This window comes from Dryocola baronae (assembly GCF_051297175.1).
GTDB lineage: Bacteria > Pseudomonadota > Gammaproteobacteria > Enterobacterales > Enterobacteriaceae > Dryocola.
Window position 1 is genome coordinate 3,707,650 of record NZ_JBINNY010000001.1, and the last position, 56,379, is coordinate 3,764,028.

The following is a 56,379-nucleotide window of genomic DNA, read 5'->3' on the forward strand; positions in this document are numbered from 1 at the left end:
CAGGCGCTGCGGGCGGGAAAACGTCTGCCAGCTTTCGGGAATAAACAGCGCCGACGGCAGGCTTGGGTCGAACGGGATCGCACCGACCACGACGGGCTTTTCTATGCCCTGCTTTCTGGCGCGGTCAAAGGCATCGCGCAGCTGGGTTTGCAAATTGCCGTGAATGTTTGCACCATCAACGGCCGGGCAGTCAAGACGCGCAAAGCAGCCTCTGGTGGCGAAACTCCGATAAGGAGACATAAAGAAAAAGCTATCCTCACAATGGGTTAGCCGCTTTTTCTCTGTTTCCTCTGCCAGTAACGTATCCATGCGTCCTCCGTTAAAAAATGATAAAGGATATTAATAATAATTATCATTTGTATTTCGGGCTGGTAACCTAAAGAGAAACGTTCGCGCTGTCAACATTTGTGCCGCAGCGACTTGACGAGTCGGATAGCGGCCTGCGCTTATCCGACCTACGCCATACCGGTTTTGTAGGGTGGAAAAGCGTAAGCGCCATCCACCATAAGCGCCCGACTTCAACAATTTTGTAGGGTGGATAAGCGCAGCGCCATCCACCTTTAGCGTTCAACTTCAACAGGATGTCACCCCGTGAAAATCAGATTTTCCGCACTTCTTCTTCTCGGTCTTTGCAGCCTTGCCCACGCCGCCGACTGGCCGCGCCAGGTCACCGACAGCCGCGGCACCCACACGCTTGAGCAGGCTCCGCAGCGCATCGTTTCCACAAGCGTAACGCTTACCGGCTCGCTGCTGGCCATCGATGCGCCGGTCGTTGCCAGCGGCGCAACGACGCCGGGTAACCGCGTGGCGGACGAGCAGGGCTATATGCGCCAGTGGGGGAAAATCGCCCAGGAACGCAAAATTCAGCGCCTGTACATCGGCGAGCCGAGCGCCGAGGCCGTGGCCGCGCAAATGCCGGATCTGATTCTTATCAGCGCAACCGGCGGCGATTCCGCCCTCGCCCTTTACGACCAGCTTTCCGCCATCGCCCCGACGCTGGTTATCAACTACGACGACAAGAGCTGGCAGGACGTCCTCAAGCAGCTCGGCACCATCACCGGCCAAGAAAAGCAGGCCGCAGACCGTATCACCAGCTTTGACAAGCAGCTTGCCGAAGCCAAAAAACGCATTACCCTGCCGCCGCAGCCGGTGACCGCGCTGGTTTACAGCCCGGCGTCCCGCTCCGCCAACCTGTGGACGCGCGAGTCGGCGCAGGGAAAAATGCTTGAGCAGCTGGGCTTTACGCTCGCCGCCGTGCCGCCTTCAATCCACACCAGCCAGAGCATGGGCAAACGCCACGATATCCTGCAGCTTGGCGGTGAAAACCTCGCGGCGGGCCTGAACGGCGAGAGCCTGTTCCTGTTCGCCAACGACGAGAAGGACGCCGCCGCGCTGCAAAGCAACCCGCTGCTGGCGCATCTGCCAGCGGTGAAAAATCAGCGCGTTTACCCGCTCGGCACCGAAACCTTCCGCCTTGATTACTACAGCGCGACGCAGATTCTGGCGCATATGGTGAAGATTTTTGGCGACAGGTAGAGTTGCCGTATGTCGGGTGGCGCTGCGCTTGCCCGACCTACAAATCATCCGGAGTCGTAGGTCGGGTAAGGCGTTAGCCGCCACCCGACGATAATTTAAACAGCTTCAACCGGCTCCGGCTGCTGATACCGCCGCAGCTGCACCAGCACCAGCGCCAGCACCACGCCGATAAGCGCCAACACCAGCCCGCCCGAACTTGCCGCCGCAACCGGCGTCATCGCCACCGTCATGCCGCCCAATATCGCTGCGCCAATGGCGTCGCCCGTGACGTTCTGCGCCGTCCACAGGCCGTTGATTCTGCCCAGCATGCCGTCCGGGGTTAGCGTCTGAATCAGCGTGTATTGCAGCAGCGAGCTGATGGCGCTGAGGTAGCCAAACAGCGCGAGGCACGCAAGCCCCAGCCCCCAGAACGGCATCAGGCTAAACAGCCCGATGCAGATAAACGATACGATGCCGCTCGCCAGCATGATTACGCCGGGACGGGCGTGATGGGCGATGCGGCCGCTGGTCAAGGCGCCAATCGCCGCGCCCAGCGGCACGGCGGCGTACATCAGGCCGATTTGCGCGGCGCTCATCTGCCAGTGGCCCGCCAGCGCCGGGTACAGCACGCGCACGGCGGTCGCCATGGTGAGCAGCGCGCCGACCAGCGCGATGCCGCCGATAATCGGGTGGCTCACCAGGAAACGCAGCCCGTTAAGCAGGGAAAGCAGAGGGTTTTCCCGCGCCTGCGGCGGCGGCGGAAGCTGCGGCAGGCTCAGCAGCGGAATCAGGGTCACGAAGGTGCCGACGGAGGCAAGCCCGTAGTTCCACACCACGCCGCCGGAGGCCAGAAGCCCGCCGCCTATCATTGGTGAAATAACCGAGCCAAGGCGCACCGTTAGCATGGTGATGGCACCGGCCTGCATCAGATTTTCACGGCCAACCAGCGCGGGCGTGGCGGCCAGCAGCGCGGTGACGCCAATCGCGCCGAAGAAGCCGTCCCACACGCCGAGCAGATAAATGGCGGCGAGCGAAGGTTCGGGCAGCGCGGCGTTGATGGTCAGGCCGATAAAGCCGATTCCGCAGGTCGAGCGCGCCAGCAGAATCAGGCGGCGGCGCTCGTGCCTGTCGGCCAGCACCCCGCCCATCATCAGCCCGATAAACATGGAGGCACCGGTCAGCGTCACCGCAAGCCCAACCTGGAGCGAAGAGCCGGTCAGCGCCTGGATTTGCACCGGCACGGCAACGCCCAGCAGGCCGAGCGAGACAATCGAGATAAAACGGGCGAGAAACACGGCGCGAAAGGCGGGATGCGTCTTGAGCAGGCTGAGATTTAACAACAGAGAATTGCGGTTCATTACATGACCTTAAAGCGAATTTTTCTTTTCGGGTGCGAGGCGGCTCATGCTAACATAAACAAATAAGAGTGATAATGATAATAACTATCATTCGGTTTATGTGGAATGATTCCACACGTTGGCGATGTCGGGTGGCGCTACGCTTACCCGACCTACGGATTCGGTATTGTTGAGTGGCCGGACGCCGTGGTTGTCCGCCCCAGCGAATCGAAGTTGTAGGGTGGATAAACGAAGTGCCATCCACCGCGTTGACCGTTATCAGGAAGAAGTCATGTCGTGTTCCCGGTTATCAGCACGCCCCTTTGTTTTGCTGATCCTGTTAGTTTTGCTGTGTTTAATGGCTACTCTCAGCCTGTTGTTGGGCGCAAAGTCCTTACCCGTCAGCGTGGTGATGGATGCCTTTGGCGGACAGTGCCAGAGCGCGGACTGCATCATCGTGCTCGACGCGCGCGTTCCCCGCACCCTGGCCGGTATTCTTGCCGGCGGCGCGCTTGGCCTTGCCGGCGCGCTGATGCAAACCCTCACCCGTAACCCCCTTGCCGACCCCGGCCTGCTTGGCGTCAACGCCGGAGCGAGCTTCGCTATCGTGCTGGGCGCGGCGCTGTGGGGGCTGACGTCACCTTTTTCGATGCTCGGCATGGCGTTTGCCGGTTCGCTTATCGCGGCGCTGGTCGTGGCCTTTACCGGTAGCCAGGGCGGCGGGCAGCTTAGCCCGGTCAGGCTGACGCTTGCGGGCGTCGCGCTTGCCGCCGTGCTTGAAGGGCTTAGCAGCGGCATCGCCCTGCTCAACCCGGTCGTTTACGATCAGCTGCGCTACTGGCAGGCCGGAACGCTCGATATCCGCACCCTGTCCACCCTGAAGATCGTCCTCGCCCCCGTGCTGATAGGCTGCGCGATTGCGCTCGCGCTAAGCCGCTCGCTGAACAGCCTGAGCATGGGCAACGACACCGCCACCGCGCTCGGCAGCAGGGTCGCGCGCACCCAGCTCTTCGGCCTGATAGCCATTACCCTGCTGTGCGGGAGCGCCACGGCGGCGGTTGGCCCGATTGCGTTTATCGGCCTGATGATGCCGCACCTGGCGCGCTGGCTGGTGGGTGCCGACCACCGCTGGTCGCTGCCGGTGACGCTTCTCGCCACGCCTTCGCTGCTGCTGCTGGCCGATATCGTTGGCCGCCTGCTGGTGCCGGGCGAACTGCGCGTGTCGGTGGTCAGCGCGTTTATCGGCGCGCCGATGCTGATTTATCTGGTGCGCCGCAGCCGCAAGGGGGCAGGACTATGAATCGCCTTTCCCCTCGCCTGATTACCATGTGCCTGCTGATGATGGCGATAAGCGCGGCGCTGGGCGTCTGGAGCCTCGGCAGCGGCGTGCTGCCGCTCTCCGCAGGCCAGGTCATCGAAGCGCTGTTCGGCTACGCGCCGCGCAACGTGTCCCTGGTGGTCGTCGAATGGCGTCTGCCGCGCGTGCTGATGGCGCTGCTGATCGGTGCAGCACTCGGCGTGAGCGGCGCGATCTTCCAGTCGCTGATGCGTAACCCGCTCGGCAGCCCGGACGTGATGGGCTTCAACACCGGCGCGTGGAGCGGCGTGCTGATCGCCATGGTGCTCTTCGGCCAGCAGCAAAGCGCCATCGCCGCGGCGGCCATGGCGGGCGGCATCGTCACGTCGCTGGTAGTCTGGCTGCTCGCCTGGCGCAACGGCATCGAAACCTTCCGCCTGATTATCATCGGCATCGGCGTGCGCGCCATGCTGGTAGCGTTTAACACCTGGCTTTTGCTTTACGCCTCGCTTGAGACCGCGCTCTCCGCCGGGGTGTGGAACGCCGGTTCGCTTAACGGCCTGACGTGGGCGAAAATGCTGCCCGCCGTGCCGCTGATGCTGCTGGCGCTGGCGGGCGCTGGCCTGCTGGTACGCCGTATGCGGCTGCTGGAGATGGGCGATGACAGCGCGTGCGCGCTGGGCGTTCCCGTCGAGCGTTCGCGCCTGATGCTGATGCTGGTGGGCGTTGTCCTTACCGCCACCGCAACCGCGCTGGCCGGGCCAATTTCGTTTGTCGCCCTCGTTGCCCCGCACATCGCCCGCCGCATCACCGGCACCACGCGCTGGGGACTTGTGCAGTCGGCCCTGTGCGGCGCGACGCTGCTGCTCGCCGCCGACCTGTGCGCCCAGCATCTGTTTATGCCTTACCAGCTGCCGGTTGGCGTCGTCACCGTGAGCCTCGGCGGCATCTACCTTATTGCGTTGTTGATCCAGGAGTCCCGTAAGAAATGAGCCAGCTATCCACTCCGTCGCGCCTGCACGGCGAAAATCTTACGCTGGGATACGGCAATCACGTGGTCGCCGAAGGCCTGACGGTCGCCATTCCCGACGGGAAATTCACCGCCATTATCGGCCCCAACGGCTGCGGCAAATCGACCCTGCTGCGCACGCTAAGCCGCCTGATGAAGCCGACGGCGGGCAACGTCTGGCTGGATGGCAACGAGATCCACACCTTCGCCACTAAGGAAGTCGCCCGCCGCGTGGGCCTGCTGGCGCAGAACGCCAGCGCGCCGGGGGATATCAGCGTGGCGGAACTGGTGGCGCGCGGGCGCTACCCGCACCAGCCGATGTTTACCCGCTGGCGCGAAGAGGACAGCCGGGCGGTGGCCCGCGCCATGAAGGCAACGAAAATCGAAGATTTGGCCGACCAGCCGGTGGACACGCTGTCGGGCGGACAGCGCCAGCGGGCGTGGATCGCCATGGTGCTGGCGCAGGAAACCGCCATCATGCTGCTCGACGAGCCGACCACCTGGCTTGATATCAGCCACCAGATCGACCTGCTGGAGCTGCTGCGCGAGCTGAATCAGGAGCAGGGCTACACGCTTGCCGCGGTGCTGCACGACCTCAACCAGGCCTGCCGCTACGCCACGCACCTGATTGCCCTGCGCGACGGCAAAATCGTGGCGGAAGGCGCGCCGGTGGATATCGTCACCCCTGAACTGATCGAGGCAATTTACGGCCTGCGCTGCATGATTATTGAAGATCCGGTCGCCCACACGCCGCTGGTGGTACCGCTGGGGAAATCCCGCTAGCCTCGCCTAAGAACCGTCGCTTTTGCTTTTTTGCCTGCTAAGACGCCGCTGCTCGTTACGACGTTCGCGGCGCACGCGCTCTTCCTCACGCTTTCTTTCTTCCTCTTCTGCCTGCAGGCGCTGCCGCTCGCGCGGGGGCAGATTTTCCAGCGCCTGTTCATGCGCCGCGTTGTTCCGCTCAATTTCTTCCAGCGCCGCCATCATCTGATCGATTAAGCCGATAGACTTCGGGACGCGTTTTTCCCAGCGTTCGGGCGTGGTACGGCTCACGCCGGATACGCGGCAAAGATGGGTGATGTTGGTCCCCGCTTTCTTTGCCCGCTCTCTAATCAGCTCCACGCGACGGTAGAACTCTTCTTCAAATGTGGTTTCCATCGTTTTGCCCTGCGGATTATTTGTCACTAAAGCGTTTTACCATATTTGCAGCATCCATAAAAACCGTTAACGAATAAGCCCGATTAACGCCGTTTAGTAAAACCAAAAAGCCATTTCAATGCGGTTTAGCGTTGTGAACAACAGGCAAATATTAAGCATTATTTAAGTTTCATTCAAAGGAACTTATTCGGGATGACGCATATTAAATGCAGCAAAAAAGATAAACAGTGAAGATTTGTTTACAATGGGTATTATCTAAAATCCAATATTGATATACGTCAATAAACGATAAAAATACTGAATATTTTAACGCCACCCCTCCCGTTTATCGAACTTATTCAAATGTTAAATCCCTTTAACAACGCTGCATTGCGGCGTTTCTTGTTTATTAGTGCGACATTTGTATGATCTTATTTATTTGCTCACTCAATAACTTATTTCGAATCGCAAAGAAATGTAAAAAAAGATCTTGCTCACATTATTCCGTTACGAGTAATATCCGACCGTTCCCGGCAAGGAACAACTGAGAATGATTTGAAATAAGGTTTCCATTATGTCAGCTAACGAAAAGCTGGCGGCGAAGACGGTAGGCAAAGCCATTACATGGGTGGTGTTTACCGGCAAACTCCCGGCTGAAATAAAGACTCAGCTCAAGGTAGCGGCGGCAAAAACAGGGATTAAACAGCAGGAGATTGTGGCTGAAGCCGTTGAGCAGTGGATTAAAGCGAAGGGACTTGAATTTTAGGTGTGCGCCCTTACCGGCAAGTAAGAGCGCACATGAAGACCGAGTAACGTGGCGACCTCCCGCAAAAGAGTGCCACTGGCAACTGACAACCGATCAACGGGTATTATTTTAAATGAAAAAATCTACAATTGCTTTGACTATCTTGGCTTCTTTGGGCACGACCACCACCGTAAAAGCAGATCTTTCCGGTATTGACTTAGCAGCAGCAAACGCATACTTCACTCAGTATCCTGATCTCCCTAAAGACAAGGTCGCTCAAATTCTTGCTGCTAAAGATTTGGATCAAGCAAATTATGAGTTGTCCGATTATAGCTATTACACTGGTTACGAAAATGGCAATAAAACTATTCGCCCAGGGAAAATCGCCCCAGTCTCCACCCCATTAGTAACCACATCCATGATCACCCCTCAACAGGAAGCGATGCGACACGCTGAACGATTTGCACTACGTGAAGTTCACGATGTTGATACCGTAACCTATTCTCAAGATCTGCCCCATAACCCGCAGAATGCTGGCGTTGATACCCAAGATGTTGCTCAAGCAAATCCAAATCCATCGCAGGATTCCGCAGCTCCTACAACACCAGCTGACACGGCAATCGCAGCTCTAGAAGCAAACTACAAAGCTGCAAAATCTGAGCTGGCTCACCAGTTGACTAATAACCCTAACTCACCAACTAATCAATTACTTGCAGACAAAGTTACAACCCTTGGCCAACAACTAGCCGCAGCTAAAAACGGTGGCATAGTAAATATGTCTACCCTAAATTCATCAACGCCCGCAGCGGTTGTAGAACGTGAAAAACCCGTAATCACTCAGTCCGATATCAGCAAGGCAAACGAGCCACTAAATAACGATATTGACAAAGCTCAAACTACCGCCGATCAGGCTCGTTCTTTGGCGATTACGGCTGGAGCCGCTGGTGCTAAAAACACCCAAGAAATCAACACCAATAAAGAGGTAATTGCCGCTAACAAAGCAGATCAAAATGTTATTGATGTAGCACAGGATAATGCTACTTCGGCTGTAGAAAACCGTGTAACTACAAATGAATCCAATCTCCATGACGTAACAGTCCATGCTGCCGAGATCAAGAACGATTTGGCTGAAACTAACCAACACGTAGGACAAGTTGCCAATAAGGTTGATCAGAACGAAACAGCGGTTACTACCCTAACCACTATGTCCGTCGCTACCGCCCAGAGCGTTGCGGATAACGAAGCCAACATTGCGACCAACAAAATCGCAATAGCGCAAAACACCGCCGGTATTCAGGGCGCGAAAAACGACGCGGCTGACGCTGCCCAAAGCGCGGCAACGGCTCAGAATTCAGCAACGAACGCCCAGACCAGCGCGGATGCCGCCGAAAAAGATGCCAACGGCGCTAAAACCGCAGCAAACCAGGCAATCACGGTAGCCAACGGCTTCAGCACTCGTATCGATCGGGCACAAACCACTGGCGAATACGCTAAATCCCGCGCCGATACCGCGTTTGCTACCGCTGCCGCGAACAAACAGGCGCTCGCTTCCACCAACAGGCGCGTGGCCGATAACTCAGCCGAACTCGCCAACCACGAAACCCGCATCGGCGCGCTGGAAAGCCAGACCACCAGCAGCTTTGCCAAGCTGAAAAACCAGGTTGACGATAACCGCAAGCGTTCTTCTGCCGGTATCGCAGGCGTAGCGGCAATGGCAAACATCCCGCAGGTCACCAACACGCAGAACTTCTCCGTGGGTGCGGGCGTGGGTACCGCCGATAGCGAATCTGCTCTGGCGGTTGGCTTCTCAGCCCGGGCGACCGAAAACACCGTTGTTAAGGCTTCGGTCTCTAACGATACCCAGCACAACTTCGTTGCAGGCGCTGGCGTCTCCTACGGCTGGTAACTTTTGCGGAGCGCCTCGGCGCTCCCTAAGCCTCGATAAAAAAAAAGATATAAACTCGACCATTCCAGCCCCTCCCGTGGGGCTTTTTTTGGAGGTTTAAGCGCACAAATCGTTAACAGGGAAGCCATTGCCCTATGTCGGGCAGCACGATAAATTTGTTGGAATTTTTTGATGAAAAGCAAAGTGGCATTGTTTGTTATCGGCGCTATCGCGTTTTCCTCTGCGGTAAACGCTGCCGAAATTTATAACAAGAACGGCAACAAGCTGGATTTCTATGGCAAGGTCAAGGGTGAACACGACTTCACGGAGCATACCAATAACGACGCAACCTACGCGCGTATCGGCATCCGTGGTGAAACGCAGATTAATGACCAGCTGATCGGCTTCGGCCAGTGGGAATACAACGTTCCGGCAAACCAGCCTGAAGGTGCCCAGGACGCGGCGCAGACTCGTCTGGCGTTCGCCGGTATCAGCGCGGGCGACTTCGGCTCCTTCGACTACGGCCGCAACTGGGGCGTGGTATATGACATCGGTTCCTATGCCGATAACATGACCGAATTCGGCGGCGATTCTTACCAGTACACCGACAACTTTATGAACGGTCGCTCTACCGGCCTTGCCACCTACCGCAACAAAAACTTCTTCGGCCTGGTTGACGGCCTGGCGTTCGCCGCACAGTACCAGGGGAAAAACGAAGACGGCCGCAACCCGGCAAAAGCGAACGGCGACGGCTACGGCTTCAGCCTGCAGTACGATATCGCCGACACCGGCCTGACCCTGGGCGGTGCGTACTCTCACAGCAACACCACCTTCTCCCAGCGCAACGGCTCCGACACCTTCATCGGCAGCGACGCTAAAAACGCGGAAGCGTGGACCGTCGGCGCGAAATACGCCGCCAACGCGTTCTACCTGGCGACCACCTACGCCGAAACCCACAACATGACGCCGGTCACCAGCAATGACGTCACCGCGTTCGCGCCAAAGACCAAAAACTTTGAAGCGATGGCGAACTACACCTTCGATTTTGGCCTGCAGCCGTCCCTCGGCTACGTGCAGTCTAAGGCGGAAGGTTACGGTGAGTCTGAAGACGTCGTGAAATACGCGCAGATAGGCCTGGCCTACTTCCTGAACAAGAACTTCGTGGTGGACGCAGCGTACAAAGTGAACCTGCTGAAATCCGATAACGCGCTGGGCCTCGCGTCCGACGACCAGACCGTGCTGGGCGCGACCTATCAGTTCTAAACCTGCTGTATCTGTTATTACCTTCTCAACTGGCGATGAAGGCTAGTCGCCGCTGAATTGTCCACCGTTCGCCCCGGCGCAGGCTTTTTTGCCGGGGCTTTTTTTAGCGAGCCGCTCAGTAAAAAACGAGAAGATCTTCGATATACAGCTCGGTTTTCACCGACATATCGATTCGCCAGGCCAGGACGTCGCTATCGCCGGTTTCCTGCTGAAAATGTTCGAAGGTTGCATAAAAAGGGACGACCTGCCGGCCTTTGCCGAGCTGACGGTGTTCCTGGGCCTGTTTACGCATATCGCTTAGCAGAATTGCCCGACGATCTAATAAGGCGTGCATATTTTTTATAACGCTTTCAGGAAGCGAGCTGCGCCCTGATTCGTAGTAGCGCCACGTGCGGGGTTCGACATGGCCGAGATATTTGGCCGCCTCGTTTACGTCCAGGAACATGAGTTTCCTGCAGGCCATAAGGGCAAGATTATTCATAATATCCTGATGATTTTAAAATATTTTCTAAGACATAAAACAGCAGGCCGCGCGCGGGCCGTTGCTGCAAGTACGAAATTGTATCATCAAAAATACCCACAACAATCGCATTACTAGTAATAAAACTTCGCCATTAATCTATGGTTTAAACAGGGAGTTATCAGAAATGGTTGCACAATACTATGCCAATCGAAACGCCGGATAACGCGGCTCCGCCCTGCTTTTCGCAGGAAATCAGGCACCGCCACTACCTCATCACCCGTCATGCCGTCGAGCGCTATTCCCTGCGCGTTGGTGCAAGCGTTGAAACCCTTTTTAGCGCGTTAGATAGCGCGGTCTTAGCCGTTGCCAGCCAGGCCTTCGACTGGCGCATTCAGCAGCAGATCCGTAAATGCGAGCAGGAAGGCGGCTATGCGCTCGTCGATCCCGCGCGGGGGATTTATTTCTTTGTGAAGCAGAACGGCGACGGGAACCACGCGGTGACGACGGTGATGACCTACGCGGTGATGACGTATTCGGAGTAGGCGTCGGATGGCGACGCCCTCACCCCGGCCCTCTCCCCCAGGAGAGGGAGAAAACCAGACGTTGTAGGGTGGATAAGCGAAAGCGCCATCCACCACCTGCCTTATGCCAGAACCCGCTGCAATACCGGCCCGATCTTCACAAACGCGTCCGGGGAAATGATATCCACGTGGGCGCAGTCGAGGCGATGCACCTCCAACTCGCCGATCCACGGCGCCCAGGTGTGCTGCGGATCCATGCCTGCCGGGAGCGTGCGCTCCGCCACGAACAGCGTCGCTTTGCCGCCAAACGGCACGCTGTGCGCGGTGGTCAGCAGGCGAACCGCATCGCCGTAGTTGCCTTCAATCGCCTGGAACAGCGCGTCGGACGCCTGCCCCTGCTGCGCGGCAACAAACGCCTCGCGCTCGCGGTTTATCTCATCAAGCACCGCCGGGTCCAGCTCGTTCGCGCCCTTTTCCGCCCAGTTCTGCGTTTCCGGCGGCCAAGTGTCTAACAGGCCGAGGAACGCGACCTGCTCGCCCGCCGCTTCAAGCCGTGCGGCAATGCCCTGCGCAAGCGTGCCGCCGAGCGAGTAGCCCATCAGATAATACGGGCCGTGCGGCTGAAGTTTACGCAGCGTTTGCAGATGCGCCTCGCAAACTTCCGCCAGGTTTTCCGCCTGCTGCATCGGCCCCGTCGGGCGCGGCGACTGAATGCCGGTAATTGACCAGCGCGGGTCGAGATAGCGTTGCAGCACGCTGAACTGCCACGCAAAGCCCGAGGCTGGGTGGAAGCAGTACAGCGTCGGCCCGTCGCTTTTACGCAGCGGCAGCACCGCGTCAAAACCGGCGCGGCTCGCCTCCTCTTCGCTTTGCTCTTCCGCCAGCAGGTCGGCAAGCTGGGCGACGGTCGAGGCGACCATGATTTGCCCGACGGTGACCGGCCTTTCCAGCCTGCGCCGCAGCTCGGCGGCAAGACGCATCGCCAGCAGCGAATGGCCGCCGAGCGCGAAGAAGTCGTCCTCAACCGAGCCAATCTCGCAGCCGAGCAAACCGGCAAAGGCCTGTGCGACGGTCATTTCCAGGGCGGTTTCAGGCGCGCGGCCTGAACCGCGCTGCGCCAGCTCCGGCAGCGGCAGGGCTTTGCGATCCAGCTTGCCGTTGGCGCTGAGCGGGAAATCGTCAAGCTGCACCAGCGCCACCGGCACCATGTGCGCGGGCAGCAGCGCGGCAAGACGTTCGCGCATGTCGTCGAGCGGCAGAGGTTCGCCGGATGACGAAACTAAGTAACCGACCAGCTGACGCGCGTCGCCGCCGCCCGTCGCGCTTTTGTTCAGCACGCAGGCGTGGGTGACGGCCTGCGCCACGTCCGCAAGCGACTGCATCGCGCGGTCGATATCGCCCAGCTCGATGCGCTGGCCGCGAATTTTTAGCTGGTCGTCGCTGCGCCCCAGATACTCCACCGCGCCGTTTTCAAGCCAGCGCGCCACGTCGCCGGTGCGGTACATGCGTTCGCCCGCCGCATTTGGATCGGCAACGAAGCGGCTCGCGGTCAGGTCCGGACGCGAAAGATAGCCCTGCGCCAGCTGGATGCCGGTGAGGTACAGATCGCCCGCAATGCCCACCGGCACCGGGCGCATCGCCGCGTCCAGAATACGCAGCCCGGTGTTCCATACCGGCCAGCCAATCGGCACGCTGCTGCCGGTCACGCGGGCAAGATCTTCACCAAACGCCGGATACCAGCTCACGTCGACGGCGGCCTCGGTTGGGCCATAAAGATTGTGTAACGGCGCGTGCGTGAGCTGTTCCCACTGGCGGCAAAGCTCGGCGGGCAGCGCTTCGCCGCTGCAGAACACGCGGCGCAGCGAGGCGCAGCTGGCAATCGCTTCTTCACCCGTCAGGGCGCTGACAAAAGCCGCCAGCATCGACGGAACGAAGTGCGTGGTCGTCACCCCGTAGCGGGCAAAAAGCTGCTGCAACGCTTCCGGGTCGCGGTGCGCCTCGGGCGGGGCCATCACCAGCCGCGCGCCGACGATGTACGGCCAGAAGAATTCCCAGACCGAGACGTCAAAGCTGCACGGCGTTTTTTGCAGCACCACGTCCTCGCCGTTCATCGGGTAGTGGTTTTGCATCCACAGCAGGCGGTTCACGATGGCCTGCTGTCCTACCATCACGCCCTTCGGGCGGCCCGTGGAGCCGGAGGTAAAGATGACGTAGGCGGTGTGCTCCGGGCGGGAGAGATTGCCCAACTGCGGCAGATTATCCACCGGCAGCAGATTTTCATAACACCAGGTATTCAGTCCGTCGATGGCGCTAAAGCGCGGAAGCTGCTCTGCGGAGGTGATAAGCAGGCGCGGCGCGGCATCCTCCAGCATCATCTGCAAGCGGTCGTCCGGGTAGCCGGTATCCAGCGGCAGCCAGGCGGCTCCCGCCTCAACGATGGCCTGCAGCGCCAGCGACAGGAACACCGAGCGGGGCAGCGCTACGGCGACGACGTCGCCCGGCTTCACGCCCTGCGCGATCAGCTCCCCGGCCAGCGCCAGCACCTGTTCGCGCATTTCACGGTAGTTAAAGCTGTAATGCTCATCGGCCAGCGCCGGGGCACCTGGCGTGCGCGCGGCCTGGTCGGCAATCAGGCGGCTTAACGTGGTGGCGGGCACCGGAGTCTGGGTATCGTTAACGCTTTCCAGCAGCGCGGTTTCGGCGTCGTGCAGCAGCTCCGCGTCTACGCAGCGTAATGCGGGATCCGCCGCAAACTGGCGCAGCAGCAGCGGCAGGCGGGCCAGATGCTGTTGTAAAGCCTGCGCTTCGTAGCGCTCGTCGTTTGCCAGCAGTTCGAGCGTGAAGTCGCCCTGTTCGCTGATGTAGAGCGCAATTTCCAGATCGCGCACCGGGCCGGAGGCCAGCTGGTGCGTAACGCCTTCAATTCCGGCGAAGTCCAGGCGGTAGTCGAACATTTTCAGGTTGAGTACCGGGCCAAACAGCGGATCGCCGCTGGAAACCTGCCCCAGGTCGCGCTGGATCTGCTCGGCGTCGTAGCGCTGGTAGCGGCGCATGCCCTTCAGCTCTTTCGCCAGATCCTGCGCCAGCTCCGGCAGCGTGGCGTTGGGCTGAATACGCACCCCAAACGGCAGAACGTTCAGCACCGGGCCGGTGGCGCAGAGCGCAGCGGAACCGATGCGGCGCATGAAGATAAAGCCTGCGCAATAGTCGGCCCGCCCGCTTAGCCGTCCGAGCCAGAGGGCCACCAGGCCGAGCGCCATATCCGCCGCGGTCAGGCCCGACTGGCTGACCAGCTTCTGGAACTCCGCCCGCTCGAAGCGAAGCGTCTGGCGAATCAGGCGGGTGGTGGACCCCTGCCCGGCGAGCGGCTGGGCTGAGAGCGTGGCGGGCGGCGGCAGCCGGCGGGCTTTGTCCGTCCAGAACGCCGCGTCGCGCTTCCAGGCGTCGGTTTCGCGGTAGCGTTCGTATTCGGCCACCACGTCGCTAAACGGCGTGAACGGCGTCGGCTCGGGCGTTTCACCCCGGCAATAAGCGGTGTAAATATTGGCGATCCGGCGGGTAATGGCGGTGAAGCTGAAGCCATCTACCACTAAATGGTGGAAACGCTGATACCAGAACCAGCGCGTGTCGCTCAGGCGCAGCAGCTCGTGGTGGTAAAGCGGCCTGCCGGTGGACAGGCGTAAATCCTGGTCGAGATCGTCACGCATGACGGCAAGCGCTGCGGCCTGCGGATCGGCCTCGTGGCGCAGATCGCGGCAGGTCGGGAGGTCAAAGGTTGCCGCCGGGTCAATCCACTGGCGCGCTTCGCCGTCCACTTCGCCAAAGCGCATGTGCAGCGTGTCGGCCTCCTGCATGCCTGCGACAATCGCCTTGCACAGCAGCGTTTCGTTAATCTCGCCGTTTAGTTCACCCCTGCCGTTTAGCTCCACATAGTGCGCCACGCTCCAGGCGTTGGGCTGCGGGGAAAGCTGGTCCGCCATCCAGATGCCGGGCTGTGCCGCCACCAGCGGCAGCGTATCGGTTTGTTGCTCTACGGGTGTCATTAGCGCGTCGCTCACTGCGAACCTCCCGGTGCTGCAAAGGAGGTGGGTTGTAAATTCGTCCAGTTCTCTTTAAGCCAGCCGTTGCACTCGTCGGGCAGCGCGGGCTCGCGCGTCACCTGCCAGCCCGCGGGCAGCGCGCAGTTTTCCGGCCACAGGCTGAACTGCCCGGCGGCGTTTTCGAGGATGTAAAAACGGCCCTGCGGGGCGTCGAAGGGATTACTGTATTCCATGCCTTACTCCTGTCTAATCGGGGCTTGCCAGAGCCAGGCCAGCCCGTCGAGCAGGCCGCCGCGCCAGCAAAGCGCATCGTGTCCACCGTCAACCTGACGGTAGAAAATAGCGCGCTGCGTGCTTTGTAGTAAGGGATACAGGCGTTGATTCACCTGATGAATAAGCGGTTCACGAAGGCCCGCCTCAAGGTAAACGCGCAGCGGTTTGGGTCTGATTTGCCCATCTTCCAGCTGCCTGATGAGCTGCCCGTCATGCGCGTGCGGGTCGCGCTTCGGCCACCAGTAGGAGCCGGACTGGCTCAGCACGCAGCCAAAGCGTTCCGGCCAGTTCAGCCCGGCGTACAGCGACGACAGGCCGCCGAAGCTTTGCCCGGCGACGACCGTGGTCTGCGGGTTGTGATTCCAGGCGGCGTGCCGCTCGATTTGCGGCAGCAGCTCTTCCTGCACCGCCAGCCAGAATTCCGCGTTGCACGGCAGCTCCTGGCTGCGGTGCGCGTTATCTATCACGTCAATCAATACGTAGACCGCTTCAGGCAGCGCGCCCGCGTCGGTCTGCGCCTGGAGCGCGGGCCAGGCGGGCAGGCTTTCGGCCCAGAACTGACCGTCGAGAAGAATCGCCAGCGGGCGGCTTTGCGGTGCGGTGCGGCCGGTTTCGAAAATCCAGACGCGGCGCTGGTTGCCGAGCCGTTCGCTACGCCAGTCGATACATTTTGCGGGTGCCCATGCCGCCGCCGGGGTGTCCCAGCCGGGCTGGGTTGGCGCGTCGTGCAGGTGCAGCGCGGAAACCGGATGCCCGCGCCCGCCCTTCCAGCTGTTGGGATTGAGCGGGTCGGCAATCGCCTGCGGCAGCAGCCTGCGCCAGCCTTCGCGCAGGGCAACGCGGTCCGGCGCTTCGCCCATTAAGGCCGCGGCGGGGAAGTCGTCCTCGCGGTCTGAGGGGATCAGGCAGTAGCTGCCGCGCCAGGCGGAGGTGAGGCGCGTTTGCCACCGCCAGGCGTCGGTGCCCGGCACGCGGGAAAGCGTCTGCGGATGGCTGCGCTGATGGTGGTCGGTTACGCCGGTGATGTAAATCCATACGCGCTTCGTATCGGACGTGCGTTCGCTGCCCGCCGGGTCGCGCCACCAGAACGTCACCGTGCATTCGCCCGTTTTTTCGACGGCGATCGACGGCCCGCCCTGCGCCTTAATGCCCTGCCACCAGCTCTCGCTGCCTACCTGCATGTTACCGGTCACTGCATAACCTCATGGTATTCATGGAAAAAATATATTCAGACCGAAATATCTTGATAATACTATTGATAATTATTTTCATTTGCAATAGCGTATTCGCGCTCTTTGGGCTATGGCTCTTCTGAGCGAAAACAAGGTTTTACTCACTGACACCATGCTGACTCTGGCCCGCTGGGCAAGGAGCATACGCAGAGCGCAGCGTTCAAGCAGGCCACCATAATGAATAACAAGATCACGTATTCCCTTGCGATGCTCATCCATATGGGAATTTACGGCGCGGCGCTTCCGGCATTCGCCGAAGACGCTACCGTCGACAGCAAAGAAACAGCGCAAAATCAAACCCATGACGACACCATCGTCGTTACCGCCGCCGAGCAGAATCTGCAGGCGCCCGGCGTGTCTACCATCACCGCCGAAGAGCTTAAAAAGCGCCCGCCCGCTCGCGACATCTCTGAAATCGTCCGCACCATGCCCGGCGTTAACCTGACCGGTAACTCCAACAGCGGCCAGCGTGGCAACGGCCGCCAGATTGATATTCGCGGCATGGGCCCGGAAAACACGCTGATTCTTATCGACGGCAAGCCGGTGACCAGCCGTAACTCCGTGCGCCTGGGCTGGCGCGGCGAGCGCGATACGCGCGGCGACGCAAGCTGGGTGCCGCCTGAAATGGTCGAACGTATCGAAGTTATCCGTGGCCCGGCCGCGGCGCGCTACGGTAACGGCGCGGCGGGCGGCGTGGTGAACATCATCACCAAAAAAGGCACCGACGAGTGGCACGGGACGTGGAACACCTATCTGAACGCCCCCGAGCATAAAGACGAAGGCTCGACCAAGCGCACCAACTTCAGCCTGAACGGCCCGCTGGGCGGGGATTTCAGCTTCCGCCTTTACGGCAACCTGGATAAAACCCAGGCCGACGCGTGGGATATCAACCAAGGCCACCAGTCAGAACGTACCGGGATTTATGCCGATACGCTGCCCGCCGGGCGCGAAGGCGTGATTAATAAAGACATCAACGGCGTGGTGCGCTGGGACTTTGCGCCGATGCAGTCGCTGGAGATGGAGGCGGGCTACAGCCGTCAGGGCAACCTCTATTCCGGCGATACCCAAAACACCAACACCAACAACATCGTGAAAGAGAACTACGGCAAAGAGACTAACCGCCTCTACCGCCAGACCTACTCTCTGACCTGGAACGGCGGCTGGGACGACGGCCTGACCACCAGCAACTGGGTGCAGTACGAACACACCCGCAACTCCCGCAAGCAGGAAGGCTTAGCCGGGGGCACCGAGGGCATCTTCGCCAGCAACAAGTTCAAGGATATCGACCTGAGTGACGTGCTGCTGCACAGCGAAGTGAACATCCCGATTGATTTTGTGGTCAACCAGAACCTGACGCTCGGCACCGAATGGAACCAGCAGCGCATGAAGGACCAGACCTCCAACGGCCAGGCCTTTATGGGCGGTAACATTCCGGGCATGAGCGGCACCGACCGCAGCCCGTATTCCAAAGCGGAGATCTTCTCTCTGTTCGCGGAAAACAACATGGAGGTGACCGACAGCACCATGCTGACGCCGGGCGTGCGCTTCGATCACCACAGCATCGTTGGCGATAACTGGAGCCCGTCGCTGAACCTGTCGCAGGGACTCGGCGACGACTTCACCCTGAAAATGGGTATCGCCCGCGCCTATAAAGCGCCGAGCCTCTACCAGACTAACCCGAACTACATCCTCTACAGCAAGGGCCAGGGCTGCTACGCCAGCGGCACCGGCGTCGGCTGCTACATGATGGGCAACGACGACCTGAAGGCCGAAACCAGCATCAACAAAGAAATCGGCCTTGAGTTCAAACACGAGGGCTGGCTGGCGGGCGTGACCTGGTTCCGTAACGACTACCGCGACAAGATTGAAGCGGGCTACGCGCCAATAGGCCAGACGTCTAAAGGTGCCACCAAAACTGACATCTACCAGTGGGAAAACATCCCGAAAGCGGTGGTTGAAGGCTTAGAAGGCACCCTGAACGTGCCGGTTAGCGACACGGTAAACTGGACCAACAACCTGACCTACATGCTGCAAAGCAAGAACAAGGAAACCGGCGAGCGCCTGTCCGTGATCCCGGAATATACCCTGAACTCGACGCTGAGCTGGCAGATTGTGCAGGACGTTTCCGTGCAGTCGACCTTTACCTGGTACGGCAAGCAGCAGCCGAAGAAGTACAACTATAAAGGCCAACCGGCGACCGGCCCGGAAACCACCGAGGTTAGCCCTTATAGCATCGTCGGCCTGAGCAGCACCTGGGATGCGACCAAAAACGTCAGCCTGACGGCGGGTATTGATAACCTGTTCGACAAACGCCACTGGCGCGCGGGCAACGCCCAGACCACGGGCGGCGACACCGGCTATATGTACGGCGCGGGTGCCGAGACGTATAACGAATCCGGTCGTACTTACTATGTGAGTGTGAATACGCACTTCTAATGTAGGTTTAGCGGTGGATGGCGCTTCGCTTATCCACCCTACGGTTTCTCCACTTTGTAGGGCGGGTAAGCGCATGCGCCACCCGCCGTTTTCTTTATGACTACGGCCCCACGCCATGCAAACGCATCTCGCACACTTTATCTTCCCCGGCACCGCACAACCCGTGGTGCGCGTCGATTTTGATGCCGATACCTATCGGCCGGACGACCTGCTTTGGCTGCCCCACGCGCCTCGCCTTGCCAATGCCGTAAACAGGCGCTGTGCCGAACATCTCGCTGGCCGCCTTGCCGCCTGCGAAGCGCTGCGCGCCCACGGCGTGAAGGATTACATTCCGGGGATTGGGCTGCACCGCGCCCCCTGCTGGCCGCCGGGCTTCACCGGGAGTATCACCCATACCGGGCACGTCGCGCTGGCGGCGGTCATTGCCGATAGCCCGGAGCGCTGCTGCGGAATCGGCATCGACTGTGAAGCCATACTAAACGCTTATGACGCGCAGGATATCGCCGACGGCGTGGTGAACAGGGCGGAGCGGGAGCTGCTGCTCGCCTGCGGCCTTTCCTTTACCGTCGCCCTCACTCTGGCCTTCTGCGCCAAAGAAAGCCTGTTCAAAGCCTTATACCGCCACGTCGGCCGCTACTTCGACTTTTCAGCGGCGGAAATCACCGCCGTTCACCCGCAGCAGCTGGAGCTAAAGCTGCTTTCCCGCCTCGGCCCCTTCCCCGCCGAACAACGTTTTATCGCCTTCTGGAATAGTGACGAAGCGCGATTAACGACGCTAATAACGCTGTGAAAATAATAAAGAGAAATCGCTTGCCGGGACGTCATAAGTGAATGCTATAGTCGAAAAATAACCACTATACAAAACACAACAACATTACCAACAAGGAGTTATTCTCTATGGAGAGTACGGTTTCCCTCGAACAGTTTTTAGCCTCTGTCCAGCAGCGCGATCCCCATCAGACCGAATTTGCCCAGGCGGTGCGTGAAGTCATGACCACCCTGTGGCCGTTTCTGGAACAGAACCCGCAGTATCGCCAGGCCGCCCTGCTGGAACGTCTGGTTGAACCGGAACGCGTGATTCAGTTCCGCGTCGCCTGGGTTGATGACCGCAATCAGGTGCAGGTTAACCGCGCCTGGCGCGTGCAGTTCAGCTCCGCCATCGGGCCATTCAAAGGCGGGATGCGTTTCCACCCGTCCGTTAACCTTTCCATCCTCAAATTCCTCGGCTTTGAGCAGACGTTTAAAAACGCCCTGACCACCCTGCCTATGGGCGGCGGCAAAGGCGGCAGCGACTTCAATCCGAAGGGCAAAAGCGAAGGCGAAATTATGCGTTTCTGCCAGGCGCTGATGATTGAACTTTATCGCCACCTCGGGCCGGATACCGATGTTCCTGCGGGCGATATCGGCGTGGGCGGGCGTGAAGTCGGCTTTATGGCGGGCATGATGAAAAAGCTCTCCAACAATACCGCCTGCGTGTTTACCGGCAAGGGCCTGTCGTTCGGCGGCAGCCTGATTCGCCCGGAAGCTACCGGCTATGGCCTGATCTACTTCACCGACGCCATGCTGCAGCGCCACGGTCTCGGCTTTGAAGGCATGCGCGTGGCGGTTTCCGGCTCCGGCAACGTTGCGCAGTACGCCATCGAAAAAGCGATGTCCCTCGGCGCGCGCGTTGTTACCGCATCCGACTCCAACGGCACCGTGGTTGACGAAGAAGGCTTCACCGCCGAAAAACTGGCGCGCCTGATTGAAATCAAAGCCAGCCGCGATGGCCGCGTTGCGGACTACGCCCGCGAGTTCGGGCTGAACTATCTGGAAGGCCAGCAGCCGTGGAGCGTGCCGGTGGATATCGCCCTGCCGTGCGCCACCCAGAACGAGCTGGACGAGCAGGCGGCCCGTACGCTTATCGCCAACGGCGTGAAGGCCGTCGCGGAAGGGGCCAACATGCCGACCACCATCGAAGCGACCGACCTGTTCCTTGAAGCGGGGGTGCTGTTCGCACCGGGTAAAGCGGCAAACGCGGGGGGCGTTGCGACCTCGGGTCTGGAAATGGCGCAGAACGCCGCGCGCCTGAGCTGGAAGTCCGAAAAGGTGGATATTCGCCTGCACCACATCATGCTGGATATTCACGAAGCCTGCGTGAACTACGGCGGCGAAGGCAAGCAGACCCACTACGTGCGCGGCGCGAACATCGCGGGCTTTGTTAAAGTCGCCGATGCGATGCTGGGCCAGGGCGTGCTGTAAGGTTAAGCGTTATATAATTAGGCGGGTTATGTTAAGCCCGCTATTCCATCAACCCTGGCTCAACGCGCCGGGGTTTTTACTTTTTAAGGGGCGCGAAAGCCTTTACATTAAGCCCCCCATTAAGACGGTTAGCTATTCCCGCCGATATTCCGTCCTGCTTTGCAGGGCGAAGATGAAATTCTGGAAAGAGAGACATGAAAAAGTTCACAGTCGTTACGCTGGCAGTTCTGCTGGCCGGTTGCAGTGCAAACAGCCTGAATTCACACGCGCAGCAGGTTCGTGTCACCAATAATGAACCCGGCAAAGAGTGTCGATTCCTCGGCGATATTACCGGCAGCCAGGGTAATTTCTTCACCGGCGGCTGGACGTCAAACAGCAACCTGGAAACCGGCGCGCGCAACGACCTGAAAAACCAGGCGGCGAATATGGGCGGCAACGTCGTTTCCATTATTACCCAGCGTGCGGGCCAGACCGGCAGCGCTTATGACGGTTCCGGCAGCAGCCAGCAGACCAACGTCACCCTGACCGGCAACGTCTACCGCTGCCCGGAATGATAGAGCGGCGGGTGGCGGCTACGCCTTACCCGCCCTACCTTTAAACACCCGCTTCATGGGTTCGCACGAACCCTGGGGTAGCGCAATGCGCCTTAGCCCCTACTTTCGTTTTAACGCCCTCACGTCGTAGGGTGGATAAGCGCAAGCGCCATCCACCGCAATATCAAAGACTCTCCACCCGCTCAAACGCCGCCAGCAGCACTTCCGGGCTTAGCCTAACCGCCAGCGCGTGAATGGATTCCCCCGGCTCGAGCGTGCGCGCAATCACCCTATCCAACTGCTCGCGGTTATGAATGTCCACGTCCAGCTGCGCAAGGCTCGTCGGCAGGTTAAAGCGCTTAAACGCCCGCGCCAGCTCGCTTAGCACGTCGTCCTGCCCGAGCAGGGCGCTCTGCACCAGAATACCGTAGGCCACCTTGGTGCCGTGCAGGAAGCGATCCGTCTGCGGCAGCGTGGTTAAGCCGTTGTGCACCGCATGCGCCGCCGCCACGCGGGTATAGCGTTCCCCCAGGCCGCCGACCATACCGCCGCCGGCAATAATGGCGTCCACCACGTCGGCAAACGCCTGCGTCAGCTCGCCGCGCCGTTGGTCGGCAAGCGCCGTTTCGCTGCTATCCAGCAGCACGTCGCGGATGGCAAGCGCGGCGTTGATGCCGAGGCGAACCGTCAGCGGCAGGGTTTCCGGCTGCGGGCTTAGCACCACCGCCTCGTACCATTTCGCCAGCGTATCGCCGATGCCCGCCAGCAGGTATTCCTGCGGCGCGCGAAGGATAATTTCCGGCTCGACAAGCACCAGATGGTTGGCGTCGTTGAAGATCTCAAAGCGCAGCGCCTGGCCCGCGTCGTTGTACCAGACGGAAAGCGGCGTCCAGGCCGCGCAGGTGGCGGCAATCGTCGGGATGGCGACCACCGGCACGTTCAGGCGACGCGCCACGACTTTCACGGTGTCCAGCAGCGCCCCGCCGCCAACGCCAATCACCACCCGGCTTTCCCCCGCCTGGGCGACCAGCTTTTGCACCTCGCTTTCGCTACAGTGCCCGCCGAAGGCGATGTGCTTTGCCCCCGGCGCGTTAAAGGCCGCAGGCAGGAAAGGCCGCGCCGCGGCAATCGCCCGCTCGCCGTAAATCCACACGGCCTGCCGCAGCTGCTCGTCGCTGTAAAATTCATTGAGCCTCGCAAGCGCGCCCGGATGGGAAAAGTAGTTCGCCGGGCCGGTGACGACGCGGATGGCGGTTGTGGTCATGATGTTGCTCCTTTTTCTTCTTCTCATTTATTGCGCGCGGGATGCCGTTAGCACGATGATATGTCTGGACATCCAGACGGCTAATACTATTTCGCTTTATCTTATGCCTTTTGGTTAGTTGCGGGCCAGCCCCCTGGCCGTTAAAAATTCGATAAATCAATTTATTAATCCCTAAGGCCTGGCTAACGATGACGACACCTCACCGTCTTGAGATGCGGGACATTTCCATCGCCTTTGCGGGCTTTAACGCGCTCACGCGGGTGGATTTCACCCTCGACGGCGGCTCGATCCACGCGCTGACCGGCGCAAACGGGGCCGGAAAATCGACGCTGATGGCCGTGCTTTCGGGCGCGCACGAGGTTTATCAGGGGCAAATCCTGATTAACGGCGAGCGGGTGGATATTCGCACCCCGCGCGACGCCAAGCGGCTGGGTATTCACCTCGTCCAGCAGGAGGTGGACGTGGCGCTGATCCCAGGCCTCAGCGTGGCGGAAAATATCATGCTCGATAAGCTCGCCGAGGCGGGCCACTTCTACCACTGGCCGCAGATCCGCAAGCAGGCGCAGGAGGCGCTGGCGCAGCTTGAAGTGAATATCGACGTTAATAAACGCATTGAGCAGTGCTCGCTCGCCGAAAAGCAGCAAATCCTGCTGGCGCGCGCCCTGTCGCACCGCTGCCGTTTTTTGATCCTCGACGAGCCGACCGCACCGCTTGACCAGCATGAAAGCGAACATCTGTTCAACGTGGTGCGCCGCCTGCAGCGCGGCGGCATCGCCGTGGTGTTTATCTCGCACCGCATCCACGAGCTGAAGGCGGTCTGCGACCGCATGACGGTCCTGCGCGACGGGCGGCTTATCGAAAGCGCGCCGATGGGCGAGCTGAGCGGCGAGGAGATCGTTGAGAAAATGCTGGGCCACCAGCTTGACGATATCTATCCGCCAAAACGCCCGCAGGTGGCAGACGAAACGCTGCTGCACGTCGAAGGGCTGCACGACGACCTGCTGCTGCGCGATATCTCGCTGCGGCTGCGTAAAGGCGAAATCCTCGGCATCGCGGGCCTTGCGGGCGCGGGCAAAACCGAGCTGTGCAAGGCGCTGTTTGGCGCAACCCGCAGCCGGGTGCAGCGCGGCGAGCTGAACGGCAAGGCGTGGAAGCCGAAAGACCCGGCGGATTCCGTGCTGCGCGGGCTGGCACTGGTGCCGGAAGAGCGCCGCAAAGAGGGCATTTTCATCGACGAGCCGGTGAGCATGAACCTCGCCGTCAGCGCCGATAACAGCTTTTCGCGCTGGAGCCTGTTCGGGCACCGCCAGGCGTGGCGCTGGGCGGAGGACGTGATCGAGCGCCTCGGCATTCGCACCACCGGCCCGGCGCAGACCCTGCGTCGCCTTTCGGGCGGCAACCAGCAGAAGGTCGCGATTGGCAAATGGCTGCGCGGCAACGCCGAGGTGCTGATTTTCGACGAGCCGACGAAAGGCGTGGACATCAAGGCCAAAACCGACCTGTTCACGCTTATCGACGATCTCGCCCGCCAGGGCAAAGGCGTGATTTATGCCTCCGGCGAGTTCGCCGAGCTGGTCGGCCTGTGCGACAGGATCTGCGTGCTGTGGGACGGCCGCATCGTTGCCGAACTGGACGGGCGGCAGGCAAGCGAAGAAACCCTTTTACTCTACTCCACCGGAGGAACCCCCGCGTGAGCAAAGCATTATCCCTTAAGGCGGCGTCGGGCCGTCATCAGCTGTTTGAGTTTCTCTACAAGTGGGGAATGCTGCTGACCGTGGTCGCGCTGGTGGCGCTGTTTGGCGTCGCCTCCGAAAACTTCCTCGAGCCAAACAACATCATCAATATTCTGCGCTCGATCGCCATCGTGACGGTGATTGCCATCGGCGTATCGATTTCCCTGACCGTCGGCGGCTTTGACCTGTCGGTTGGATCCACCGCTTCGCTCGCCAACGCGCTGGTGATTTCGCTGTTCGTCTGGCACGGCTTCGGCACCACCGAGGCGATTCTTATCACCCTCGCGCTCTGTACGCTGGTCGGGCTGTTTAACGCCTTTCTCATCGTCATTCTGAAAATTCCCGACATGCTCGCCACCCTCGCCAGCCTGTTCGTGATTCAGGGCGTGGCGATGACCTACAGCTACGGCGGTTCGATTACCGAAAACATGGTGCTGCCGAGCGGCGACATGGCCGAGGGGACGATTCCCACGGCGTTCGGCCTGCTGGGCCAGGTGCCGACCATCGTCATTATTATGCTGGCGGTGACCCTCGTGGCGCAGCTGGCGCTTTCGCTGACCAAGCACGGCCGCCGCATGTACGCCATCGGCGGCAACCCCGAAGCGGCGCGGCTTTCCGGCATTCGCACCACGCGCTATCGCGTTGCGGCCTACGTGCTGGCGTCGCTGCTTGCCGGGCTGGGCGGCATTCTGCTGGCTTCGCGTATCGGCTCTTCGCAGGTTAACGCGGGCGGCGGCTACCTGATGGACGCCGTGGCGGCGGCGTGGATCGGCTTCTCGCTCGCGGGTTCCGGCAAGCCCAACGCGCTGGGCACGCTGGTCGGCGCGGTGATTTTAGGCGTGCTGCAAAACGGGCTGGTGATGCTTTCCGTGCCCTATTACGCCATGGACATTATTAAAGGCCTGGTGCTGGCAGCAGCGCTTGCGATTACCTACATCCAAAAACGTTAACCATTTTAGACAGGGAACACACCATGAAAAAGATAACCACCCCACTGCTGGCGCTGGGCCTGCTTGCCGCTCTTCCCGGCCACGCGGCCACGCCAGCGCCGGTTCCTGCGGCCATCGCCGGTCACGACGGCCCGATCCGCATCGCGATTATCCGTAACCTCGGCTCCGATGATAACACCACGCAGTTTGTCGCCGGTGCCGCGCAGGAAGGCAAAAAGCTCGGCTTTAAGATCAGCACGTTTTTAAGCAACGGCGACGACGCGAAGTTCCAGGACTTTGTTAACCAGGCCATCAGCCAGAAATACGACGGGATTATCCTGTCGCAGGGGCGCGATCCGTACTCCACCGAGCTGGTGAAAAAAGCCGTCGACGCAGGGATTAAGGTCGCCGTGTTCGATACCGCCGTCAACGGCGCGATCCCCGGCGTGACCGTCACCCAGCAGGACGACGCCTCGCTGACTAACCTCTCTTTCGGCCAGCTGGTGAAAGACTTCAACGGCAAGGCGAACATCATCAAGCTGTGGGTCGCCGGGTTCCCGCCGATGGAGCGCCGCCAGACCGCCTACCAGGCGCTGCTGAAAGCGAATCCGGGTATTAAAGAGCTGGAGTCCATCGGCGCGGTATCGAGCGACGTGCAGGGCGACACCGCCAACAAAGTGGGCGCGGTGCTGGCGAAGTACCCGAAGGGCAAAATCGACGCGATTTGGGGCACCTGGGACGCCTTCAGCCAGGGCGCGTATAAAGCGCTGCAGGAGAACGGGCGCACCGAAATCAAGCTCTACAGCATCGACGTTTCCAACCAGGATCTCCAGCTGATGCGCGAAGCTAACAGCCCGTGGAAGGTGAGCGTGGCGGTCGATCCTAAGCTGATTGGTGCCACCAACGTGCGCCTGATCGCCAACAAGATTGCCGGTGAGGCCACCCCTGCCACCTACGATTTTAAAGCCGCGGCGATTCCGCAGGCGCTGCTGGCAGGCCAGCCGGGGCCGGTGAACGTGGCGTCGCTTGGCAAAATCATCCCAGGCTGGGGCCAGACCGAAGATTTCGTCGCCCCGTGGTTCGCCACGCTCGAAGCTAACAACGCGAAAAAATAACCGTAGGCCGGATAACCCAGGTCGAAAAACGTAGGTCGGATAAGGCGAAGCGCCATCCGACATCATGGAGCGCAAATGACAATTGAACTACCGCCGCCCGAATACAGCCGCAACATGCGGCTGATCGGCCACAGCGACCAGGGCGGCCGCCCCGACGGCGTGCAGGTAATGGTGCATCGCGGCTACGCCTACATCGGGCATATGGTTTCGCAGGGCTTCTCCATCGTCGACGTGCGCGATCCAAAAAAACCGAGGGCCGCAGGCTTCGTGCCCGCCCCGCCGGGGACCTGGAACGTGCATCTTCAGGCGCATGACGATCTGCTGCTGGTGATTAACGCCCGCGACCTGTTCGCCGACGCGCGCTTTGCCGACGAAAAGGTCTACTACACCCGCGCCGTGGGCGAAACCGTCAGCGACGTGCGGGACAAAGGCTGGAGCGCCGGGCTGCGGATTTTTGACATCTCCACGCCCGACCGGCCGCGCGAAATCAGCTTCCTGTCGCTTAGCGGCATCGGCATTCACCGCTGCTGGTACGTCGGCGGGCGCTGGGCCTACGTATCGGCGCTGATCGACGGCTTTAGCGACTACATCTTCCTGACTATCGACCTTGCCGTTCCGCGCAATCCGCATGTGGCGGGCAACTGGTGGCTGCCGGGCATGAACACCGCCGCGGGCGAAACGCCGAGCTGGCCGGAAGGCAAACGCTACGCGCTGCACCATGCGATTATCAGCGGCGACACGGCCTACGCCAGCTGGCGCGACGGCGGGCTGACGCTGCTCGACGTTTCCGACCGCAGCCGGCCGCAGCTTATCAGCCACCGCAACTGGAGCCCGCCGTTTGGCGGCGGCACGCACACCGCCCTGCCGCTCCCGGACAGGGATTTGCTGGTGGTGCTGGACGAGGCGGTGCTGGACGACCAGCAGGACGGCGAGAAGCTGATTTGGGTGTTTGATATCCGCGACAAATCGAACCCGGTCAGCATTGCCACCTTCCCGCAGCCCGACGAAATCGACTATGTGGCAAAAGGCGCGCACTTCGGGCCGCACAACCTGCATGAAAACCGGCCCGGCAGCTTCGTTAGCTCAACGCTGATTTTCGCGACATACCAGAACGCGGGTGTGCGCGCCTACGACATCTCCAATCCGTATCGCCCGGTGGAAACCGGCGCGCTGGTGCCCGCCGCACCGGAACGTATGATGGACACGCGCCCGGGCCGCCCGCAGGTGATCCAGTCCTGCGACGTGTTTGTCGACGCGCAGGGGATTATTTACAGCACGGATTACAACGGCGGGCTTTCGTTGATTGAGTATTTGGGGTGATGTGGGGGGATTTTGTCGGATGGCGCTGCGCTTATCCGACCTACGCTGGTTGAGATATGAGCAGACATACGCCATAATAAGACCAGTTAACAGGTCTTATAAGAGGTCTTTATGCCTTCCGTTATTTTAAGCGACATGAGCGCCAGCGTCAGCGAGCTGAAAAAAAATCCGATGGCGACGGTAAATGCAGGTGAAGGCCTGCCCGTTGCTATTCTCAACCGCAATCAACCTGCTTTTTACTGTGTCCCTGCCGCGCTGTACGAGCAAATGATGGACGCGCTCGACGATTTGGAACTGGTGAACCTCGTCAAGGAGCGCCAAAACCAGCCGCTGGTGGATATCGATTTGGATGAATATCTATGAGTTATACGGTCAAGTTCAGGGAAGATGCTGTCAAAGAATGGAAACGTCTCGACAGGACCGTACAACAGCAGTTTGCCAAAAAGCTTAAGAAGCTCATCGAAAATCCGCATATTCCCAGCGCGCGCCTGCATGATTTGAAAAACTGCTACAAAATCAAACTGCGCGCGTCGGGCTTCAGGCTCGTGTATGAAGTCATCGATAACGTTTTGTTAATTACGGTTATCGCGGTGGGAAAACGCGAACGTAGCGAAGTTTATGAAATGGCGCGCACGCGGTTGAAATAGAATTTGTAGGGTGGATAAGCGCAGCTGCCATCCACCGTTTCACTCTATCCCTTCTGACGAACGCGGGCGATAAACTGCTCGACGTTCTCCACCTGTCCGGCTATCAGAATCAGGAATTTGCCAAGCTCGATGGCGTGGCTGGTGCAGGCCACGCGCGTTTCCCGGTCTGCAATCGTTTCGAGATCGGCGACGTGGGACATGCCCACCGTGCGGCGGATGAGCTCCGTGCCGCAGTAGCCGATGGCGTCCTGCCACACGCTTTGCAGGAAACGGTTAACGTAGCCCGGATACGCGAGCGCCGCGTCGCGGGTTTCGCCGCGCGCCAGGGTTTCGAAGCGTTCGGCAAAGGTGAGCCACAGCTCGCGGATGTCTTTTAAGCGCTGCTCGCGGTTCGCTGCGGCGTCGCGCGGGCCAAAATGCCCCGGCTGCGCGCAGTAGTTCAGCAGCAGGTTGCCGATGGCCGTGCCGATATCAAAGCCCACCGGCCCGACGTAGCCGAACTCGGCGTCGATGGCCTTCAGGCTGCCTTCGGCGACGAAAATCGATCCGCTATGAATGTCGCCGTGCAGCAGGGCTTCCGCCGCCGAGAAGAAGCGGTGCTTTAAGCCCGCCACGGCAATTTTCAGACAGTCGTCGTTGCGCAGCGCCGCAACCTGTTCTTCCAACTCCGCCGGGTAGCTGTTGCGATCGTGTTCGATAAACGGATCGTTAAAGAACAGATCTTCGGTGATCTCGCACATTTCCGGATTGATAAAGCGGGCAACCAGCGCCTTTTTCTCGTGCGGATGCAGGTAGAAATCGGACGTGTGGAACAGCGTTTGCGCCAGGTATTCGCCAAGCTGTGTCGCGGCCTGCGGGTAGTAAACGCCGCTAATCAGCTCGCCGCGCCAGATGCGATAGCTGGATAAATCTTCCATCACCATCACCGCCAGAGCCGGGTCGTAGTGCAGGATTTGCACGGTGTGCTGCGGGCTGTGTTTGTAGTGCTCCACCAGCGTTTGCGCTTCTAAACGCGCGCGGTCGAGCGTCAGCGGCCAGGATTCGCCCACGCAGCGCACGTAGGGCAGCGCCTGCTTGACGATGATGCGGCTTACGCCCGCGGTATCGAAGATTTTGAACACCAGGTTGAGGTTGCCGTCGCCAACTTCCTGCGCGTCCACAAGGCTTGCTGGGTTTGCCAGGCCGCCAAACTGTTGAGCGTAAGCCACCGCGTCGGCTGCGGTAAACGTGCGGTATTGCGACATTGCCGGTTCCTCTTCGAAATAGATTAAATAAGCCGTTCAGACGTCTATACATCCGTGAGGCATGTTGGCACAATATGAAGCAACAACGCAACATGGATTTAACACGCATGCATAATTTAAAAACAACCAGCCTGCACGTTCGCGAAAACCAGCTGTGGATCCTCGACCAGCAGGCGCTGCCCCAGCGGCAAAACTGGCTGCCTGCCCACACCGTCGAGCAGCTTGTCGGCCATATTCACGCCCTGCGCGTGCGCGGCGCGCCGCTGATCGGGCTTTCCGCCAGCCTGCTTCTGGCGCTGCTGGCTGAGAACGGCCTGCCGAAAGCCGGGCTTGGCGAGGCGCTGGAGATCCTGCGCGCGTCGCGCCCGACGGCGGTCAATCTGATGAACAATCTCGACCGCATGAAGCAGGCGCTGGCCGAGGCCAATTTTGTCGCGGCGCTCGGCGCGGAGGCGCTGCGCCTGGTTGAAGAAGATAAAATCCTTTGCGAGAACATCGCGCTGGCGGGCGTCGAGCTGGTGAAGCCCGGCAGCCGCCTGCTGACGCACTGCAATACCGGCGGGCTTGCGACGGCGGGCGTCGGCACCGCGATCGGCGTGATTCACCGCGCCTTTGAGCAGGGGAAAGTGGCAAACGTGTGGGTCGACGAAACGCGCCCGCTGCTGCAGGGTGGCCGACTGACGGCATGGGAGCTGGGCGAGCTGGGCATTCCCTATCGCCTAATCTGCGATTCGATGGCGGCAAGCCTGATGGCGAAAAAGCAGGTGGACGCGGTGTGGGTCGGCGCGGACAGAATCGCCGCCAACGGCGACGTGGCGAACAAAATCGGCACCTACAGCCTGGCGGTGCTGGCGAAGTACCACGGCATTCCGTTCTACGTTGCCGCCCCGCAAACCACGCTCGACAGGCGCTGCCCGAACGGCGATGCGATCCCCATCGAGCAGCGTTCGCCGTCAGAAGTGACGGGCGTTGCGGGCAGCTTCGGCGCGGTGCAGTGGGCGCCGGTTGATGCGGCGGTGTACAACCCGGCGTTTGACGTGACGCCCGCCGAGTTAATCAGCGGCTGGGTGTTGGATACCGGCGTGGTGACGCCGGAGAGGGTGCGGGACGGGGAGTTTAAAACGAGATAATTTGCGGTGGATGGCGCTTGCGCTTATCCACCCTACGATTTGTACGAAACTTAGGTCGGGTAAGGCGCAGCCGCCACCCGACACATTCCACAGACGAAACGTAGGTCGGGTAAGGCGCAGCCGCCACCCGACACATTCCACAGACGAAACGTAGGTCGGGTAAGGCGCAGCCGCCACCCGACATATTCCACAGACGAAACGTAGGTCGGGTAAGGCGCAGCCGCCACCCGACATATTCCACAGACGAAACGTAGGTCGGGTAAGGCGCAGCCGCCACCCGACATATTCCACAGACGAAACGTAGGTCGGGTAAGGCGCAGCCGCCACCCGACATATTCCACAGACGAAACGTAGGTCGGGTAAGGCGCAGCCGCCACCCGACACACGCCTAAGGCAGCTTCGGATAATTATCCGCAATCGCATCGCCGGTGAACCTGGCGATCCACCCTTCCGGGTTATCGAATATGCGGATCGCGGTGAAGTTCGGCTGCGAACCCATATCAAACCAGTGGGGCGTGCCCGCCGGGACGGAAATCAGATCGTTTTTCTCGCACAGAATCTGGTAAATCTTGCCGTCCAGATGCAGGCAAAACAGCCCCGCGCCCTCCACAAAGAACCGCACCTCGTCTTCGCCATGGGTGTGCTCGGAAAGAAACTTGCCGCGCATCGCCTCTTTTTGCGGGTTATCGGCGCGGATGCTGATCACATCCCAGCTTTTGTAGCCCTTTTCCGCCACTAACCTGTCGATGGCGTGCTGATAGGCGTCCAGCACCGCCTGCGGCTGCGGGTTTTCACCTAAATCGCGGTCGGCCTGCCAGCGCTCGAAACGCACGTCTTTAGCGTTAAGCTGCTCGCGGATGGCCTGCGCGTCGGTGCTGTGCCACACCGGCTCGCGGGATTCGGTGTCGGTAAAAATGGTCAATGCGCTCATGAGGAAATTTGCTCCAGGTTTATCTCGTCAAAACGGTTTACCTGACGGTGAACGCTCTGCGCGTCCGCCTCGCCACGAATTAACTGCACGGTGTTCCAGCCCGCCTGCCGCGCGGCGTCCAGCTCCTGGCGAATATCCGACAGGAACAGCAGCTCGCCCGCAGGTTTGCCAATCTCGGCGGCGATATTGCGATACGACTGCTCCTCGCGCTTCAATCCGACGTGGGTATCAAAATAGCCGCTGAACAAGGGGGTAATATCACCTTCGTCGCTGTAGCCAAATAACAATTTTTGCGCAGCAACCGATCCCGATGAATAAACGTAAAGCGCCGCGCCCCGCTGCCGCCAGGCGTTGAATGCTGGCACAACGTCCGGGTAAAGATGGCCGGTAAAATCGCCGTTCACGTAGCCATCGCGCCAGATCATGCCCTGAAGCGCCTTTAGCGCGGTGGATTTGCGATCTTCATCCATAAAGCCAAAAAGCGTGGCGATCAGCCGTTCGACGTCGGCCTGCGGCTCGCCGATCTCTTTGCGCAGATCGGCCAGGATCGCCTGAACTGCCTCTTCATGCTGATGTTCGCGCACGAAGCCCGCCAGCCGCTCGCGGGCGTACGGAAAAAGGATGTTATGGACAAAGCTGATGTCGCTGGTGGTGCCTTCAATGTCGGTGACGATGGCGCTAATCATGTTCTCTCCAGCAGGCGACGCTGCATTTCACATTCAAATAAAAACTCCAGCCCTTCGAGGTGCTGACGGGCCTGCGCGACGTCTTTGCCCCAGCAGGTCAGGCCGTGGCCGCGCAGTAAAAATCCATAGCGCAGCGGCGTTTCGGCGGCGAAGCGTTCAATTTGGCCGGCAAGCCTGTCGATGTCCTGATCGTTGTCGAAGATGGCAATCGGCAGCGCGTCCAGATGGGTGGTTTGCCCGGTTAAAGACTTTTGCATTTCGTAGCCCTGGAGCACCAGCGCGGCCGATTTTTCAACTCGGGAAAGCACCGTCGAGTTAACGGTGTGCGTGTGCAGAACCGCGCCCGCTTCCGGGAAAAGGCGGTAAATCAGGGTATGCAGGCCGGTTTCCGCCGAAGGCTTACGGCCCGACGGCGCGCGGCCGGTTGCGATCTCCACCTGAATAAAATTGTCTACCGTCAGGCGGCCTTTGTCTTTGCCGGATTCGCTGAGCAGGCAGTGAATATCATCTTGCCGCACCGACATGTTGCCGCCGGTTGCGGGCGCCCAGCCCTTTGCGCCGATCCAGTGGCAGGCCGCCACCAGTTCCGCGAGTTGCAGTTGTGCTGTCATACCCTTCCTTTTGTGCAGGTGCGCTGTCGCTATATCGTTATGGTTTAGACGTCTAAGCGTCTTGATTGCCAAATCTTAACATCGTGTTATAGTCCCAGCAACACAAGGAATACAAGCAACGCAGCAAAGGTCGCCTAATAATGACTCAAAAAACCTTGATCCCCGAAAGCAAACTCCCCGCGCTAGGCACCACCATCTTCACGCAGATGAGCGCCTTAGCAGCACGGCATCAGGCCATTAACCTGTCCCAGGGATTCCCCGACTTCGACGGGCCGCGCTATCTGCAGGAACGCCTGGCGTTTCACGTGGCGAACGGCGCAAACCAGTACGCGCCGATGACCGGCGTGCAGGCGCTGCGCGAGGCCATCGCCGACAAAACCGCCGAGCTTTACGGGCACAGGCCTGACGCCAATACCGACATCACCGTCACCGCTGGCGCGACCGAAGCGCTTTACGCCGCTATCACCGCGCTGGTGCGCCCCGGCGATGAGGTTATCTGTTTCGATCCCAGCTACGACAGCTACGCGCCGGCCGTGACGCTTTCCGGCGGCGTGCTCAAGCGCATCGCCCTTAAGCCGCCCGCTTTCCGCGTCGACTGGGACGAGTTCGCCACGCTGTTAAGTCCGCGCACGCGGCTGGTGATCCTCAACACGCCGCACAATCCTTCCGCGACCGTGTGGCGTAAAAGCGATTTTGCAACGCTTTGGCAGGCGATTGCCGAGCATGAGGTATACGTTCTGAGCGATGAGGTTTACGAGCACATTTGCTTTGACGAGGCGGGCCACGCCAGCGTGCTCGCCCATCCGCAGCTGCGTGAACGCGCCGTGGCGGTCTCATCATTTGGCAAAACGTTCCATATGACGGGCTGGAAGGTGGGCTACTGCGTGGCGCCGGCGGCGATTAGCGCCGAGCTGCGCAAGGTGCACCAGTATCTGACTTTTGCGGTTAACACCCCGGCACAGCTGGCGATTGCGGATATGCTGCGCGCCGCACCGGAGCATTATCGCGAGCTGCCGGCGTTTTACCGGGCGCGCCGCGACAGGTTTGTTGAAGCGCTGGCCAACAGCCGCTTTGAGATTTTACCCAGTGAGGGCACCTACTTCCTGCTGGCGGACTATAGCGCGATTTCCGATCTGGACGACGTGAGCTTCTGCCAGTGGCTGACCAAAGAGGTGGGCGTGGCGGCGATTCCGCTGTCGGTGTTCTGCGCCGATCCTTTCCCGCATCGGCTGATTCGGCTGTGCTTTGCGAAGCAGGAGGCGACGCTTGACGCCGCGGCGGCGCGTTTGTGTAAGGTTTGATTTTGCGGTGGGTGGCGCTGCGCTTACCCACCCTGTACGATACGTAGGTCGGGTAAGCGCAGCGCCACCCGACTTATCTCTATCCCTTATCCCGCCGGCACCACCCGAATATCCTCCATCCCAATCCCCAGCTTGCGCGGTTCATGGCCGAGAATATTGCCCTCGTTGGAGAGCTGCGGCTGCGGCGGAATAATTTCAAGCAGGCTGCTGCGTTCCGGGTTTTCGAAGTGCAGCGTGGTGGTGCTGAGCTGCTCGCCCAGGGTCAGCTCCTGCTGCTGGCTGCCGACCTTCACCGGCACCGCCTTGCCGACGTTTGGCCCGAAGGCTTTGGCGACGATCACCAGGTCGAATTTCTCCGGCAGCGGTTCGGCGTACTCAATCTTCACCGCCGGGGCCAGGTTGGCGTTCGACCAGCGGCCCCAGGCCTCCGGACGGGAAATGCCGCTGAACTGCTTCACGTTCTGCGGCGCGCCCGGCACGCTGAAGATAAAGCTGTCCGCGCTGTAGCGAATGGCGTTTTCATCGATTTTCAGCGTCGCCACGCTCTGGTTAAAGCGGTCTTTGTCGAGCTGCTCTTGGGCGAACGTCACCGGATGCTGCTCCTGCTCCGCCTCAATCAGGCGTACCGAAGGCCTGCCGCCGAGCTGGCCTTGCGACACGCACAGGCCGGTTGAGAGCGCAAGCTTAGGCTCCCACAGGCGCGCCATTTTGAAGCAGCGGTCGACCCAGATAAACTTATCTTTCGCTGAGAAATCAGCAAGCTGGTAGCGCAGCGGCGCGGAGTATTCGCTTTCCGGCAGCGGCTCGATTTTGTTGTCCGAAATACGCAGCAGCAGCGGCATTTTGAAGTGCGCCCCGGAGTAGCTGAAGGTGTTTTTCTTCTGGTCGATGGCGTATTCGGTGATGGTTTTCGGGAAGTTCCACAGGTCGATTACGTCCGGCTTCCACTCAACGATCTTCTCTTTGATATTCATGAATAAGGAAGACAGCGACTCGCCGGAAATACTGCTGCGGCCAAGTCCGATATAATTATCGCCGCCCAGAATATCCAGCACCGTTGCGCCGTTATCTAAAGTGCTGCGTTTTACCGGAATTAATTTCTGCTCCGGCTTATCGCCGCGAATAATAAAGAATAAATTATCGCGCTCCTGCTTATTGAGATATTTATAGGCCGTATTATTCATCGCCAGGTGGTCGGAAGAAACCACGATGACGGTATTTTTAAAATACGGTGACGCCTTAATCTTTTCTATTAGCGCGGCGATATGCTCCTGGCTACAGGCCACCGCGCTGAACGACTGATTCACCTTGCCGTCGAAGGTGTAGCTGCGGCGTTTGCAGGTTTTAGAGATAAAGCCGTCCGGATGATGGGTGTCTACCGTCAGCGTAAAGAGCGAGAAGCGCTTGTCGGCCTTCGATAGCTCAACGTACTTCTCGTACACCTCTTCGAGCACGGTATCGTCGTAGAAACCCCAGTTGTTTCTGTAGGTTGGGTCGGCGACCAGGCTTTTCAGCTCCTGGGCGCCGTACATGTGGTCAAAGCCGTGTGACTGCAAGAAGACGTCTTTGCCCGCAAAGCGCAGGTCCGCGCCCTGCATAAAGTAGTTTTCGTAGCCGGAGGCTTTGAGAATATCGCCGAGGCAGACGTTTTTCGGGAAGAAGCTCGACATGGAGGCCGACGAGTTGCCCTCAAACGGCGCAAACAGCGGAATGCCGCACTGGGAGGAAACCATCCCGGCAATGGTGTAGTCGGTGCCCGGCAGCTGGCCGGTATGGCTGAAGTCCATGCCGGAATCTTTCAGACCGGTTAATTCCGGCGCGAGATCCGGAAACAGCTCCGGCTGGAAATAGGTACGTTCAAGGCTTTCGCCGTAAATATAAACCAGGTTCAGCTTGGGATTATTAATGACGCCGTGCGGGACTTTATAATACGCGTCGAAATCGGAATCGCCTTTGCGGGTCTGAGACTTCACCAGCTCCGCGACCTGGCGGAACGCGGGGGACGCATCGACGGACGCCAGCGCCAGCACCACGGCCAGCAGGCTGTAGCCAAAATGATGCGGATGCCCTTTACGGCGGCGCAGCACCCACGTCAGCATGCCAAAGACCGCAACCAGCGCAACGAGCACGCCGAGCCCCGGCAGGACGTATTTACCGATGCCCGCGCCCGTCAGGCTGCTGGTCAGCGTATAAAGCACGGCGTCGTTGATGCCCTCTCCGGTGAAGTAGTTGCTGGCCACCAGCGTCACGTTCAGCACGATATACAGAGCCAAAACCACCAGAATAGAGCTAAACCACCAGATATTTCGCCCGGCTTTAACGGCATATACAGCGATGGCTGCCACAAACAACACGATTGAAAGCAATTCCGACAACTGCCTGATCCTCATTAAATTGGACGCCACCCGGCGCGACGCCCGGCCCAGAGAGATTCCGGGCGCTTAAATCTAGCGTCGAAGGCATAGCGTTGCAATTTGTCTGTCACAAAACTGTGCTGCATTGCGGAATTGTTCAATAACGGACGTAAATCGGAAAAATCTATCGCAGCCATCGTTACTACAATCGGCCGGAAGATTGACCGTGCCGCCGCTTCGATGCTGTAATTCCGGCGCTGTTATAATTTTTTAAAGTGGAATTGTAACGCGCAACATTAAGAGGCCACCCCGCAACGGGTGGCCTTTTTCTTTGCCGGTTATTCAGGTTGTAAGGTATGGCTTATTGATTCGATAAAACCTACCCATTAGAGATAAGCCTTCAAGTTCGGTACCTTTCTCCCATCGCAAAACGGAGGAAGTACAGATGTCTTTAATTAATACAAAAATCAAACCATTCAAAAACAGCGCTTTTAAAAACGGTGAGTTCATTGAAGTTACCGAGCAGGACGTAGAAGGCCGCTGGAGCGTTTTCTTCTTCTATCCAGCTGACTTTACCTTTGTATGCCCAACCGAACTGGGCGACGTGGCTGACCATTACGAAGAATTCCAGAAGCTGGGCGTAGATATCTACTCTGTGTCTACCGATACCCACTTCACCCATAAAGCATGGCACAGCAGCTCCGAAACCATCGCCAAAATCAAATATGCGATGATCGGCGACCCAACCGGCGCGTTGACCCGCAACTTCGAAAACATGCGTGAAGACGAAGGCCTGGCGGACCGCGGTACCTTTATCGTTGACCCACAGGGCATCATCCAGGCTATCGAAGTGACCGCTGAAGGCATTGGCCGTGACGCTTCTGACCTGCTGCGTAAAGTGAAAGCGGCTCAGTACGTTGCTTCTCACCCAGGCGAAGTTTGCCCGGCTAAATGGAAAGAAGGCGAAGCGACTCTGGCACCGTCATTGGACCTGGTCGGTAAAATCTAAGCAGTTTGTTTCCCAGGGCGGTTCTACCGCCCTTTTTTCAGAAGGTGGGTGGCGCTTCGCTTATCCACCCTACAACCGCTTTTTGTAGGTCGGGCAAGCGCAGCGCCTCCCGACATTAACTTGACGTTCAAGACGATAGCGACCTATTACGTTTTTGCCTTCAGGGAGAGACTCGTGCTCGATACCAACATGAAAACCCAACTCAAGGCCTACCTTGAGAGACTCACTAAACCTGTTGAGTTGATCGCCACTCTGGATGACGGTGCTAAGTCATCGGAGATTAAGGAACTGCTGGCAGAAATCGCTGAATTATCTGACAAAGTTTCCTTTAGCATTAATAACGACCTGCCGGTGCGCAAGCCGTCGTTTTTGATTACTAACCCAGGTTCCGACAAGGGCCCGCGCTTTGCCGGCTCCCCGCTCGGCCACGAATTTACTTCTCTGGTGCTGGCACTGTTACAGACCGGGGGACACCCGTCGAAAGAATCCCAGGATCTGCTCGATCAGATCCGCGACATCGACGGCGATTTCCATTTTGAAACCTACTATTCGCTGTCGTGCCACAACTGCCCGGACGTGGTGCAGGCGCTGAACCTGATGAGCGTGCTGAATCCGCGCATCACCCATACCGCCATTGACGGCGGCGTGTATCAGAATGAAATTCAGGAACGCAACGTGATGGGCGTTCCGGCGGTATTCCTGAACGGTAAAGAGTTCGGCCAGGGCCGCATGACGCTGGCTGAAATCGTCGGCAAAATTGACACCGGCGCGGAAAAACGCGCAGCACAAGCGTTGAACAAACGCGAAGCCTACGACGTGCTGATCGTCGGCAGCGGCCCTGCGGGCGCGGCGGCGGCGGTTTATGCGGCACGTAAAGGCATTCGTACCGGCCTGATGGGCGAGCGCTTTGGCGGCCAGGTGCTGGATACCGTTGATATCGAAAACTATATTTCCGTGCCGAAAACCGAAGGCCAGAAGCTGGCTGGCGCGCTGAAGGCCCACGTTGATGATTACGACGTGGACGTGATTGATACCCAGAGCGCAAGCAGGCTGATTCCGGCGGCGTCCGAAGGGGGTTTACACCAGATTCAGACCGCGTCCGGCGCTACCCTGAGCGCGCGCAGCATCATCATTGCCACCGGCGCAAAATGGCGCAACATGAACGTGCCGGGCGAAGACCAGTACCGCACCAAGGGCGTAACCTACTGCCCGCACTGCGACGGCCCGCTGTTTAAAGGCAAGCGCGTGGCGGTGATCGGCGGCGGCAACTCCGGCGTGGAGGCGGCAATCGATCTGGCAGGCCTGGTTGAGCACGTAACGCTGCTGGAATTTGCCCCAGAGATGAAGGCCGACCAGGTGCTGCAGAACAAACTGCGCAGCCTGAGCAACGTCGACGTCGTTCTGAACGCGCAAACGCTGGAAGTGAAAGGCGACGGCAGCAAGGTGACCGGCCTGCAGTATAAAGACCGCGTAACCGAAGCCGTGCACGACATCGCGCTGGCGGGGATTTTCGTGCAGATAGGCCTGCTGCCGAACACCAACTGGCTGGAAGGCAGCGTTGAGCGCAACCGCATGGGCGAAATCATCATCGATGCGAAGTGCGAAACGACCGTGAAGGGCGTATTTGCGGCGGGCGACTGCACAACCGTGCCTTACAAGCAGATTATTATCGCGACGGGCGAAGGCGCTAAAGCTTCCCTAAGCGCGTTTGATTATTTGATTCGCAATTCTTGATGGGCGGCAGCGGTGGATGGCGCTTCGCTTATCCACCGTACAAAACTAGCGCCGGATAAGCACTCGCTTCGTCCGACGTTATCAATATATGCCCTTACCGTAGGTCGGATAAGCGCCAGCGCCATCCGACTTTTCCACATCAATAATCCTTCGGCAAATGCCGGATCCCCAGCAGCCTGCCGCGTCTTATCTCGATGTATTCGCCCTTTCTCAGCTCGCCCAGAATCGTCATTATCGTGCTGCGCGCCAGCTGCGTGCGCTGCTGAATGTAATCAGCGACGTTAATGTCACGACGCAGCTCCAGGGACATATCGCCTAACTCCATCAGCTTATTGCGAATCATCGTGTAGGAGTTGACGCCTACCAGCTGCTCGTCGCGCGCCGAAAATACCTGCAGGAACCAGGCGAAAATAGCTGCCACCGTTTGCCACTGCTGATGCTCGGTTATCGCGTCCAGGGCAACGCTCGCGGGTATTCTGTAGCCCTTGCAGGTGCTCTGCGCGACCAGATACCAGGAGCCGCGTGGCCGCACGGCTTCGGTAAGGCCAAAAATCATCGGCGCGCGCGCGGTGGTAAGCGTAAGCTCATCCAATCCGCGCACAAACCTGAACAAACCCTCGCTAAAGATAAAAATCGACTGTTGGCCATCTTCAAACGCATCGACCGCTTCGCCCTGCTCAAGCGTGCAGGGCGTGCCAAGGGGAGTCAGTAAAGCACCCAAAGTTTCAAATTCAGCATTTGGCCGCTCCGGATAAGCAGTAAGCGTCATCGGCGTCTTCACCGAACCATCAGCATTATTCATGTCCGATCCTTTGTTCATTTTTATTACTGATATCTTAGCCGATAAAAAAAGCGGCTTTCGCCGCTTTTTGAGGTTTTTCTTAGAAAAATGCTATTTTCTGCGCCAGGTCGTGCCCTGCGCGCCGTCTTCCAGCACGATGCCCATCTCGTTCAGACGGTCGCGCGCCTGGTCGGCAAGCGCCCAGTCTTTGGACTTACGAGCGTCGTTACGCTGCTTGATAAGCGCTTCAATTTCAGCTACTTCGCCGTCGTCCGCCTGTGCGCCGCTCTGCAGGAAGGCTTCCGGGTCCTGCTCCAGCAGGCCCAGCACGCCGGAAAGCTGGCGCAGCGCCGCCGCAAGGCCGTTTGCCGCCGTCACATCTTCCGCTTTCAGGCGGTTTACTTCGCGCGCCATGTCGAACAGCACGGAATAGGCTTCCGGCGTGTTGAAGTCGTCGTCCATGGCATCACGGAAGCGGGCTTCGAACGCTTCGCCACCGGCGGGCTGTGCGGCGCTGTCCGTGCCGCGCAGCGCGGTGTACAGGCGCTCCAGCGAAGTACGCGCCTGCTTGAGGTTCTCTTCGCTGTAGTTCAGCTGGCTGCGATAGTGGCCGGACATCAGGAAGTAGCGAATGGTTTCCGCGTCGTAATACTTTAATACGTCGCGCACGGTGAAGAAGTTGCCCAGCGATTTGGACATTTTCTCGCGGTCAACCATCACCATGCCGGAGTGCATCCAGGTGTTCACGTACTCGCCGTCATGTGCGCAGGTGGACTGGGCGATTTCGTTTTCATGGTGCGGGAACATCAGGTCTGAGCCGCCGCCGTGAATGTCGAAATGGTTGCCGAGCTGCTTGCAGTTCATCGCCGAACATTCAATGTGCCAGCCCGGACGGCCTTCACCCCACGGTGACTGCCAGCTTGGCTCGCCCGGCTTGGACATCTTCCACAGCACGAAGTCCATCGGGTTGCGCTTCACGTCTGCGGCAACTTCCACGCGCGCGCCGGCCTGCAGCTGATCCAGATCCTGGCGTGAAAGCTTGCCGTAGGACGGGTCGGTTTCCACCGAAAACATCACGTCGCCGTTCGAGGCCACGTAGGCGTGGTTGCGCGCGATAAGCTGTTCAACTATTTCGATGATTTCCGGGATATGTTTGGTGGCGCGCGGCTCGCTGTCCGGGCGCAGAATGTTGAGCGCGTCGAAATCTTTGTGCATTTCGGCGACCATCCTGTCCACCAGCGCAACAAAATCTTCGCCGTTTTCGTGGGCGCGTTTAATGATTTTATCGTCAATATCGGTGATGTTGCGCACGTACTTCAGCTTGTAGCCGATAAAACGCAGGTAGCGGGCAACGACGTCAAACGCCACGAAGGTACGGCCATGGCCGATGTGACACAGGTCGTAAACGGTGATACCACACACGTACATGCCAACTTCTCCGGCATGAATAGGTTTGAATTCCTCTTTTTGACGACTCATTGTATTGAAGATTTTTAACATCAGGAGATTCCGTGTCAGCGTGTGTAATAAGAATTGGCGTGTATGTTACCTCAAAATTTCACACGGAAGCAGTACGCTTTGCAAGGTGATGATCAAGTGCAGTTATGCTATAACAACCACCTTGTGTGGCGGCACCGTCTGCCGGAACACTGTCTGACTAATATAGGATGCAGAGCATGGTTACTTTTCACACTAATCACGGTGATATCATCATCAAAACTTTTGACGATAAAGCGCCAATTACCGTTAAAAACTTCCTGGACTACTGCCGCGAAGGTTTCTACGACAACACCATTTTCCACCGTGTGATCAACGGTTTTATGATCCAGGGCGGCGGTTTTGAACCTGGCATGAAGCAGAAAGAAACCAAAGACACCATTCAGAACGAAGCAAACAACGGCCTGAAAAACACCCGTGGCACCCTGGCGATGGCTCGCACCCAGGCACCACACTCCGCAAGCGCACAGTTCTTCATCAACGTGGCAGATAACGACTTCCTGAACTTCAGCGGCGAAAGCCTGCAGGGTTGGGGCTACTGCGTATTTGCCGAAGTGGTTGAAGGCATGGACGTGGTTGATAAAATCAAGGGCGTTTCCACCGGCCGCAGCGGCATGCATCAGGACGTGCCGAAAGAAGACGTCATTATTAACAGCGTCACCGTCAGCGAGTAATTCGCCGTCGATGATCCTGTTTATTGCAGATTTACATCTCTGCTCAGAAGAACCGGCGATAACCGCCGGTTTTCTGCGTTTTCTGGCAGGCACGGCGCGGGAAGCGCAGGCGCTGTACATCCTCGGCGACCTGTTTGAAGCTTGGATTGGCGACGACGATCCCGAACCGCTGCACGGCGAAATCGCTTTAGCCATCAAAGCGTTGGTTGATTCAGGCGTCCCCTGCTATTTCATCCACGGCAACCGCGATTTCCTGCTCGGCAGGCGCTTTGCCCGCCTGAGCGGCATGACGCTGCTGCCGGAAGAAAAAGTCCTCGATCTGTACGGCCGCAGGGTGCTCATTCTGCACGGCGATACGCTTTGCACGGACGACAACGGCTACCAGGCGTTTCGCCAGAAGGTGCACCAGCCCTGGCTGCAACGGCTGTTCCTCGCGCTGCCGCTGTTTATCCGCAAACGCGTGGCCGCCAAAATGCGCGCCGGAAGCAAGGCTGCCAATAGCAGCAAATCCCTCTCCATTATGGACGTGAATCAGCAGGCGGTTGTCGACGCCCTCACCCGCCGCGACGTGCAGTGGATGATCCACGGCCACACGCATCGCCCGGAAATTCACTCCCTGACCGCAAACGGCAAACCCGCTTTCCGCTGCGTGCTGGGCGCATGGCATACGGAAGGTTCGATGATCAAAGTCACCCCCGAAGACGTCGAGCTTATCGCGTTCGATTTTTAAGTCGCAAGGCCGTTTTTCGCCGCTTTGTTAACCACGCAACCGTTTTCCTTGTCCGATGTTCATGGTATTCTCACACTCCTTCTGACCGACCGCCCGACGTTCGGTGATGTTTGCACTTCCACAGGAGTTTTGAGACGCATGTCCTCCAACCAGACCCCGGCGCGTATCGCCATTGTCATGGGTTCCAAAAGTGACTGGGCCACCATGCAGTTTGCAGCAGAAATCCTTACCGCGCTTGAAGTCCCGCACCACGTCGAAGTCGTTTCCGCACACCGCACGCCGGATAAACTCTTTAGCTTTGCCGAACAGGCCGAAAGCAACGGTTACCAGGTGATTATCGCGGGCGCGGGCGGTGCTGCGCATCTGCCGGGCATGCTGGCGGCTAAAACGCTGGTGCCGGTGCTGGGCGTGCCGGTGCAAAGTGCTGCGTTAAGCGGCGTGGACAGCCTCTATTCCATCGTACAGATGCCGCGCGGTATTCCGGTGGGCACGCTGGCGATTGGCAAAGCCGGTGCGGCAAACTCGGCGCTGCTGGCAGCACAAATCCTTGCCCTGCACGACCACGCGCTGCACAAGCGTCTGGCCGCATGGCGCAACGCGCAGACCGAAGAAGTGCTGGAAAATCCGGACCCGCGGGGTGAGGCATGAAGCGCGTCTGCGTTTTAGGCAACGGCCAGCTGGGCAGAATGCTGCGCCAGGCGGGCGAGCCGCTGGGCATCGCGGTGTATCCCGTGGGGCTTGACGCCGAGCCGGAAGCCGTCCCCTTCGCGCAGAGCGTGATCACCGCTGAAATCGAGCGCTGGCCCGAAACCGCCCTTACCCGCGAGCTGGCGCGCCACAACGCCTTTGTGAACCGCGATGTCTTCCCGATTATCGCCGACCGCCTGACGCAGAAAGAGATGTTCGACAGGCTGGGGCTGGCAACCGCCCCGTGGCAGCTGCTTTCCAGCCGCGACGAATGGGCCGACGTTTTTGAAACGCTGGGCGATCTGGCGATCGTTAAACGCCGCGTCGGCGGCTACGACGGTCGCGGCCAGTGGCGTTTACGCCGCGGCGAAACCAACCAACTGCCGGACGACTGCTACGGCGAGTGCATCGTTGAGCAGGGCATTAACTTTTCCGGCGAAGTTTCGCTTGTCGGCGCGCGCGGCCACGACGGCAGCACGGTGTTTTATCCGCTGACGCACAACCTGCACCAGGACGGCATTCTGCGCGCAAGCGTCGCCTTCCCGCACGCCAACGCCGAGCAGCAAAGCGAAGCGGAAGACATGCTCAGCGCCGTGATGCACGAACTGAACTACGTCGGCGTGATGGCGATGGAGTGCTTTGTCACCCCGTCCGGCCTGCTGATTAACGAGCTGGCCCCGCGCGTGCACAACAGCGGGCACTGGACGCAGAACGGCGCGTCCATCAGCCAGTTCGAGCTGCATCTGCGCGCGATTGTCGATTTGCCGCTGCCGCAGCCTGTCGTTAACGCCCCGTCGGTGATGATCAACCTGATTGGCTCCGAGCTGAACTATAACTGGCTGAAGCTGCCGCTGGTGCACCTGCACTGGTACGACAAAGAGGTGCGCGAAGGCCGCAAGGTCGGGCATCTCAACCTAAACGACAGCGATACCGACAGGATGAGCGCGTCGCTCGAGGCGCTGGTTCCGCTGCTGTCCCCGGACTATGCGAGCGGCATCGCCTGGGCGCAGAGCAAGCTTCTTAAGTAGCTACGTTTGCGGCGGGTGGCGCTTCGCTTACCCGCCCTACGAATCATCCGGAGCCGTAGGTCGGGTAAGGCGTAGGCCGCCATCCAACAATAATTTAAACAGTTTGTAGGTCGGATAAGCGCAGCGCCATCCGACAAGACGCACGGTATCGTAGGTCGGTTTGTAGGTCGGATAAGCAACGCGCCATCCGACGAAATACCCGGTATTTAGGTCGGTTTGTAGGTCGGATAAGCGCAGCGCCATCCGACAAGATGCACGGTATTACAGGCCGATTTGTAGGTCGGATAAGCGCAGCGCCATCCGACATATTCCTTTTTATAAAATACCCGCCGCACTTTCCCCTCTTTCTTTTCATGCCCAGCCAGCGCACAATCCCCCTCGTTTCGCCCCATTCGTCTTAAGGTTTATGCATGATTAACGCTCGTCCCGACTCTCAACATTACGAACAGCTGCTGCGCACCGATACCCCGCTTATCGACGTGCGCGCGCCGGTTGAATTCAGCCAGGGCGCTATGCCCGCCGCGCTTAATCTGCCGCTGATGTCGGATGAAGAACGAGCGGCCGTCGGCACCTGCTACAAGCAGCGCGGGCAGCAGGCGGCGGTTGAGCTGGGCCATATTCTGGTCAACGGCAAGACCAAAGCCGCGCGCCTTGAAAGGTGGCTCGAGCAGTGTCGGCTCCATCCCGACGGCTATCTGTGCTGCGCGCGTGGCGGCATGCGTTCGCATATCGTCCAGCAGTGGCTGCGCGAAGCGGGCGTGAACTACCCGCTGGTAGACGGCGGTTACAAGGCGCTACGCCACTTCGCAGTACAGACCATTGAAGCACGCGCGACGTGGCCGATGATCATGGTCAGCGGCAACACCGGCTGCGGCAAAACCATCCTGATCCGCTCGCTGCCTACCGGCGTCGATCTTGAAGGGCTGGCGCGCCACCGCGGCTCCTCGTTTGGCCGCACGATCGTCGAGCAGCCTTCACAGGCGAGCTTCGAAAACAACCTTGCCGTCACGCTGCTGAAAAAGAGCGAGGGCGCGCCGGTGACCTGGATTATCGAAGACGAAGGCCGCATGATCGGCTCGCGCCACATCCCGGAAACCTTCAGAGAAAACATGACGCGTTCGCCGATTGTGGTGATTGAAGACCCGTTCGAGGTGCGCCTGGAGCGCCTGAAAAACGAATACTTCGAGCAGATGAGCGCCGCGTTTTTGTCCGTAAGCGATGAAGAAACCGCGTGGCGACACTACGGCGAATACCTGCATCACGGCCTGTTCGCCATTCGCCGCCGCCTGGGCATGGAACGTTTCCAGCAGTTCACCATGGTGCTGGACAAGGCGCTCGAACACCAGCGCAAGACCGGCTTAAGCGACGGGCATCTGGCGTGGCTTGCGCCGCTGCTGGAAGAATATTACGACCCGATGTACCGCTACCAGCTGGGCAAAAAAGCGGGGCAAATCGTGTTTCGCGGGGATTATAGGCAGGTTGAATCCTGGCTGCGCAGCAGCAGCTACGTCAGCCAGGCAAAATAATCCTAGTGCCGGTCGCGCTTATCCGCGCGGCGGGCCAGATAGTCCCCCGCCATTTGCACCACCTGCACCAGCACGATCAGCGCCACCACGGTCACCACCATTACCTGGGTTTCGTAGCGGTAATAGCCGTAGCGAATCGCCAGATCCCCCACGCCCCCGCCGCCCACTATGCCGGCCATCGCCGAGTAGCCGATCAGGCTAACCAGCGTAATGGTTAACCCGCGCAGCAGGCCCGCGCTGGCTTCCGGCAGCAGGACGGTGCAGATGATGCGCATCGGGCTTGCGCCAAACGCCAGCGCCGCCTCGATAATCCCGCGATCCACCTCGCGCAGCGCCCCGTCAACCAGACGCGCGTAAAACGCGATCGCCGCGACGGAAAGTGGAACCGAGGCCGCAATTGGCCCAATCGTGTTACCCAGCAGAAACTGCGTCAGCGGCAGAAGCAGCACCAGCAGGATCACAAACGGCACCGAGCGCACGATGTTCACCACCACCGAGCTGAACACGTTCAGCAGCCGGTTCTGCCAGAACAGGTGCCGGTCGGTAACAAAAATCAGGAAGCCGAGCGGCAGGCCGCCGACGATAGCCAGCACCGTCGAGATGCCGAGCATCTGGAAGGTTTCGTTAAACGCGAGCAGCAGGTCCGCGACTAAATCATCCATTGATCACCTCCACCTGGGCCGTACGAACGCGAATATGTTCCACGGCAGCATCCACCGCGGTTGGGTTATGCGGGGCGGTGAGCTGAACCACCAGGATCCCCAGCGCCTTTTCACCAATGTATTCGATTTTGCCGTGCAGAATGTTCACCGCCACGCCAAACTTCACCGCCACGTCTGAAAGCACAGGCTGTTCCGCAGAATCGCCGATAAACAAAATCTTCAGCAGCGAGCCGTGCAGATGCTGCTGCAGGCGTTCGGGCAGCCTGAGGTTAAGCGTGTGCGACACCAGCTGGCGGGTAAACGCGTGCTGCGGATGGGCGAAGATATCGAACACCTCCCCCGCCTCCACCACTTTGCCGCCGGACATCACCGCCACCCGGTCGCAGATCGATTTGATCACGTTCATCTCATGGGTGATCAGCACGATGGTGATGCCAAGCTGCTGATTAATCTGCTTGAGCAGCGCCAGGATAGTGGCCGACGTTTCCAGATCCAGCGCCGACGTTGGCTCATCGCACAGCAGCACGTCAGGATGGTTGGCGATGGCGCGCGCGATGCCCACACGCTGTTTTTGCCCGCCGCTAAGCTGCGCCGGGTAGCGGCCGGCCTTATCTTCGAGGCCCACCAGCTTGAGGATTTCCGCCACGCGCGGCGCGATTTTGCCGCGTTCCCAGCCCGCCGCCTTCAGGCTAAACGCCACGTTCTGGCTGACGGTGCGGGTGTGCATCAGGTTGAAGTGCTGAAAGATCATGCCGATGCGCTGGCGCGCCTTGCGAAGCGCCCCACCTTCCAGCGCGGTAATTTCCGTCCCGGCAACTTTGACGCTGCCCTGGCTCGGGCGTTGTAGGGCATTCAGCGTGCGCAGCAGGGTGCTTTTCCCCGCGCCGCTAGTGCCGACAATGCCAAATATTTCGCCGGACGCGATGCGCAGGCTGACGTTATCCACCGCCCGGCTGGTCTGGCTGCGGCCGGTGGGAAAATCCACGCAGACCTTTTCTATCTCAATCATGAAAACCTCGGAGTCGACCACGATGGGCAGACATCCCGCCTGCCCGGATAATGCGGAGTTACCGTTGAGCGGCCTGCGTCATCCAGTCTGGTTTCTGGAAGGCGTTGAAGATGTTTTTCGGATCGTCAATCACCGCCCGGTAGGCCGGGGATTTGACCACTTCTACGATATCCTTCGCGAAAGGTTTGTCCGCATCTTCGCTACGCACTGCAATGATATTCTTGAGGTTTTCGTCAAGGTGTTCCTGCTTGAGCGCAGAATTCAGGTCAAGGCCCGCGGCAATCGCAAAGTTACCGTTAACCAGCGCGGCGGAGGCGCTGTCCAGCGTGCGCGGCAGCTGCGCGGCTTCCAGCGGCTTAAACACCAGGCCTTTCGGGTTGCTGGCGATATCACGCTCGGACGCCTTCGTCGGGTCGATATTGTCTTTGATGGTAATCAGCTCCATCGACTGCAGGAAGCGCAGGCCGCGAGCCAGGTTTGTCGGGTCGTTCGACAGCGTGACGATATCGCCCTTTTTCAACTCGCCGAGGCTCTTCACCTTGTGGGAATAAAGCCCCATTCCGGCGGTAGGCACGGTCAGCAGTTTGGTAAGCTTGAGGCCTTTGTCGGCGGTGAATTTGTTGAAATAGAGGCTGTGCTGGAACAGGTTGGCGTCGATGCTGCCGTTAGCGAGCGCCATGTTCGGCTGAACGTAGTCGCTGAACTCGCGCACCACCACCTTATAGCCCTTCTCTTTTAGCGACGGCGCAATAGCCTGCTTAACCATGTCGCCATAAGGACCGGGCGCGACGCCAAAGGTAATGGTCTTATCATCGGCGGCGTGCGCCAGGTTTAAACCACTCGCCAGAAGCAGTGCTGCGCTTGCAAAACGAAGGCCGTGACGGATTCCCATATATTCTCCCTAACATGAATGTGCGTGCTGTGTTGTGGCCGCCCGATCGGTGCCGGGCCGCTCCGTAAGTCGCTGAATCAAAACCAGCGATTAAGATGACATAAACTGCCGCGAGGAGTAATTGCGAAAAAGGAATAAGGGTAGTTGAAATGGGTATAACGAAGCGGTGCCTGTTTATAATTCGTAAGCAGGCACGGGGGGCTGATCACTCAGGCTACAAATACGGGACTCAAGATCAATCTTATATAAATAAGTCTGGCCTGACGCCAAATCTTTCGGCAAGTGCTTTTATATGCGAGATGGTTAATGACCGATCACCGGACAAAATCTGGCTTACCAATGATTTTGAACCAATTTCTTCCTTCAGATCTGCGTAGGTAAGATTATGCTGATCTATCAGCACTCTTAATGCAGCAACGCCTGTGGGCATATCTTCTATAGCCTTATTAAAATCGGCGAATCTCTCATTTCTTTTTTCATAATCTGTAATTTTTAGCGCCAGAAAATCGATTAAAGGATTCGTATCATCGTTCTCTATTAGATATTCAACCATTTCCAGCGCATTTCGGTAATCACTCTCTGAGGCGCTGTCCCCCAGCAGGGGGATTGCAGCAACTAACTGTTTAGTGGCTTCTAATGCTTTAGCTGTATCTTTAATCATTCTCTATTCTCCCGGTAATACCTTGACAGTTTGTCATATTCCGCATGGGTAACAATATGTTTTACGAACACCTTTTTATTTATAAAGTTGATATAGGCTATTATTCGTAAGCTATTGCCTCCAACGTCAATGACCCACCATTTATCTCTGTATTTAAAGTTATCAAGGCTTGGAAACTGATTTTTCAAATCGGCTGGGCTGATAAAGTCCTTTTCACTCAATTGTTTGTATGTTGCCAGTAACGCGACACTGATATTGGAATATTTCAGAGAAGCCGCGAGAAAAGGTTCCTTAGAAATCACATGCATCCTATGCACTCCGTTTACATTATGTGAACATCATAACAGCCATTTATTTGGTTTACAATATGTAAACCAGAAAGAAAAAGATCCATGCCGACGCTCCGCTTTTTTTGGAGAAGGGAGGCGATGCTGGCTATAAGTACGTTAACACCACTGTACAAGTCAACAGTAAAAATATGGGATTTCAGGGCGGATATTCAAACTTCGAGGCGGCTCGCAGGCGTGATGAAACGCACCGCAGAATTGCAGATTTTTGGGCGGGTAAAATGGCTTTACCCGCCCCTGTACGATTAGAAATCGTAACGCAGACGGACCAGGTTCATGTCGCCCAGATCGTCGGTGCTGGAGGTGAATACGTGTTCGTAATCTACGCGGAAACCGTAGTCCAGCTGGAAGCTTACGCCCACGCCGTTGTCGGTGCGCAGGTAGTTGCGGCCGTTAACGTATTCGATGCGATCGCCCATAAAGTAAGGCTGCACGGTTTTCAGCGCGTACTGGCCAACCGGGATGGTGTAGCCCGCGAAGTATTCCACGCCCCACGCGTCGCCCGCGAAGTAGTTGTTCACGTCGACTTTTTTGGTGGTCATAAAGTTCTGATACCAGCCGCCGCCGACGCTGAACGTCCAGGCATCCGGTTTCCAGCTTAGCGCGGTACCGAGGATGTTCTGGTCGTAGGTTTTGCTGTCGCTGTTGCCCGGATTGCGCATTTCCGCACGGGTGTAGTTCCACGCCGTACCCCAGGTCAGGTCTTTGGTCAGATGGTAATCCACGCCCAGCGAGCCGCCGCCTTTACGCTTGTAGCGCAGGCCGTTGCCCGGCAGGTATTCGCCGTCGTCGAACAGGTAGGACGCGTACACGTCCGCATCGCCGAAGGTGTTTTTGTACTTCAGCATTTTGCGAGAACGGTAGGAGCCGTCGTAGTCGCCGTTGATGCCGTTGCCCGGTGCCTGGCCGATCATGTCGTAGTCCCAGATATCGGTTTTCGCGCCGACCACGTCGTAGTACACGCTGTTCTGCTGGCCGAAGGTTAACGTACCCCAGGTTTTGCTTTTCAGGCCGGTGTACAGCATGCGGCGAGAGGTGTCGTTCGCCCCTTCCGCATAATGGTTATCCCAGTCGAATACCGCCGGAATATTAACACCCAGTTCGTAATAGCTGATCCAGCTAATATCGTCGAACAGGTAATAGTCTGCCGCGAAGCGGAAACGGGTGCCGCCGTCAAAGCCGTTACGCTTATATGAGCCTTTATCACCGTCGCCGGTCATCATATTAAACTGCGGACGAATGCTCCCGCCGAAGGTGAAATTCAGGCGGCTTAACGGGTCGCCCGCCTGCGGATCCTGTTTTAAGAGAGTGATTTCAGCATTGGCCGCGAAAGAGGCCATCCCCAGCAGCAGGCCTGCACCCACAAGCTTCGGAAGAACGCGCATTTTGATGTTCATTTATAAACCTTAGTAACCTGATTATTATTTTCGCGGAGATATTACAGCTTATTTATTGTTCCGGGTGGGGGATTTTTAATGATTCGTGCGGTTAAAGCGGATCTATTACTTAATAGGTATTACAAAAATTGAGCAGTGCGCCAGGAAATATGTCCTGGCGCAATAAAAATCGAAATATAACTGAGTTTATAGCGCTATGCAGGTACCCGCCTCACCGGCGAGAATCTGGTCGATTTGATGCAGCGCGCCAATGTAGGCCGGTTTGCCAAGCTGGCGCACGTAGTCGCTGACCGCCGCCACCTTCGGCCCCATCGAACCGTCGGCTTTGGCGAACGGCGCCAGCTCGTCCGGCGTGGCGCGGCGAATGGCCCGCTGGGCTGGCGTTCCCCAATGTTCATACACCGCGTCGGCGTCGGTGAGGATCACCAGGCCGTCTGCGCCAATCTGCCGGGCCAGCAGCGCGGCGGCGAGATCTTTGTCGATCACCGCCTCTACGCCCTGCGCGCCCTCCTCGCCTTCAATCATCGCCACCCCGCCGCCGCCGCCGCAGACAACGATGTGGCCATTTTGCAGCAGCAGCTCAATAGCCTCGCCGTCGACGATTTTCAGCGGCGCGGGGGAAGCCACAACGCGGCGCAGGTAGCGGCCGTCGGCCTTCATCGTCCAGCCGTAGCGGCCTTCAAGCTCCCCCCGCTGCGCCGGATCATAAACCGGGCCGATGAATTTTTCCGGCTGGCCGAACGCCGGGTCGTCGGCGTTCACCAGCATGCGCGTCATGACGGTAGTAACCGGCGGCGTGCCCGGCCGTTGGGCCAGGCGCTGCGCCAGCATATAGCCAATCATGCCCTGCGTTTCGGCCACCAGCACGTCGAGCGGGTAAGGCGCGACGTCGCGGTAGGCGAGGTTTTGCAGGGCCAGCAGCCCAACCTGCGGGCCGTTGCCGTGCACCAGCGCCAGGCGATATTTTTGCGCCAGCTGCCCGAGGGCGGCGGCGACCTTGTCGATATTGCGGTATTGATTTTCCACCGTCAGCGCTTCCCCGCGCTGCAGCAGAGCGTTGCCCCCAAGGGCGACGACCAGAGTTTTCATGTTCATTCCTTTACAGTGCGCCAAGCGCCTGCTGCCCGAGCCAGAAGCCCAGCAGCGTGTCGGCCCCGGAGGTGTGCCCGAGCGCCAGAAGCTGTTCGATGGCGAAAGGCAGACGCCGGTGCTCGGCAAGCGCGCTGGCAAAATAGAGCAGCGGCGAGGCGAAAACGCCCTGCGCCGCGTGCTGAAGATAGGCGACGCTGACCTGGGTCGTGGCGGCGCGCAGGCAGTTGGATGCGGCAAAAAACGGCAGGTCGGGCAACGCCCCGGCGACGCTTGCCGCCAGCAGCATGCCCACCAGCATATCGTCGTGCGTCGGCGTCAGACCCGGGCCTTTGCCCAGGTGCGGGCACCAGTTCACCTCTTTGCCTTTTATCGCCTGCCGAAAAAGCTGCTTGAGCCTGTTCAGCTCGCCGTTGATGGGCCGGGCGATGGCCGTAGCAAGCGGCCCGTACAGCCCGGTGCTTTCGCCGCGCGCCAGATAATGCGCGTCAGCCAAACGCACGTCGCAGGCGGCCATTTGCCGAAGCAAACACCGCCGTTCCGGTTGCCGTATACGCACGCGCCCAAGCTGAATGCCGCCGGTATGGGCGATAACCGGCGAATCAGCGTTGAGCGAGGCGCGCAGGGCGTCGAAATCGTCGCTTTTCAGCACCCAGCCCATCGGGCTGAGGCCGTTACCCGCGCGGTGCAGCGTCAGCAAATTGCCCGACTCCCCCGCCAGATTGATGGCGCGGGAGTACAGGCCCGCCACCTGCCAGCTATCCTCAATCGACGGCGCGTGAAGGCTGCCAAGCAGGGCGCTAATCACGTTCGGCCTCAGGAGAGGTTCAGGGATTCGGCCAGCGCTTCCAGCGCCTGCTCGAAGCACGCCAGCGGCGCGCGCACCGTCCCGGCACCGATTTGCCCGACGCCCGCCTCTTTATGCGCGATGCCGGTGTTGATAAGCGGCGTGATGCCCGTTTCCACCACGCGACGGATATCCAGCCCCAGGCATGCGCCCTGGAAATCCCAGCCGGGGATCGGCAGCTGCATGTTGCGCTCGAGGAAGATCTCCGCCATCTCTTCGGAAACCGAACGCGCCGCGTCCATACCGCCCGCGCCAACGAAGCGCGTTACACCAGGCGCTGCGATCATCGCCGCCCCGCCGATGCCGAAGGTTTCGGTGATGGCGCTGTCGCCCATGTCCGGGTTGGCCTGATCCTGGGTGTAGCCGGTGAAGAACAGCCCCTGCGGCATGTTGACCGGCGCGGTGAACCAGCGGTCGCCAAGCCCGCTCACGCGGATGCCGAACCGGTCGCCGTTGCGGGTCATGGCGGTGACGATGCTGCCCGCGCGGATTTGCGCCCCGGCGTCCATCGCCGCCTTGCAGTAGGCCATCGCCAGGTTAAGGAAGAACTGGTCGGTGACGCTCAGGAAGTCCATCACCTCGGCAAGCTGCTGCCTGTCGTGTTCGAGGCGCATGATGGCCGGAGCGAGCGTGCGCATCAGCAGCGCGGAAGAGGCGATGTTGCGCTGGTGGAACTCGTCCCCCATGGTGATGCCCTGCGCCATCATGGCGGTCAGGTCCACCCCGCGCTCGAGGGTTTTCAGCGCCGCGCTCAGCACCGGCATCAGCACGTCGCGCATCCAGCGCTGGCGGCTCAGCACGTCCTCGCCGTAGGCACCAAAGCGCATCACCTTGCCGATACCTTCGTTAAGGTTGCAGTACGCGCGGTTGCCTTCGGTGATGTTTTCGACCACCACCATCGGCATGGAGGCCGAGGTGATGCCGCCCATCGGGCCAACGGCGTTAACGTGGTGGCAGGGTACGAAGTTAACTTCGCCAGTTTCCAGCAGGCGCAGCGCCTGGCTTTCTTCCGTCGCCCAGCCTTCCAGCAGCGCCGCGCCGATACAGGCCCCTTTCATCGGGCCGGTCATATCCTGCCAGGCCATCGGCGGCCCGGCGTGCAGCAGGGTCATGCCCTGGTTGAGCACGCTGATAAGCTGGCCCGCCGGTTTCACATCCAGCCAGTGGGGACGAGCCTGACGAACGCGTTCGATAACGCTTGAGTTGGCCTGAGCCAAAGATGTAGTCATAACAACCTCTTACTGTAAAAGGGCTAACAGACGAGCCAGTTTTTGATTGCCACCGGCAACCGGCGCCCACTGGTAATGCACCACCGGCGTTGCGGTCGCCTGCAAATCTTGCGCAAAGCTCCGCAGGCCGGTGTTGATAACGGCGATGCCGTCGAGCAGTGCGGGCAGCGGCAGTTCAGGCCGGGCCGGATGGCGTTGAATAAGCGTGGAGGCAAGCAGGGTGGCTTCCGGCAGCGAGTGCATCACCAGCACGCCCGCGTCTTTCAGCGTGGCGATTTGCGCGGAGCGGGACTGCGGATCGAGCCGCGTGCCGGTCACCGTGGCAATAATCGCCAGCGGGGCATCCGCCTGGCGGTTTTTGCGCAGCACGCCGATGGCGCGGGCCAGCTCGCCCGCCGGGTCGCTCTGCGCGCCGTAGCCGATCACCACGTCCAGCAGCAGCACGCCGACCTCCGGCCTGTTCGCCAGGTCCTCAATCATCTGGCTGCGCAGCGTCGGGTCGATCATCGGGTGCGGCCTGCCGACGGTGTAGAAATCGTCGCCGAGATCGCTGATGCGGTGGCCGTCGGCGTCCAGCATCGTGCCCTGGTGATGATGTTCATCCACTTGCACGCCGAGCCGGTCGGCAAGCAGCATTGCCGCTTCCGCCGCGAGGGTGCCGCCGGTGTACAGGCCGCAGATTTTTTTATCCGCAAGCCCAGGGTTTTGCGCGCGCGCGGCCTCTACGTTGGCAAGCAGGCACGCAAGGCGCGCCGCTTCGTCGATGGTTTCGGCGTACCAGACGTTGCCGTCCCGTCGCGCCGCCGCTTTATGCCCGAGGAACAGCGCCACGACAGGCTTGCCGACGGCCTGCATAGCGGCGACAACCTTCTGGCGCACGGCTTCGGCCGGTGGCTTAGAGACAAAGGCCAGCACCTGGCTTTGCGGGTCGGCCGCAAGCCAGGAAAGCGCGGTCATGGCGCTCAGGCCGCCAACGTCGGCAGACAGGTCGCGCCCGCCGAGGCCGATGGCGTGGGTAATCCCCTGCTCCGCCAGCGCAATCTGCGAAATCAGCTCCTGGATGCCGGTGCCGGATGCGCCAATCACGCCGATGTTGCCCTGCGGCATCACGTTGGCGAAGGCCAGCGGCGTACCCGCCAGAATCGCCGTGCCGCAGTCCGGCCCCATCACCAGCAGCCCCTTTTCACGGGCGCGGGTTTTGAGATGGATTTCCTGCTCGAGCGTGACGTTATCGGAGAAGATCATCACGTTTTTGCCCGCCTCCAGCGCCTGCTCCGCCACGCCTGCGGCATACTCCCCGGCGATGGAAACCAGCACCACGTTGGCGTCCGGCAGTTTCTGGCAGGCGCTTTCCCAGCGGCGCACCTGGGTGAGCTGCTGGCCGGAAC

At 59.3% G+C, this 56,379-nt stretch carries 52 protein-coding genes (2 of these 52 cut by a window edge); 27 read left to right on the forward strand and 25 right to left on the reverse strand.

Annotated elements, in window-relative coordinates; genetic code table 11:
* Positions 1-309, reverse strand: partial view of an isochorismate synthase EntC gene (entC, locus tag ACSPHG_RS17635; RefSeq protein ID WP_435954782.1) — the 5' end (the start) only. The gene continues 873 nt to the left of window position 1, outside the view; the window shows 309 of its 1,182 coding nt (coding positions 1-309); the start codon lies at positions 307-309; its stop codon lies off the left edge, out of view.
* A gap of 282 nt (positions 310-591) precedes the next feature.
* Between entC and fepB the strand changes: the two genes are divergently transcribed.
* Positions 592-1,536: a Fe2+-enterobactin ABC transporter substrate-binding protein gene (fepB, locus tag ACSPHG_RS17640; RefSeq protein ID WP_435954783.1), complete on the forward strand. Its 945-nt coding sequence runs from the start codon at positions 592-594 to the stop codon at positions 1,534-1,536.
* Positions 1,537-1,631: 95 nt separating this feature from the next.
* On the opposite strand, the gene entS is transcribed toward fepB, so the two are convergent.
* On the reverse strand, positions 1,632-2,873 hold the full coding sequence (gene entS / locus ACSPHG_RS17645) for an enterobactin transporter EntS (RefSeq protein WP_435954784.1): 1,242 nt from the start codon (positions 2,871-2,873) through the stop codon (positions 1,632-1,634).
* A 271-nt stretch (positions 2,874-3,144) separates the two neighbouring features.
* On the opposite strand from entS, the gene fepD reads away from it, so the two are divergent.
* Genes fepD through fepC form a run of 3 tightly spaced genes read left to right on the forward strand, consistent with a single transcriptional unit; the run spans position 3,145 to position 5,941 of the window.
* Complete coding sequence (gene fepD / locus ACSPHG_RS17650; protein WP_435956052.1) at positions 3,145-4,152, forward strand: Fe(3+)-siderophore ABC transporter permease; 1,008 nt, start codon at positions 3,145-3,147, stop codon at positions 4,150-4,152.
* Positions 4,149-5,141: an iron-enterobactin ABC transporter permease gene (gene fepG / locus ACSPHG_RS17655; protein WP_435954785.1), complete on the forward strand. Its 993-nt coding sequence runs from the start codon at positions 4,149-4,151 to the stop codon at positions 5,139-5,141. The genes fepD and fepG overlap by 4 nt, the downstream gene beginning before the upstream one ends.
* Positions 5,138-5,941, forward strand: coding sequence for an iron-enterobactin ABC transporter ATP-binding protein (gene fepC / locus ACSPHG_RS17660; RefSeq protein ID WP_435954786.1), 804 nt, complete (start codon positions 5,138-5,140; stop codon positions 5,939-5,941). The genes fepG and fepC overlap by 4 nt, the downstream gene beginning before the upstream one ends.
* Positions 5,942-5,947: 6 nt before the next feature.
* Here the strand turns inward: fepC and ACSPHG_RS17665 are convergent, their stop codons facing one another.
* A complete protein-coding gene (locus ACSPHG_RS17665; RefSeq protein WP_435954787.1) occupies positions 5,948-6,316 on the reverse strand; it encodes a hypothetical protein in 369 nt (122 codons plus the stop codon).
* Between the two features lie 553 nt (positions 6,317-6,869).
* Here ACSPHG_RS17665 and ACSPHG_RS17670 point away from each other — a divergent pair.
* From ACSPHG_RS17670 to ACSPHG_RS17680, 3 genes are all read left to right on the forward strand, one after another.
* On the forward strand, positions 6,870-7,061 hold the full coding sequence (locus ACSPHG_RS17670; RefSeq protein WP_435954788.1) for a hypothetical protein: 192 nt from the start codon (positions 6,870-6,872) through the stop codon (positions 7,059-7,061).
* Positions 7,062-7,173: 112 nt separating this feature from the next.
* Positions 7,174-8,946, forward strand: a complete 1,773-nt coding sequence (locus ACSPHG_RS17675; RefSeq protein WP_435954789.1) for a YadA-like family protein — start codon at positions 7,174-7,176, stop codon at positions 8,944-8,946.
* 168 nt (positions 8,947-9,114) lie between these two features.
* The gene (locus tag ACSPHG_RS17680; protein ID WP_435954790.1) at positions 9,115-10,188 is read left to right on the forward strand and encodes a porin; all 1,074 of its coding nucleotides are present in this window, start codon (positions 9,115-9,117) and stop codon (positions 10,186-10,188) included.
* Positions 10,189-10,303: 115 nt separating this feature from the next.
* On the opposite strand, the gene ACSPHG_RS17685 is transcribed toward ACSPHG_RS17680, so the two are convergent.
* A complete protein-coding gene (locus ACSPHG_RS17685; protein WP_435954791.1) occupies positions 10,304-10,669 on the reverse strand; it encodes an Aca2/YdiL-like domain-containing protein in 366 nt (121 codons plus the stop codon).
* Between the two features lie 182 nt (positions 10,670-10,851).
* On the opposite strand from ACSPHG_RS17685, the gene ACSPHG_RS17690 reads away from it, so the two are divergent.
* Complete coding sequence (locus ACSPHG_RS17690; RefSeq protein ID WP_435954792.1) at positions 10,852-11,193, forward strand: hypothetical protein; 342 nt, start codon at positions 10,852-10,854, stop codon at positions 11,191-11,193.
* Positions 11,194-11,294: 101 nt separating this feature from the next.
* Here ACSPHG_RS17690 and ACSPHG_RS17695 read toward each other — a convergent pair whose 3' ends face one another.
* From ACSPHG_RS17695 to fes, 3 genes are read right to left on the reverse strand one after another with little or no spacing between them, the layout of a single operon-like run.
* Positions 11,295-15,215 (reverse strand): enterobactin synthase subunit F, encoded by a 3,921-nt coding sequence (locus tag ACSPHG_RS17695; protein ID WP_435956053.1) that lies wholly within the window; start codon positions 15,213-15,215, stop codon positions 11,295-11,297.
* Between the two features lie 11 nt (positions 15,216-15,226).
* The gene (locus ACSPHG_RS17700) at positions 15,227-15,445 is read right to left on the reverse strand and encodes an MbtH family protein (RefSeq protein ID WP_435954793.1); all 219 of its coding nucleotides are present in this window, start codon (positions 15,443-15,445) and stop codon (positions 15,227-15,229) included.
* A gap of 3 nt (positions 15,446-15,448) precedes the next feature.
* A complete protein-coding gene (gene fes, locus ACSPHG_RS17705; protein ID WP_435956054.1) occupies positions 15,449-16,666 on the reverse strand; it encodes an enterochelin esterase in 1,218 nt (405 codons plus the stop codon).
* A 228-nt stretch (positions 16,667-16,894) separates the two neighbouring features.
* On the opposite strand from fes, the gene ACSPHG_RS17710 reads away from it, so the two are divergent.
* From ACSPHG_RS17710 to ACSPHG_RS17725, 4 genes are all read left to right on the forward strand, one after another.
* A complete protein-coding gene (locus tag ACSPHG_RS17710; RefSeq protein ID WP_435954794.1) occupies positions 16,895-19,153 on the forward strand; it encodes a TonB-dependent siderophore receptor in 2,259 nt (752 codons plus the stop codon).
* Positions 19,154-19,268: 115 nt separating this feature from the next.
* The gene (locus ACSPHG_RS17715; RefSeq protein WP_435954795.1) at positions 19,269-19,943 is read left to right on the forward strand and encodes a 4'-phosphopantetheinyl transferase family protein; all 675 of its coding nucleotides are present in this window, start codon (positions 19,269-19,271) and stop codon (positions 19,941-19,943) included.
* Between the two features lie 107 nt (positions 19,944-20,050).
* Positions 20,051-21,394, forward strand: coding sequence for an NADP-specific glutamate dehydrogenase (gene gdhA, locus ACSPHG_RS17720; RefSeq protein ID WP_435954796.1), 1,344 nt, complete (start codon positions 20,051-20,053; stop codon positions 21,392-21,394).
* A 194-nt stretch (positions 21,395-21,588) separates the two neighbouring features.
* A complete protein-coding gene (locus tag ACSPHG_RS17725) occupies positions 21,589-21,948 on the forward strand; it encodes a DUF4156 domain-containing protein (RefSeq protein WP_435954797.1) in 360 nt (119 codons plus the stop codon).
* A 163-nt stretch (positions 21,949-22,111) separates the two neighbouring features.
* On the opposite strand, the gene ACSPHG_RS17730 is transcribed toward ACSPHG_RS17725, so the two are convergent.
* Complete coding sequence (locus ACSPHG_RS17730; RefSeq protein ID WP_435954798.1) at positions 22,112-23,191, reverse strand: oxidoreductase; 1,080 nt, start codon at positions 23,189-23,191, stop codon at positions 22,112-22,114.
* A 188-nt stretch (positions 23,192-23,379) separates the two neighbouring features.
* Here ACSPHG_RS17730 and ACSPHG_RS17735 point away from each other — a divergent pair, with 188 nt between their 5' ends.
* The 6 genes from ACSPHG_RS17735 to ACSPHG_RS17760 all read left to right on the forward strand — a co-directional run bounded on the left by ACSPHG_RS17735 (position 23,380) and on the right by ACSPHG_RS17760 (position 28,935).
* A complete protein-coding gene (locus ACSPHG_RS17735; protein ID WP_435954799.1) occupies positions 23,380-24,885 on the forward strand; it encodes a sugar ABC transporter ATP-binding protein in 1,506 nt (501 codons plus the stop codon).
* Positions 24,882-25,874: an ABC transporter permease gene (locus tag ACSPHG_RS17740; protein WP_435954800.1), complete on the forward strand. Its 993-nt coding sequence runs from the start codon at positions 24,882-24,884 to the stop codon at positions 25,872-25,874. The genes ACSPHG_RS17735 and ACSPHG_RS17740 overlap by 4 nt, the downstream gene beginning before the upstream one ends.
* Before the next feature lie 23 nt (positions 25,875-25,897).
* Positions 25,898-26,968 carry a sugar ABC transporter substrate-binding protein gene (locus ACSPHG_RS17745; protein ID WP_435954801.1) on the forward strand — a complete coding sequence of 357 codons (1,071 nt, stop codon included), beginning with the start codon at positions 25,898-25,900 and terminating at the stop codon, positions 26,966-26,968.
* Between the two features lie 75 nt (positions 26,969-27,043).
* Positions 27,044-28,288 carry an LVIVD repeat-containing protein gene (locus tag ACSPHG_RS17750; protein WP_435954802.1) on the forward strand — a complete coding sequence of 415 codons (1,245 nt, stop codon included), beginning with the start codon at positions 27,044-27,046 and terminating at the stop codon, positions 28,286-28,288.
* A 111-nt stretch (positions 28,289-28,399) separates the two neighbouring features.
* Positions 28,400-28,651: a type II toxin-antitoxin system Phd/YefM family antitoxin gene (locus tag ACSPHG_RS17755; RefSeq protein WP_435954803.1), complete on the forward strand. Its 252-nt coding sequence runs from the start codon at positions 28,400-28,402 to the stop codon at positions 28,649-28,651.
* Positions 28,648-28,935: a type II toxin-antitoxin system RelE family toxin gene (locus tag ACSPHG_RS17760; protein WP_435954804.1), complete on the forward strand. Its 288-nt coding sequence runs from the start codon at positions 28,648-28,650 to the stop codon at positions 28,933-28,935. Before ACSPHG_RS17755 ends, ACSPHG_RS17760 begins: the two co-directional genes overlap by 4 nt.
* Positions 28,936-28,979: 44 nt before the next feature.
* Here ACSPHG_RS17760 and mtnK read toward each other — a convergent pair whose 3' ends face one another.
* Positions 28,980-30,179, reverse strand: a complete 1,200-nt coding sequence (mtnK, locus tag ACSPHG_RS17765; protein WP_435954805.1) for an S-methyl-5-thioribose kinase — start codon at positions 30,177-30,179, stop codon at positions 28,980-28,982.
* Positions 30,180-30,286: 107 nt separating this feature from the next.
* Between mtnK and mtnA the strand changes: the two genes are divergently transcribed.
* The gene (gene mtnA / locus ACSPHG_RS17770; RefSeq protein ID WP_435954806.1) at positions 30,287-31,309 is read left to right on the forward strand and encodes an S-methyl-5-thioribose-1-phosphate isomerase; all 1,023 of its coding nucleotides are present in this window, start codon (positions 30,287-30,289) and stop codon (positions 31,307-31,309) included.
* 388 nt (positions 31,310-31,697) lie between these two features.
* On the opposite strand, the gene ACSPHG_RS17775 is transcribed toward mtnA, so the two are convergent.
* Genes ACSPHG_RS17775 through ACSPHG_RS17785 form a run of 3 tightly spaced genes read right to left on the reverse strand, consistent with a single transcriptional unit; the run spans position 31,698 to position 33,537 of the window.
* Complete coding sequence (locus tag ACSPHG_RS17775) at positions 31,698-32,240, reverse strand: 1,2-dihydroxy-3-keto-5-methylthiopentene dioxygenase (protein WP_435954807.1); 543 nt, start codon at positions 32,238-32,240, stop codon at positions 31,698-31,700.
* A complete protein-coding gene (gene mtnC / locus ACSPHG_RS17780; protein ID WP_435954808.1) occupies positions 32,237-32,926 on the reverse strand; it encodes an acireductone synthase in 690 nt (229 codons plus the stop codon). The genes ACSPHG_RS17775 and mtnC overlap by 4 nt, the downstream gene beginning before the upstream one ends.
* Positions 32,923-33,537, reverse strand: coding sequence for a methylthioribulose 1-phosphate dehydratase (locus ACSPHG_RS17785; RefSeq protein ID WP_435954809.1), 615 nt, complete (start codon positions 33,535-33,537; stop codon positions 32,923-32,925). The genes mtnC and ACSPHG_RS17785 overlap by 4 nt, the downstream gene beginning before the upstream one ends.
* Before the next feature lie 140 nt (positions 33,538-33,677).
* Here ACSPHG_RS17785 and ACSPHG_RS17790 point away from each other — a divergent pair, with 140 nt between their 5' ends.
* Entirely contained in the window at positions 33,678-34,838 is a 1,161-nt protein-coding gene (locus ACSPHG_RS17790) for a pyridoxal phosphate-dependent aminotransferase (RefSeq protein WP_435954810.1), read from the forward strand.
* An 86-nt stretch (positions 34,839-34,924) separates the two neighbouring features.
* Here the strand turns inward: ACSPHG_RS17790 and opgB are convergent, their stop codons facing one another.
* Positions 34,925-37,228: a phosphatidylglycerol--membrane-oligosaccharide glycerophosphotransferase gene (gene opgB, locus ACSPHG_RS17795; RefSeq protein ID WP_435954811.1), complete on the reverse strand. Its 2,304-nt coding sequence runs from the start codon at positions 37,226-37,228 to the stop codon at positions 34,925-34,927.
* A gap of 409 nt (positions 37,229-37,637) precedes the next feature.
* Between opgB and ahpC the strand changes: the two genes are divergently transcribed.
* Positions 37,638-38,201 carry an alkyl hydroperoxide reductase subunit C gene (gene ahpC, locus ACSPHG_RS17800; RefSeq protein ID WP_271122479.1) on the forward strand — a complete coding sequence of 188 codons (564 nt, stop codon included), beginning with the start codon at positions 37,638-37,640 and terminating at the stop codon, positions 38,199-38,201.
* Between the two features lie 174 nt (positions 38,202-38,375).
* Positions 38,376-39,935 carry an alkyl hydroperoxide reductase subunit F gene (ahpF, locus tag ACSPHG_RS17805; protein WP_435954812.1) on the forward strand — a complete coding sequence of 520 codons (1,560 nt, stop codon included), beginning with the start codon at positions 38,376-38,378 and terminating at the stop codon, positions 39,933-39,935.
* A 139-nt stretch (positions 39,936-40,074) separates the two neighbouring features.
* Here ahpF and ACSPHG_RS17810 read toward each other — a convergent pair whose 3' ends face one another.
* Both ACSPHG_RS17810 and cysS read right to left on the reverse strand, forming a co-directional pair.
* On the reverse strand, positions 40,075-40,737 hold the full coding sequence (locus ACSPHG_RS17810) for a helix-turn-helix domain-containing protein (protein WP_435954813.1): 663 nt from the start codon (positions 40,735-40,737) through the stop codon (positions 40,075-40,077).
* Between the two features lie 90 nt (positions 40,738-40,827).
* Positions 40,828-42,216, reverse strand: coding sequence for a cysteine--tRNA ligase (cysS, locus tag ACSPHG_RS17815; RefSeq protein WP_435954814.1), 1,389 nt, complete (start codon positions 42,214-42,216; stop codon positions 40,828-40,830).
* Positions 42,217-42,392: 176 nt separating this feature from the next.
* Here cysS and ppiB point away from each other — a divergent pair, with 176 nt between their 5' ends.
* From ppiB to mnmH, 5 genes are all read left to right on the forward strand, one after another.
* On the forward strand, positions 42,393-42,887 hold the full coding sequence (ppiB, locus tag ACSPHG_RS17820; RefSeq protein WP_435954815.1) for a peptidylprolyl isomerase B: 495 nt from the start codon (positions 42,393-42,395) through the stop codon (positions 42,885-42,887).
* Between the two features lie 10 nt (positions 42,888-42,897).
* Positions 42,898-43,617: a UDP-2,3-diacylglucosamine diphosphatase gene (gene lpxH, locus ACSPHG_RS17825; RefSeq protein ID WP_435954816.1), complete on the forward strand. Its 720-nt coding sequence runs from the start codon at positions 42,898-42,900 to the stop codon at positions 43,615-43,617.
* Between the two features lie 138 nt (positions 43,618-43,755).
* On the forward strand, positions 43,756-44,265 hold the full coding sequence (gene purE / locus ACSPHG_RS17830; protein ID WP_435954817.1) for a 5-(carboxyamino)imidazole ribonucleotide mutase: 510 nt from the start codon (positions 43,756-43,758) through the stop codon (positions 44,263-44,265).
* Complete coding sequence (gene purK / locus ACSPHG_RS17835; protein WP_435954818.1) at positions 44,262-45,332, forward strand: 5-(carboxyamino)imidazole ribonucleotide synthase; 1,071 nt, start codon at positions 44,262-44,264, stop codon at positions 45,330-45,332. The genes purE and purK overlap by 4 nt, the downstream gene beginning before the upstream one ends.
* Before the next feature lie 410 nt (positions 45,333-45,742).
* Positions 45,743-46,858, forward strand: coding sequence for a tRNA 2-selenouridine(34) synthase MnmH (gene mnmH, locus ACSPHG_RS17840; RefSeq protein WP_435954819.1), 1,116 nt, complete (start codon positions 45,743-45,745; stop codon positions 46,856-46,858).
* Between the two features lie 2 nt (positions 46,859-46,860).
* Here mnmH and ACSPHG_RS17845 read toward each other — a convergent pair whose 3' ends face one another.
* The 10 genes from ACSPHG_RS17845 to ACSPHG_RS17890 all read right to left on the reverse strand — a co-directional run.
* Positions 46,861-47,520: a methionine ABC transporter permease gene (locus ACSPHG_RS17845; RefSeq protein ID WP_435954820.1), complete on the reverse strand. Its 660-nt coding sequence runs from the start codon at positions 47,518-47,520 to the stop codon at positions 46,861-46,863.
* A complete protein-coding gene (sfbB, locus tag ACSPHG_RS17850) occupies positions 47,513-48,529 on the reverse strand; it encodes a virulence-associated ABC transporter ATP-binding protein SfbB (RefSeq protein WP_435954821.1) in 1,017 nt (338 codons plus the stop codon). Before sfbB ends, ACSPHG_RS17845 begins: the two co-directional genes overlap by 8 nt.
* 58 nt (positions 48,530-48,587) lie before the next feature.
* A complete protein-coding gene (locus ACSPHG_RS17855; protein ID WP_435954822.1) occupies positions 48,588-49,421 on the reverse strand; it encodes a MetQ/NlpA family ABC transporter substrate-binding protein in 834 nt (277 codons plus the stop codon).
* A gap of 241 nt (positions 49,422-49,662) precedes the next feature.
* Positions 49,663-50,082 (reverse strand): helix-turn-helix domain-containing protein, encoded by a 420-nt coding sequence (locus ACSPHG_RS17860; protein ID WP_435954823.1) that lies wholly within the window; start codon positions 50,080-50,082, stop codon positions 49,663-49,665.
* Positions 50,079-50,390: a type II toxin-antitoxin system HigB family toxin gene (locus ACSPHG_RS17865; RefSeq protein WP_435954824.1), complete on the reverse strand. Its 312-nt coding sequence runs from the start codon at positions 50,388-50,390 to the stop codon at positions 50,079-50,081. The genes ACSPHG_RS17860 and ACSPHG_RS17865 overlap by 4 nt, the downstream gene beginning before the upstream one ends.
* Before the next feature lie 284 nt (positions 50,391-50,674).
* Complete coding sequence (locus ACSPHG_RS17870; protein ID WP_435956055.1) at positions 50,675-51,814, reverse strand: porin; 1,140 nt, start codon at positions 51,812-51,814, stop codon at positions 50,675-50,677.
* A 198-nt stretch (positions 51,815-52,012) separates the two neighbouring features.
* Positions 52,013-52,915, reverse strand: coding sequence for a carbamate kinase (locus ACSPHG_RS17875; RefSeq protein WP_435954825.1), 903 nt, complete (start codon positions 52,913-52,915; stop codon positions 52,013-52,015).
* 10 nt (positions 52,916-52,925) lie between these two features.
* Positions 52,926-53,723, reverse strand: a complete 798-nt coding sequence (locus tag ACSPHG_RS17880; RefSeq protein ID WP_435954826.1) for an oxamate carbamoyltransferase subunit AllH family protein — start codon at positions 53,721-53,723, stop codon at positions 52,926-52,928.
* Positions 53,724-53,731: 8 nt separating this feature from the next.
* On the reverse strand, positions 53,732-54,991 hold the full coding sequence (locus ACSPHG_RS17885) for a YlbE family protein (RefSeq protein ID WP_435954827.1): 1,260 nt from the start codon (positions 54,989-54,991) through the stop codon (positions 53,732-53,734).
* Between the two features lie 9 nt (positions 54,992-55,000).
* Positions 55,001-56,379: the 3' portion of an acyl-CoA synthetase FdrA gene (locus tag ACSPHG_RS17890; RefSeq protein WP_435954828.1), read on the reverse strand. Its footprint extends 289 nt past the window's final position; 1,379 of the gene's 1,668 nt are visible here — the last part of the coding sequence; the start codon falls outside the window, past its right edge — the gene reads right to left on this strand; the stop codon is at positions 55,001-55,003.

What these genes read in the sequence shown, in the direction of transcription:
- entS (WP_435954784.1), bottom strand. Translation starts at nt 2,873, where the DNA reads ATGAACCGCAATTCTCTGTTGTTAAATCTCAGCCTGCTCAAGACGCAT.
- fepD (WP_435956052.1), top strand. Translation starts at nt 3,145, where the DNA reads ATGTCGTGTTCCCGGTTATCAGCACGCCCCTTTGTTTTGCTGATCCTG.
- fepG (WP_435954785.1), top strand. Translation starts at nt 4,149, where the DNA reads ATGAATCGCCTTTCCCCTCGCCTGATTACCATGTGCCTGCTGATGATG.
- fepC (WP_435954786.1), top strand. Translation starts at nt 5,138, where the DNA reads ATGAGCCAGCTATCCACTCCGTCGCGCCTGCACGGCGAAAATCTTACG.
- ACSPHG_RS17665 (WP_435954787.1), bottom strand. Translation starts at nt 6,316, where the DNA reads ATGGAAACCACATTTGAAGAAGAGTTCTACCGTCGCGTGGAGCTGATT.
- ACSPHG_RS17670 (WP_435954788.1), top strand. Translation starts at nt 6,870, where the DNA reads ATGTCAGCTAACGAAAAGCTGGCGGCGAAGACGGTAGGCAAAGCCATT.
- ACSPHG_RS17675 (WP_435954789.1), top strand. Translation starts at nt 7,174, where the DNA reads ATGAAAAAATCTACAATTGCTTTGACTATCTTGGCTTCTTTGGGCACG.
- ACSPHG_RS17685 (WP_435954791.1), bottom strand. Translation starts at nt 10,669, where the DNA reads ATGAATAATCTTGCCCTTATGGCCTGCAGGAAACTCATGTTCCTGGAC.
- ACSPHG_RS17690 (WP_435954792.1), top strand. Translation starts at nt 10,852, where the DNA reads ATGCCAATCGAAACGCCGGATAACGCGGCTCCGCCCTGCTTTTCGCAG.
- ACSPHG_RS17695 (WP_435956053.1), bottom strand. Translation starts at nt 15,215, where the DNA reads ATGACACCCGTAGAGCAACAAACCGATACGCTGCCGCTGGTGGCGGCA.
- ACSPHG_RS17700 (WP_435954793.1), bottom strand. Translation starts at nt 15,445, where the DNA reads ATGGAATACAGTAATCCCTTCGACGCCCCGCAGGGCCGTTTTTACATC.
- fes (WP_435956054.1), bottom strand. Translation starts at nt 16,666, where the DNA reads ATGCAGGTAGGCAGCGAGAGCTGGTGGCAGGGCATTAAGGCGCAGGGC.
- ACSPHG_RS17710 (WP_435954794.1), top strand. Translation starts at nt 16,895, where the DNA reads ATGAATAACAAGATCACGTATTCCCTTGCGATGCTCATCCATATGGGA.
- ACSPHG_RS17715 (WP_435954795.1), top strand. Translation starts at nt 19,269, where the DNA reads ATGCAAACGCATCTCGCACACTTTATCTTCCCCGGCACCGCACAACCC.
- gdhA (WP_435954796.1), top strand. Translation starts at nt 20,051, where the DNA reads ATGGAGAGTACGGTTTCCCTCGAACAGTTTTTAGCCTCTGTCCAGCAG.
- ACSPHG_RS17725 (WP_435954797.1), top strand. Translation starts at nt 21,589, where the DNA reads ATGAAAAAGTTCACAGTCGTTACGCTGGCAGTTCTGCTGGCCGGTTGC.
- ACSPHG_RS17730 (WP_435954798.1), bottom strand. Translation starts at nt 23,191, where the DNA reads ATGACCACAACCGCCATCCGCGTCGTCACCGGCCCGGCGAACTACTTT.
- ACSPHG_RS17735 (WP_435954799.1), top strand. Translation starts at nt 23,380, where the DNA reads ATGACGACACCTCACCGTCTTGAGATGCGGGACATTTCCATCGCCTTT.
- ACSPHG_RS17745 (WP_435954801.1), top strand. Translation starts at nt 25,898, where the DNA reads ATGAAAAAGATAACCACCCCACTGCTGGCGCTGGGCCTGCTTGCCGCT.
- ACSPHG_RS17750 (WP_435954802.1), top strand. Translation starts at nt 27,044, where the DNA reads ATGACAATTGAACTACCGCCGCCCGAATACAGCCGCAACATGCGGCTG.
- ACSPHG_RS17755 (WP_435954803.1), top strand. Translation starts at nt 28,400, where the DNA reads ATGCCTTCCGTTATTTTAAGCGACATGAGCGCCAGCGTCAGCGAGCTG.
- ACSPHG_RS17760 (WP_435954804.1), top strand. Translation starts at nt 28,648, where the DNA reads ATGAGTTATACGGTCAAGTTCAGGGAAGATGCTGTCAAAGAATGGAAA.
- mtnK (WP_435954805.1), bottom strand. Translation starts at nt 30,179, where the DNA reads ATGTCGCAATACCGCACGTTTACCGCAGCCGACGCGGTGGCTTACGCT.
- mtnA (WP_435954806.1), top strand. Translation starts at nt 30,287, where the DNA reads ATGCATAATTTAAAAACAACCAGCCTGCACGTTCGCGAAAACCAGCTG.
- ACSPHG_RS17775 (WP_435954807.1), bottom strand. Translation starts at nt 32,240, where the DNA reads ATGAGCGCATTGACCATTTTTACCGACACCGAATCCCGCGAGCCGGTG.
- mtnC (WP_435954808.1), bottom strand. Translation starts at nt 32,926, where the DNA reads ATGATTAGCGCCATCGTCACCGACATTGAAGGCACCACCAGCGACATC.
- ACSPHG_RS17785 (WP_435954809.1), bottom strand. Translation starts at nt 33,537, where the DNA reads ATGACAGCACAACTGCAACTCGCGGAACTGGTGGCGGCCTGCCACTGG.
- ACSPHG_RS17790 (WP_435954810.1), top strand. Translation starts at nt 33,678, where the DNA reads ATGACTCAAAAAACCTTGATCCCCGAAAGCAAACTCCCCGCGCTAGGC.
- opgB (WP_435954811.1), bottom strand. Translation starts at nt 37,228, where the DNA reads ATGAGGATCAGGCAGTTGTCGGAATTGCTTTCAATCGTGTTGTTTGTG.
- ahpC (WP_271122479.1), top strand. Translation starts at nt 37,638, where the DNA reads ATGTCTTTAATTAATACAAAAATCAAACCATTCAAAAACAGCGCTTTT.
- ACSPHG_RS17810 (WP_435954813.1), bottom strand. Translation starts at nt 40,737, where the DNA reads ATGAATAATGCTGATGGTTCGGTGAAGACGCCGATGACGCTTACTGCT.
- cysS (WP_435954814.1), bottom strand. Translation starts at nt 42,216, where the DNA reads ATGTTAAAAATCTTCAATACAATGAGTCGTCAAAAAGAGGAATTCAAA.
- ppiB (WP_435954815.1), top strand. Translation starts at nt 42,393, where the DNA reads ATGGTTACTTTTCACACTAATCACGGTGATATCATCATCAAAACTTTT.
- lpxH (WP_435954816.1), top strand. Translation starts at nt 42,898, where the DNA reads ATGATCCTGTTTATTGCAGATTTACATCTCTGCTCAGAAGAACCGGCG.
- purE (WP_435954817.1), top strand. Translation starts at nt 43,756, where the DNA reads ATGTCCTCCAACCAGACCCCGGCGCGTATCGCCATTGTCATGGGTTCC.
- purK (WP_435954818.1), top strand. Translation starts at nt 44,262, where the DNA reads ATGAAGCGCGTCTGCGTTTTAGGCAACGGCCAGCTGGGCAGAATGCTG.
- mnmH (WP_435954819.1), top strand. Translation starts at nt 45,743, where the DNA reads ATGATTAACGCTCGTCCCGACTCTCAACATTACGAACAGCTGCTGCGC.
- ACSPHG_RS17845 (WP_435954820.1), bottom strand. Translation starts at nt 47,520, where the DNA reads ATGGATGATTTAGTCGCGGACCTGCTGCTCGCGTTTAACGAAACCTTC.
- sfbB (WP_435954821.1), bottom strand. Translation starts at nt 48,529, where the DNA reads ATGATTGAGATAGAAAAGGTCTGCGTGGATTTTCCCACCGGCCGCAGC.
- ACSPHG_RS17855 (WP_435954822.1), bottom strand. Translation starts at nt 49,421, where the DNA reads ATGGGAATCCGTCACGGCCTTCGTTTTGCAAGCGCAGCACTGCTTCTG.
- ACSPHG_RS17860 (WP_435954823.1), bottom strand. Translation starts at nt 50,082, where the DNA reads ATGATTAAAGATACAGCTAAAGCATTAGAAGCCACTAAACAGTTAGTT.
- ACSPHG_RS17865 (WP_435954824.1), bottom strand. Translation starts at nt 50,390, where the DNA reads ATGCATGTGATTTCTAAGGAACCTTTTCTCGCGGCTTCTCTGAAATAT.
- ACSPHG_RS17870 (WP_435956055.1), bottom strand. Translation starts at nt 51,814, where the DNA reads ATGCGCGTTCTTCCGAAGCTTGTGGGTGCAGGCCTGCTGCTGGGGATG.
- ACSPHG_RS17875 (WP_435954825.1), bottom strand. Translation starts at nt 52,915, where the DNA reads ATGAAAACTCTGGTCGTCGCCCTTGGGGGCAACGCTCTGCTGCAGCGC.
- ACSPHG_RS17885 (WP_435954827.1), bottom strand. Translation starts at nt 54,991, where the DNA reads ATGACTACATCTTTGGCTCAGGCCAACTCAAGCGTTATCGAACGCGTT.